General features: G+C 38.7%; 46 protein-coding genes (1 of these 46 cut by a window edge). 15 read left to right on the top strand and 31 right to left on the bottom strand.

From position 1 onward, the window contains the following. Positions 1–267 precede the first annotated feature (267 nt). Together LG329_RS05515 and LG329_RS05520 are read right to left on the bottom strand one after the other, a co-directional pair. Positions 268–1,446: an MFS transporter gene (locus LG329_RS05515; protein WP_404454379.1), complete on the bottom strand. Its 1,179-nt coding sequence runs from the start codon at positions 1,444–1,446 to the stop codon at positions 268–270. Positions 1,447–1,469: 23 nt separating this feature from the next. Next, complete coding sequence (locus LG329_RS05520) at positions 1,470–2,663, bottom strand: CynX/NimT family MFS transporter (protein ID WP_404454381.1); 1,194 nt, start codon at positions 2,661–2,663, stop codon at positions 1,470–1,472. A gap of 198 nt (positions 2,664–2,861) precedes the next feature. Between LG329_RS05520 and LG329_RS05525 the strand changes: the two genes are divergently transcribed. Together LG329_RS05525 and LG329_RS05530 are read left to right on the top strand one after the other, a co-directional pair. Next, entirely contained in the window at positions 2,862–4,901 is a 2,040-nt protein-coding gene (locus LG329_RS05525; RefSeq protein ID WP_404454383.1) for a methyl-accepting chemotaxis protein, read from the top strand. Between the two features lie 95 nt (positions 4,902–4,996). Continuing rightward, entirely contained in the window at positions 4,997–5,686 is a 690-nt protein-coding gene (locus LG329_RS05530) for an aspartate/glutamate racemase family protein (RefSeq protein ID WP_404454385.1), read from the top strand. Between the two features lie 229 nt (positions 5,687–5,915). Here LG329_RS05530 and LG329_RS05535 read toward each other — a convergent pair whose 3' ends face one another. From LG329_RS05535 to pulA, 11 genes are all read right to left on the bottom strand, one after another. Then, the gene (locus LG329_RS05535) at positions 5,916–6,866 is read right to left on the bottom strand and encodes an agmatinase family protein (protein ID WP_404454388.1); all 951 of its coding nucleotides are present in this window, start codon (positions 6,864–6,866) and stop codon (positions 5,916–5,918) included. A gap of 126 nt (positions 6,867–6,992) precedes the next feature. Next, the gene (gene putP / locus LG329_RS05540) at positions 6,993–8,504 is read right to left on the bottom strand and encodes a sodium/proline symporter PutP (RefSeq protein ID WP_404454391.1); all 1,512 of its coding nucleotides are present in this window, start codon (positions 8,502–8,504) and stop codon (positions 6,993–6,995) included. Between the two features lie 513 nt (positions 8,505–9,017). Beyond that, on the bottom strand, positions 9,018–9,113 hold the full coding sequence (locus tag LG329_RS05545) for a putative holin-like toxin (RefSeq protein WP_404454394.1): 96 nt from the start codon (positions 9,111–9,113) through the stop codon (positions 9,018–9,020). Positions 9,114–9,362: 249 nt separating this feature from the next. Further along, complete coding sequence (gene fabI, locus LG329_RS05550; protein ID WP_404454397.1) at positions 9,363–10,142, bottom strand: enoyl-ACP reductase FabI; 780 nt, start codon at positions 10,140–10,142, stop codon at positions 9,363–9,365. Positions 10,143–10,353: 211 nt separating this feature from the next. Then, positions 10,354–10,722 carry a hypothetical protein gene (locus LG329_RS05555; RefSeq protein ID WP_404454400.1) on the bottom strand — a complete coding sequence of 123 codons (369 nt, stop codon included), beginning with the start codon at positions 10,720–10,722 and terminating at the stop codon, positions 10,354–10,356. Positions 10,723–10,812: 90 nt separating this feature from the next. After that, positions 10,813–12,897, bottom strand: a complete 2,085-nt coding sequence (fliD, locus tag LG329_RS05560) for a flagellar filament capping protein FliD (RefSeq protein ID WP_404454403.1) — start codon at positions 12,895–12,897, stop codon at positions 10,813–10,815. Between the two features lie 248 nt (positions 12,898–13,145). Then, positions 13,146–13,346, bottom strand: a complete 201-nt coding sequence (locus LG329_RS05565; RefSeq protein WP_404454406.1) for a sulfotransferase — start codon at positions 13,344–13,346, stop codon at positions 13,146–13,148. Positions 13,347–13,384: 38 nt separating this feature from the next. After that, positions 13,385–16,102: a sulfotransferase gene (locus tag LG329_RS05570; RefSeq protein WP_404454409.1), complete on the bottom strand. Its 2,718-nt coding sequence runs from the start codon at positions 16,100–16,102 to the stop codon at positions 13,385–13,387. A gap of 86 nt (positions 16,103–16,188) precedes the next feature. Then, positions 16,189–17,439, bottom strand: a complete 1,251-nt coding sequence (locus LG329_RS05575) for a flagellin (RefSeq protein ID WP_404454412.1) — start codon at positions 17,437–17,439, stop codon at positions 16,189–16,191. Between the two features lie 69 nt (positions 17,440–17,508). After that, on the bottom strand, positions 17,509–17,706 hold the full coding sequence (locus LG329_RS05580; RefSeq protein WP_404454414.1) for a carbon storage regulator: 198 nt from the start codon (positions 17,704–17,706) through the stop codon (positions 17,509–17,511). A 163-nt stretch (positions 17,707–17,869) separates the two neighbouring features. Continuing rightward, complete coding sequence (gene pulA, locus LG329_RS05585) at positions 17,870–19,969, bottom strand: type I pullulanase (RefSeq protein WP_404454417.1); 2,100 nt, start codon at positions 19,967–19,969, stop codon at positions 17,870–17,872. 308 nt (positions 19,970–20,277) lie between these two features. Here pulA and glgB point away from each other — a divergent pair, with 308 nt between their 5' ends. The 6 genes from glgB to LG329_RS05615 all read left to right on the top strand — a co-directional run bounded on the left by glgB (position 20,278) and on the right by LG329_RS05615 (position 28,837). Then, entirely contained in the window at positions 20,278–22,194 is a 1,917-nt protein-coding gene (glgB, locus tag LG329_RS05590; RefSeq protein WP_404454420.1) for a 1,4-alpha-glucan branching protein GlgB, read from the top strand. Beyond that, positions 22,191–23,330, top strand: coding sequence for a glucose-1-phosphate adenylyltransferase (locus LG329_RS05595; RefSeq protein WP_404454423.1), 1,140 nt, complete (start codon positions 22,191–22,193; stop codon positions 23,328–23,330). Before glgB ends, LG329_RS05595 begins: the two co-directional genes overlap by 4 nt. 62 nt (positions 23,331–23,392) lie before the next feature. Then, the gene (glgD, locus tag LG329_RS05600) at positions 23,393–24,499 is read left to right on the top strand and encodes a glucose-1-phosphate adenylyltransferase subunit GlgD (RefSeq protein WP_404454426.1); all 1,107 of its coding nucleotides are present in this window, start codon (positions 23,393–23,395) and stop codon (positions 24,497–24,499) included. A 12-nt stretch (positions 24,500–24,511) separates the two neighbouring features. Continuing rightward, positions 24,512–25,948, top strand: a complete 1,437-nt coding sequence (gene glgA, locus LG329_RS05605; RefSeq protein WP_404454428.1) for a glycogen synthase GlgA — start codon at positions 24,512–24,514, stop codon at positions 25,946–25,948. A 33-nt stretch (positions 25,949–25,981) separates the two neighbouring features. Then, positions 25,982–28,408, top strand: coding sequence for a glycogen/starch/alpha-glucan phosphorylase (locus tag LG329_RS05610; protein ID WP_404454431.1), 2,427 nt, complete (start codon positions 25,982–25,984; stop codon positions 28,406–28,408). A gap of 264 nt (positions 28,409–28,672) precedes the next feature. Next, entirely contained in the window at positions 28,673–28,837 is a 165-nt protein-coding gene (locus LG329_RS05615; RefSeq protein WP_404454434.1) for a hypothetical protein, read from the top strand. Positions 28,838–29,070: 233 nt separating this feature from the next. Here the strand turns inward: LG329_RS05615 and LG329_RS05620 are convergent, their stop codons facing one another. Both LG329_RS05620 and LG329_RS05625 read right to left on the bottom strand, forming a co-directional pair. Beyond that, a complete protein-coding gene (locus tag LG329_RS05620; protein WP_404454437.1) occupies positions 29,071–29,400 on the bottom strand; it encodes a coiled-coil domain-containing protein in 330 nt (109 codons plus the stop codon). Positions 29,401–29,549: 149 nt separating this feature from the next. Beyond that, positions 29,550–29,987, bottom strand: a complete 438-nt coding sequence (locus tag LG329_RS05625) for a DUF2399 domain-containing protein (RefSeq protein ID WP_404456423.1) — start codon at positions 29,985–29,987, stop codon at positions 29,550–29,552. 89 nt (positions 29,988–30,076) lie between these two features. Here LG329_RS05625 and LG329_RS05630 point away from each other — a divergent pair, with 89 nt between their 5' ends. Further along, on the top strand, positions 30,077–30,388 hold the full coding sequence (locus LG329_RS05630) for a hypothetical protein (protein WP_404454440.1): 312 nt from the start codon (positions 30,077–30,079) through the stop codon (positions 30,386–30,388). 141 nt (positions 30,389–30,529) lie between these two features. Here LG329_RS05630 and LG329_RS05635 read toward each other — a convergent pair whose 3' ends face one another. Further along, positions 30,530–32,872 (bottom strand): TOTE conflict system archaeo-eukaryotic primase domain-containing protein, encoded by a 2,343-nt coding sequence (locus tag LG329_RS05635; RefSeq protein WP_404454443.1) that lies wholly within the window; start codon positions 32,870–32,872, stop codon positions 30,530–30,532. Between the two features lie 125 nt (positions 32,873–32,997). On the opposite strand from LG329_RS05635, the gene LG329_RS05640 reads away from it, so the two are divergent. Next, positions 32,998–33,438, top strand: coding sequence for a hypothetical protein (locus LG329_RS05640; RefSeq protein WP_404454446.1), 441 nt, complete (start codon positions 32,998–33,000; stop codon positions 33,436–33,438). A 23-nt stretch (positions 33,439–33,461) separates the two neighbouring features. Next, positions 33,462–33,794, top strand: a complete 333-nt coding sequence (locus LG329_RS05645) for a hypothetical protein (protein WP_404454449.1) — start codon at positions 33,462–33,464, stop codon at positions 33,792–33,794. Positions 33,795–33,801: 7 nt separating this feature from the next. Here the strand turns inward: LG329_RS05645 and LG329_RS05650 are convergent, their stop codons facing one another. Beyond that, positions 33,802–33,942, bottom strand: coding sequence for a hypothetical protein (locus tag LG329_RS05650; RefSeq protein ID WP_404454452.1), 141 nt, complete (start codon positions 33,940–33,942; stop codon positions 33,802–33,804). A gap of 759 nt (positions 33,943–34,701) precedes the next feature. Here LG329_RS05650 and LG329_RS05655 point away from each other — a divergent pair. From LG329_RS05655 to LG329_RS05665, 3 genes are read left to right on the top strand one after another with little or no spacing between them, the layout of a single operon-like run. Beyond that, positions 34,702–36,408, top strand: coding sequence for a serine hydrolase (locus LG329_RS05655; RefSeq protein WP_404454454.1), 1,707 nt, complete (start codon positions 34,702–34,704; stop codon positions 36,406–36,408). A gap of 13 nt (positions 36,409–36,421) precedes the next feature. Then, complete coding sequence (locus LG329_RS05660; RefSeq protein WP_404454456.1) at positions 36,422–38,527, top strand: glycoside hydrolase family 3 protein; 2,106 nt, start codon at positions 36,422–36,424, stop codon at positions 38,525–38,527. An 18-nt stretch (positions 38,528–38,545) separates the two neighbouring features. Then, a complete protein-coding gene (locus LG329_RS05665; protein ID WP_404454459.1) occupies positions 38,546–39,802 on the top strand; it encodes an exo-beta-N-acetylmuramidase NamZ domain-containing protein in 1,257 nt (418 codons plus the stop codon). A gap of 687 nt (positions 39,803–40,489) precedes the next feature. Here the strand turns inward: LG329_RS05665 and LG329_RS05670 are convergent. The 6 genes from LG329_RS05670 to LG329_RS05695 all read right to left on the bottom strand — a co-directional run bounded on the left by LG329_RS05670 (position 40,490) and on the right by LG329_RS05695 (position 46,746). Further along, positions 40,490–41,332 carry a carbohydrate ABC transporter permease gene (locus LG329_RS05670; RefSeq protein WP_404454462.1) on the bottom strand — a complete coding sequence of 281 codons (843 nt, stop codon included), beginning with the start codon at positions 41,330–41,332 and terminating at the stop codon, positions 40,490–40,492. 10 nt (positions 41,333–41,342) lie between these two features. Then, positions 41,343–42,236 (bottom strand): carbohydrate ABC transporter permease, encoded by an 894-nt coding sequence (locus LG329_RS05675; protein ID WP_404454465.1) that lies wholly within the window; start codon positions 42,234–42,236, stop codon positions 41,343–41,345. 94 nt (positions 42,237–42,330) lie between these two features. Next, positions 42,331–43,665 carry an ABC transporter substrate-binding protein gene (locus LG329_RS05680; RefSeq protein ID WP_404454467.1) on the bottom strand — a complete coding sequence of 445 codons (1,335 nt, stop codon included), beginning with the start codon at positions 43,663–43,665 and terminating at the stop codon, positions 42,331–42,333. Positions 43,666–43,743: 78 nt separating this feature from the next. After that, positions 43,744–44,655, bottom strand: a complete 912-nt coding sequence (gene murQ, locus LG329_RS05685) for an N-acetylmuramic acid 6-phosphate etherase (protein ID WP_404456427.1) — start codon at positions 44,653–44,655, stop codon at positions 43,744–43,746. Between the two features lie 216 nt (positions 44,656–44,871). Further along, a complete protein-coding gene (locus LG329_RS05690) occupies positions 44,872–45,759 on the bottom strand; it encodes a MurR/RpiR family transcriptional regulator (RefSeq protein WP_404454470.1) in 888 nt (295 codons plus the stop codon). Positions 45,760–45,765: 6 nt separating this feature from the next. After that, positions 45,766–46,746: an N-acetylglucosamine kinase gene (locus LG329_RS05695; protein WP_404454473.1), complete on the bottom strand. Its 981-nt coding sequence runs from the start codon at positions 46,744–46,746 to the stop codon at positions 45,766–45,768. A gap of 172 nt (positions 46,747–46,918) precedes the next feature. On the opposite strand from LG329_RS05695, the gene LG329_RS05700 reads away from it, so the two are divergent. Beyond that, positions 46,919–48,256, top strand: a complete 1,338-nt coding sequence (locus tag LG329_RS05700; protein ID WP_404454476.1) for a short-chain fatty acid transporter — start codon at positions 46,919–46,921, stop codon at positions 48,254–48,256. A 97-nt stretch (positions 48,257–48,353) separates the two neighbouring features. On the opposite strand, the gene LG329_RS05705 is transcribed toward LG329_RS05700, so the two are convergent. From LG329_RS05705 to LG329_RS05740, 8 genes are all read right to left on the bottom strand, one after another. Continuing rightward, positions 48,354–49,304 carry a DMT family transporter gene (locus LG329_RS05705; protein WP_404454479.1) on the bottom strand — a complete coding sequence of 317 codons (951 nt, stop codon included), beginning with the start codon at positions 49,302–49,304 and terminating at the stop codon, positions 48,354–48,356. Between the two features lie 402 nt (positions 49,305–49,706). Beyond that, positions 49,707–50,675, bottom strand: coding sequence for a nuclease-related domain-containing protein (locus tag LG329_RS05710; protein WP_404454482.1), 969 nt, complete (start codon positions 50,673–50,675; stop codon positions 49,707–49,709). 84 nt (positions 50,676–50,759) lie between these two features. Further along, on the bottom strand, positions 50,760–50,981 hold the full coding sequence (locus LG329_RS05715; RefSeq protein ID WP_404454485.1) for a hypothetical protein: 222 nt from the start codon (positions 50,979–50,981) through the stop codon (positions 50,760–50,762). 2 nt (positions 50,982–50,983) lie between these two features. Continuing rightward, positions 50,984–52,093: an o-succinylbenzoate synthase gene (menC, locus tag LG329_RS05720; RefSeq protein ID WP_404456430.1), complete on the bottom strand. Its 1,110-nt coding sequence runs from the start codon at positions 52,091–52,093 to the stop codon at positions 50,984–50,986. A 79-nt stretch (positions 52,094–52,172) separates the two neighbouring features. Further along, entirely contained in the window at positions 52,173–52,643 is a 471-nt protein-coding gene (locus tag LG329_RS05725) for a flavodoxin (protein WP_404454488.1), read from the bottom strand. A 177-nt stretch (positions 52,644–52,820) separates the two neighbouring features. Further along, positions 52,821–54,368 carry a plasmid pRiA4b ORF-3 family protein gene (locus tag LG329_RS05730; RefSeq protein WP_404454490.1) on the bottom strand — a complete coding sequence of 516 codons (1,548 nt, stop codon included), beginning with the start codon at positions 54,366–54,368 and terminating at the stop codon, positions 52,821–52,823. Between the two features lie 540 nt (positions 54,369–54,908). After that, the gene (locus LG329_RS05735) at positions 54,909–55,931 is read right to left on the bottom strand and encodes a LacI family DNA-binding transcriptional regulator (RefSeq protein ID WP_404454493.1); all 1,023 of its coding nucleotides are present in this window, start codon (positions 55,929–55,931) and stop codon (positions 54,909–54,911) included. A 48-nt stretch (positions 55,932–55,979) separates the two neighbouring features. Then, positions 55,980–57,671: the 3' portion of a glycoside hydrolase family 31 protein gene (locus LG329_RS05740; protein WP_404454496.1), read on the bottom strand. The gene runs 663 nt beyond the window's last position; 1,692 of the gene's 2,355 nt are visible here — the last part of the coding sequence; its start codon lies off the right edge, out of view; the stop codon is at positions 55,980–55,982.

The raw sequence follows: 57,671 nt of genomic DNA on the forward strand, positions 1-57,671 counted from the left end.
CCCTTTTCATATGCGGCAATGTTGATTTCCGTGGGCAACACTTCAACCAAAACGCATACTAGCGAAGGAAATACACGTAGACTCCAGCGGGAAAAGCGAAGACGATGAGACCCCACAGTGAGCGTTTTTTGCGAGCGAGGAGGCTCAGCGCAAGCCCGCGGAAAGCGCAGTGTATTTCCGGAGCGGTATGTTAGGATGTCGCAGTTCATTATTTTGTGCCAAAAACAACAATCTTATAGAAAATAGCTAAAAAAAATAACGACAGGCTTATGCCCGTCGCTTGGTTACACCAGTTACAAAAATGATATAAAGGATCGGTATACTTCCTGCAACTATTACTAATCCAGTCCAACCTACCGCACTAAATATTGGTCCGAATGCAGTACTACCTAACGCAACTCCGACATAATAGGCAACAAGATATAAGCTTGACGCGCTCCCTTTATGATGTGTCGCTTGTTCACTGACTGATGCTGCAGTTAAGGAATGTGCCGTAAAGAATCCCAAACAGGTGATACATAGTCCAATAATCAGAACTACTAAAGAATTGCTTAATGTTAAAAAAATCCCGAATCCTAGAGTAATAATTCCTATGATCCGAACAATCCGTATGCCAAACTTCCCTGCTAGCCACCCTGCAAATGGTGAACCCACTACACCTAAACCGTACGCAAAAAAAGTATAGGAAATGATTTGTAAAGAAAGCGTGAAAGGTGGTCCCTCCAAATAAAAAGGGAGATAAGTCCATAAGCCTGTGAACGAAAATTGCAGAACAATTCCCAGGCCAAACACGAGTAATAAAGCAGGATTTTTTAAATGAAACAGAAAGCCTTCAATGTCACGTGAGAATGACAGATTACTAGCTTCAAATCGATTTGACCTCGGAAGCATCAGAAAAACAGCAACCAAGATGATGACACCAACAGATGCCAAGAAATAAAATGCGATTTCCCATGAATAATGGTCCGTAATGTACCCCGTTAGCACCCTGCCCAACATTCCTCCAAGTGCATTACTAGAGATATACAATGCCATCGCAACACTGACACTTCTTTTGTCAATTTCCTCACTAATGTATGCAAGGGATGCTGCTGGTAATCCTGCTAAGGCGAACCCCTGAATCAATCGTAAGACGAGTAGAAAAACGAAAGAGTCCACTAGTGGTATTAAGAAAAACGGAATAATAGATCCAACTAATGAAAACTTGATAAAAAACGTCCGACCGCTTCGATCTGATAAGAAACCCAGCACGATTAATCCAATAATCAAGCCAATAATCGTTAGCGATATAGATAAGCTGGACGTTGATACCGATACACCAAATTGACCAACAAATACTGGAAGAAGCGGCTGTACGGCATACATACTTGCAAATATAAAAAATGATGCCATTGCTAAACTCATGGTTATTTTCCAAAAGTAAAAATCCTTGATTGAATACTGCATATGCTCACATCCGTCTAACTTTATTAATCTAATACATATTTATTCCGCCCTGCACAATATCCAAAGATCGCAACCAGAACAGCTACCCCGATCAACGTTAAAAGCGGTACCGACCAGGCATGGGTTATATCAAACAAGAAGCCGATAAGCATCGGTCCAATTGCGGCCAGTGTATAGCCGAGCGATTGCGCCATCCCCGATAGCTCTGCTGCCTGCCGTGCTGTTCGTGCACGCATTCCTAAAAAAGCAAGTGCCAAGCTGAAGCTTCCACTCAATGCAATACCGATGCTAATAATACTAACAATCATGGTTGCATACGACTCACCGATTAATAAACCGGTGTATCCACCCATCGCAAATAACGTGAGTGTAACGACGATCAGACTCTGTGATTTGAATTTATTTGCTATGACAGGGACAAAGAAACTTGCTGGCAATCCAACAAATTGTGTAAACGAAAGCATCCAGCCAGCTGTTGCCATGCTCACACCATAGTCATGTAAAATTTCAGGTAACCACGAAACGGTTACGTAAAACATAAAAGACTGTAATCCCATAAAACATGCCACCTGCCATGCAAGTGGTGAACGCCACATTCGGTTATCAGAAGGCTGCACATATTTCATCTCAACCGATTTTTTTGATTGATCGCGCTTACTTAGATAGATCCAAATAATAATCCCAATCACAGCTGGAATTGTCCAAAACAGTAACGCAAGCTGCCAGCCCCAGTCTGCACCACGTGCTAACGGAATACTAAGCCCCGAGGCAGTTGCCGCAAAGATTCCCATCGCAGTCGAGTATAAACTTGTCATCAGGGCAACTTTTGCAGGGAACTTTTCCTTAATTACTCCTGGTAACAAGACATTACAAATAGCAATCCCGAGACCGATAAAAACAGTCCCAGCGAAAAGTAGTATTAACGCAGAAATAGACCGAACCATCACCCCAATTAATAATAAAATGAGTCCAATTAATAAAGCCCGCTCATTACTATACTTATTTCCAAGTCTGGGGGCTAGTGGTGACATAACTGCAAACGCAATTAATGGTAGACTCGTTAAAAGTCCCGCACTCCAGTTTGATAAACCAATATCATCACGAATAATGCCAATCACTGGTCCCACTGAGGTGATCGCAGGACGTAGGTTAAATGCCACAAAAATAATACCTATAACCAATAAAACACTATAAAATCGCTTTGAATCATTCGTCATTAAAATCCCAACATCCTTTAAACCCTAAATAATATCTATCATCTAATATAGCATATCTGTATGTTTGACCAATAACAAAGGGTTCTGGCAAAATCATTTTACTTCAAGCAAAAAAACACTACTTTGTTACTACATATTTCGACAAATTTTTCCGATAAGAATGAGAGGACAGATATTTCCAGTCGAAAGGTGATAATAATGAAACTAAAAAAGAATAAGCAAAGTAAGAAACTTAATAAACGGCACAAGGGATCCCTGCAGCGTCAAATTCTAGTGCCCTTCTTACTATTAATAATTATTGCAGGTGCCTTGATTGCGTATACTAGCTATAAATTTAGTTCAAATGCAATGATAGACCAAATGTCAAACAGTGTGGAAAGCCAGACAGCAAATTTAAATGATACGTTTGATGTGTTTTTTTCCAATACAGAGAGCGTAATTAATCGCTTTGTAGAAAACGACTTATTCACTACATATAAACCTGATAAACGCACTGAACTACTTGACTATCTTGGGGAAACGAGAGAAGCAAACCCTACAATAGCTAATGTATACGCTGGTATTCGAAAAACGGGAGAAACCATTATTTATCCAGAAGCGGACCTTGGTAATGATTTCGATCCACGCTCCAGCTCATGGTATAAAAAAGCGGCAGATGCTAAGGGTGAGGTTATCTGGACCAAGCCTTACATTGATAATGCAACAAAACAAATGATTGTAACAGCCGCGAAAGCATTTTATAATAATGGACAACTCGTTGGCGTTACAGGCGCTGATATATATGTTGATACCTTAATTGAGATGACCAATAAAATAAAAGTAGGAAAGTCCGGATTTGCGTTAATCATTGACCGAAGCGGTAATTTTATTGCACATCCTGACGAAACCTTAATTGGAACCAGCGCAGAGCAACAACCATATTTTAAGGAACTGCAAAGCAGTAGTGACAATGGCATTATCGAATACCAAGCAGACGGCGGTAACCGAATCTTAGGCTATACGACAAACGAGAAAACTGGTTGGGTAGTTGGGGAAACTGTTTTTGAAAAAGATTTTCAAGAACAAGCAAGAACTATTATGCTACCTATCGCAATCACACTATTAATCGTTATTGCAATTGCTATTGCAGTTTCCTTTATCTCAACAAAACGTATCACGAAACCAATCAAGGAACTTCAATCAACAATGAAAGAAGTGGAAAATGGAGACCTTCTGGCAAAATCGAATATTAACGCAAAAAATGAAATTGGCGTATTGGCGCAAAGCTTTGAAAACATGCTTCACCAAATGCGTACAATGATGGTCAATATCAAAGATGTATCATTTAACGTTTCTGAAGCGTCACAAACACTGGTTGCAAGTGCTGAAGAAAATACAGCTTCATCAAATGAAGTGGCAACAACGATGGAGCAAATCGCAACTGGTGCTGGCGAACAATCTGAAATGATGGAACAGAACGCAGTCGCTACAGAAAAATTATCAAACTTGATTAAAGAAATTGAGTCGTATAATCAAAAGGTTTTTGACGAGGCAAAAGTCATGAATGAGATATCCGAAAAAGGCTCAGGCATTGTTAAGCTTCTCCACAAACAATCGACAGAAACAGGTGAAATGACATCTGAAGTGGTTAAAGCGATTCAATCCCTTGATACGAAGTCGACTAACATCAATGATATCGTAACGAAAATTGCTGATATTGCCAGTCAGACAAATTTATTAGCATTAAACGCAGCAATTGAAGCGGCACGTGCAGGTGAAAATGGCCGTGGCTTTGCGGTGGTAGCCGATGAAGTACGTAAACTTGCCGAACAATCCGAGAGTGCTTTGGGCGATATTTCCGTTTTAATAGAAGAAATGCAAGTCGAGACCAAGAACACAGTTTCCCTTGTAGGCAAAACCAATGACGTGATTCAAACACAATCCATGTCAGTTGATCAGACCGAACAAGCATTTACAAACATTCAGGATACCATTAAGACAAATAACGAATTGATTGAAAGAGTCATGGAAACCATGAAAACAATCATCAATCAGGAACATATCATTTCCAAGAACACACAAAATATCGCATCGATCAGTCAGGAAACTGCTGCAGGAACTGAAGAAATATCTGCATCTATTGAACAACAAACCGCTTCAATGGAACAATTAAATCACCTGGCAGAAGAACTGGAAGACTATTCGATGCAAATGCAAGAACAAGTAAACAAATTTAAAATTGATGAGAATGCAAAATAACTTTTTATGCCATGCGTGGATTTTTTCTACGTGTGGTTTTTTTATTAGACGATTTTTGAGAAGAGGTCTACAATAGCTTTGAGAGGAGGATCAGCATGAAAACTATAGGACTAATCGGTGGCATGAGCTGGGAGTCGTCCCTTGAGTACTACCGTATAATTAATAAAAAAATAAGCAATCAGGTTGGTGGACTATCATCTGCAGAGTGTATGTTGTACAGTTTAAATTTTGCAGAAATAGAACTCCTCCAACGGAATAATGAATGGGAAAAGGCCGCAGCAATCTTAAGTGATATCGCGAAAAAACTGGAATCTGCTGGTGCTGATTGTGTGTTAATATGCACGAACACGATGCACAAAATTGCCGGTCAAGTTCAGGAATCACTTAACGTTCCACTCATCCATATCGGCGATACAACTGCTGAAGCTATATGTGAGGACAAAATATCAAAAATAGGATTACTCGGAACACGCTATACAATGGAAGAAGACTTTTACCACGAACGACTTGAAGAACGTGGAATTGATGTCGTTACACCAGGTCAAGTTGCTCGGACCGAATTAAATCGAATTATATTTGAGGAACTTTGCCAAGGTGTGTTTTTACCTGAATCAAAAAAGAAGATCCAGGCCATGATAGAAGATCTGCGCTCGGAAGGTGCACAAGCAATTGTCTTAGGCTGCACGGAGATTCCTTTGATCATCAAACAAGAGGACAGTTCGTTACCTCTTTATAACACGATGGATATCCATGCTAGGAAAGCAGTTGAATTTGCTTTAGGGTGATGGTGAGGTTGGCAGCCAATGTCGACTGGGTGGAAATGCGAATGGCGGATATAAGTGTAGATTGGCGGTTATATTTTAAAATTAGCAGTTATATTTGCAGAACGGCGGTTATTTTATAAAATCGGCAGATATCCCCCTGGAACGGCGGATATAATAATAACGGGGTGCACCCACAAAAAAACAGGACAACCCCACCACAAAAGAGAGGTTGTCCACAACACCACTAAATTTATTTCTGTTCGTTTAAAATTCTCCCTGCTAACGCATACAAAACTACTGTGGATACGAAATGGGATGAATTATCATTTGAATCCTGTTGTGGATATACCTCCACATAATCCATTCCACGAATGCCTAGCTTCGAAAATTCATATACAAGCTCAACTAGTTCATACGAAGTTAATCCATTTCCATCGACTGGACCACCTGGATTGAACGCGAAATCCAGTACATCGCTACAAATGCTCAGATAAACAGCCTCTGTTCCTTTACTTGCAATACTGTATGCATCACGTGCCAATTCAACTAAATTTTTTGACTGCCTAACTTGACGAGCCGAAATCGTTGTCGCGCCTACTTCATCAGCATATCTTCCAGTCTCCGGCTTGTTCCTGGGACCATGAATTCCCATATGCACGATACTTTCATTCCGAACGCTTTCGCTCTCATAAATCCGGTGGAATGGTGTGCTTCTTGCAAATAAATCCCCTTCATAATCTGGATGATTGTCATAGTGAGCATCCAAGTGAATAATACCTACTTGTCCATCAATTTCTTCACTCAGCGCCTTTACGATTGGGTATGTAATCCCATGATCCCCACCAAAAGCTACAGGAAACTTATCTGTTTGCCAAACCTTACCTGCAAACTTTTCAATCCGACGCATGGTCTCCCGTGTGTCAGCCGGAACAACATCTACATCACCTAAATCTCCAAATTTATAATGCTCTTTTACATCAATATGGTTTAATTCTGGTAAATAACCCGAATAGCGTGCTGAATTCAGACGAATTACTTTAGGACCAAGCTCACATCCCGTATAATTCCCCCATGTCACAGATCCTTCCCATGGAACACCATAAATCAACACATCACGGTCATTTGTACTGTCATCCTCAAGGAAAACTTTTTTTCCTCCCAAATAACAAGGTGTATTTCCGTAAATCATTTCCTGTCTCATATACGATCACTCCTAGCTTATATTTATATTCTTCCCCTATTGTCGCAAAAAACACAATTCTGTACAATTTTTTATGTAAAAATACCCATTAGCCAGCAACACTGGCCAATGGGTAAATTTTTAAAATCAATCTGCAATTGCTTGATTATATTCTGCCTCTACTTCAGGATGTGCTTTACCCATCAAGCTGACAATCCAGATAACCAGACAAGAAAGTACGAAGCCTGGTACAAGAGAATACAAACCTTCTACGCCAAGCGCTGCGGAAATGGAAGGGAAAACCTCCCATAAGATAACCGTTATTCCTCCGACAAGCATTCCAAATAAAACACCTAAGCCCGTCGTACGTCTCCACCATAGTGCAAAAATAACAGGTGGACCAAACACGGATCCAAATCCAGCCCATGCGTATGCAACAATTCCTAATACGCTTTGACTACCACTAGATGCTAATGCAAGTGCAATTCCCGCAATAACAACAGTAGCTATACGTCCTACCCACATTAATTCTTTTTGTGAAGAATTTTTACGGAAGAATGGTTTATAGAAATCCTCCGCTAATGCACTACACGCCACAACCAATTGTGAATCCATTGTGCTCATGATTGCTGCCAATACTGCTGCTAATAAGAAACCTGCAACCCATGGATTAAATACTACCTGAATCAATCGAATAAACACTTGTTCTGGATCATCTAATGGAACATCAAAGTATGCGATTCCTGCAAGAGCCACAAAAATTGCGCCTAATAAAGATATACCAATCCAGATCATTGCAATCATTCGAGCCTTAGGAACATCCTTTGCACTGCGAATTCCCATAAATCTAGCAATAATATGTGGTTGACCAGGATAACCTAATCCCCAGGCCAACAAGGAAATAATCGTTATAAATGTGGCTGTTCCTGCACTTTGCCAAAAAACACCTTCCCCAAAATCAGAAGTCACATTTCTTGTTACATACAACAAATCAGGATTTATCGAAGAAAGCTTGGTCCATAAACCTGAAAGCCCACCTAAATGTCCCCAAATGATATAAATTGGAGCGATAATTAATGCTAAGAACATAAGTGATCCCTGAATGAAATCTGTATAACTCGCTGCGAGGAATCCACCTAGGAATGTATATGCTATAACAACAATTGCACCAATCCATAAGCCTTGTGTAAATGTCATTCCATCAAATATGGCAACAAACAATTTACCACTTGCTACAAGACCTGAAGCAACATAAATCATGTAAAAAATGAGAATAAAAAGTGCGGAAACAACTCGTAATGAATGACTTTTATCGCGAAAACGGTTTTCAAAAAACTCTGGTAAGGTTACGGAGTCATTTGAAACTTCTGTATACCGGCGTAAACGTTTAGCGATAAACTGCCAGTTCAAGTAAGCACCTACAGCTAATCCAACACCAATCCACAGTCCACTAATACCTGATGCATAAACTGCACCCGGAAGTCCTAATAATAGCCAACCACTAAAGTCACTCGCCTGAGCGGACAGTGCCGCTACCCATGGGTTTAAACTTCTACCACCAAGTATGTAATCCGAAAGTGTACTTGTTTTACTGTATGTCCACAATCCAATTACCAGCATACCAATACAATATACCGAAAAAGTAATAATGGCTTCCATTGTCTAATCACGTCCCCTTTCTATTAAAAAAGTAATTACCCCAATAATCATACATGCCGTAATTGGAACATACAGCCAAAACCATGAAACAAATGGTAATGAGTCCATACTTTCTACCTCCTACTTTTTGATGATATTATCATTGTTCCAAATAGTATAACAAATCCAAACATTTAAACAAAGTATTATCTGAATCTTCCAGTTCATCTGCAGGCTTTTTCTTCTATTAGTCAAGCCCTTATTGTTCAGCATACGATGTGAATTCTTTGAATATGAATAAAAAAAAGCCGCTATCCGTCCGAAAACGGTGCGACTAAAGATTCAATGACCTTTTAAAATATATGTGTAATTCTTTTCATTCGGTGAGTTTGTGGTATACTATAGGTAGAAATGTGCATATAATATTTAGACCACAGCTGCAACTGTGGCCTATCGATAAGCGTTCCCCCAGGGGATCTGCTATCCAATCTGAATAGACCTCTCCCAATCAACAATGAGGGTTAATAGGGAGGTCTATTTTTTATTGATCATTTTTTCAACGAGAGTTAACAAACCGGTCAAAAACGTACCAAATGCAAACACAATCATAAACACCTCGAAAATGCTCAAAGGCATCACCCCCTTTTAAAACGCTGCTAGGGCTAGCCGACCACTCCTAAAAGAACCTTATCTACCAGTTATTATAGCACAATAGATAGTATATAAACCAGAAAATGCGAACAAATGTTTGTGATTAAATCTAAATACAAATTCTTGCTGAGCCTTTTGGCATATAAGAAAAACCTTGGCTTATCGCTAAAACCTTAAGTACTAAAAAACGATATGCATAAATTTCTGCATATCGTTTCTCTACTATTATTAAGATCCAGCGATAATATGAAAGCCTGAATCGACATGTAGTACTTCTCCAGTAACTCCACGTGCCATTTCACTAAGTAAGAATAACGTCGCATCGCCAACCTGGTCTTGATCAATGTGACGACGTAATGGAGCTTTCTCCTCAATGATAGATAACTTATCATTAAATCCGGAAACACCTTTCGCAGATAAAGTTCTAACAGGACCTGCAGATACTGCATTCACACGAATTCCAGCTGGACCAACATCTTCAGCCAAGTAACGGACACTTGCTTCTAACGCGGCCTTCGCAACACCCATGACATTATAATTTTTCACTACTTTTTCCGCACCGAGATAGGTTTGTGTAACAATGCCCCCACCTTCTTTCATGAACTTACGCGCTTCTCTCGTAACCGCTACTAGCGAATAAGAGCTAATGTCCTGTGCCATTAAATAACCTTTACGAGATGTTTCAACAAAATCGCCATTTAAATCATCACGATCGGCAAACGCAACCGAATGCACAACACCGTGAATCACGCCTACTTTCTCACCAATTTCCTTGAACGCTGCGGCAATGCTCGCGTCATCTGCAACATCACATGATACTAATTGGGAATTGTTTATGTCATTTTCGTTTAGTAGCTTCTCCAATTTCTTTTTCGAACGCTCCTGGCGATTCGTGAAAATCAAGTTCGCTCCAGCATTATGTAAGGACTTCGCAATACCCCATGCGATACTTCTGTTATTCGCCACACCCATGACAACAATATTCTTTCCGTTCATTAAACCGTTCATATATGTACCTCCATATAATTGAATTTGTCTATAATACATGCTTATGCTCTTATTGTAATGCATTTCATTATGTATGTGCAAAAGTTATTGGAATTAATAGGAGTTACTTAAAAGATTGACTGTAGCTCCTTTAATATCATTCAAAACTTTTAAGCACAGATAAAATGATAGAGGTCTGATTATTACCGGCAGAGCAACAAACTAATTATTATTATGAAACCAAAAACGACCTAAACGCCTCATCCAACTCTTCCATCCATTTTCTGTAGCTCGGCATCAATGTAAACTGTAGCACTTCTTGTACTTTCCCATATTCTTTCGATTCGTATGAACCGACAACATGATCCAACGCGTTTCTGACTTTGGTTGTTAATGCTTTACTATCATCAGATAAAATTTCATCTGGTAATTCTGATACAGAGTTCTCTATAGTTGAAAAAGCATAAACGATATCGCCAAATAAAGGAATTGTCTCTTCAAACTTACCTTCCTTTAGTAACTGCTGCATATGCTGCAATCCTTCATAGACTGTATCTAATAATTCTGCTGATTGTTTCATTACTTCTATTTGCTTTTCCATTTCAATTCCTCATTTCCTTATGAATTATTTGGTACAACCTTAAGAAGGAAAAAAACCCGTGGATATCGTTCCACAGGATTTCCTAATTGTTTACATGCCACCACTGAATTGTTGCGAAATGAACATGGACTGTGAATTCAGTCGTTGAATAGCTTGTTCCATAGCGGTAAATTGTCGCCAGTAACGGTCCTCTATTTGTACTAAACGATTTTCAAACACATCAATCCGATCATCTAAATCATCTATTCTTTTTCCCATTGTATGATCAGAGTCAATTGCTTTTCCTTTAATTACGTCCATCGTTTCATTAACAGATTGGTATAATCGATGTAATATCCCTTTTTGTCCGTAAGAAGAATCACTACCACCGTCAAATAATTTTTCTACTGCTTCAGGGTTATCTTGTATGGCCTCTTTCAATTTTGACTCGTCAATTTCAAGTTTTCCACCTTCCAGATAGTTTTCAGTGGTTTCTATACCGATACTTGTTAATTGTTGGTACATCGATGAGATTTCTCCATTATTCACAGGTGTGTAAAAGTCACGTCGCATGTCGTTAAGAGCACCCGAAAGCAGATCATCTCCCTTGAGTAAACCACTTTTTGCCTTTTCTTCCCATAACTCTTGCTGTCTATCAGACAATTCCTCACGCTGTTTCTCAGTTAATGGCCGATAATCCCGGTGTCTATCCTCTTGGAGTTTTTCATTAACTTTATCAATGAGCTCATTATACTTTTCAACAAAATCTTTAATATTTTCAAAAACGGCTTCACTATCATTATTAATCGAAATCTTTACATCCTTATCTGAAAATACTTGTTTCAAATTAAAAGTGACGCCAGAAACTTCAAATGAATTGGAATGCCTAGATGTATCCAGTCCATTTAACGTGAAATGGGCATCAGTCCCTCCAGTTTCTTTAGCAACATTAAAGCGCATCTGATGGGTTGCAAATTGCCCTGAAACGACAATTTCATGACCATTATAATCTTCCGTAGTTGCTTTCGGATCAAACTCTGAACCTCGGAAATTACCAGTTTCGGTTCTTGTTAATGTCATTTGCCCAGTAACTTCATCATAGAAAAGATTCACACCATTATCTGCCTCATTAACTTCACTTACAAGAGCATCAAAAGACGTTGATGCTTCAATATTAAATACCTCGTTCTTAAAGCCATCTTCCGTATAAGAACCAACTCTGAAACTCGTATATTGATATTGATATTTTACCTCGACATCTAATCCTTTTTCTATCTTTTCAGGATTTAAACTAAGCGTCCCATTTTGGTAATCAATTGTTCCGATGATGTTAGTAGAATCATTTTTATCAACAATGTTTGTCCCATCTGTAATGTACGCTTTACCATCAATAGTTATTGCTACCTGATTTTCAAGTGCCGCATTTTGATTAATATGTTGATTTGAAAGCTGGATTTTCCCATCTTCCCTCGTTTTTAATTTATCAATTTGTAAGTCACCAGTGTATTTGACCTTGATTTCAGCATTTACATCCAGTGCCTTGTTGAATGTTAATGTACCTGTTTCTGTATCAATCAACACTTGATCATCATTTAATACGTAATTGCCCGATCCATCTTTAGGTACTGTCGATTCCGTGAATACTTCATAAAATTTATTACCGACCTTTACAGACATGGCGCTTGGATCATCCTTAATGTCGGTATCCCCAAGTGAAAACACCTTCGTATCTTTAGTATTAACGGAAATAGACTTTTCCTTAACACTCCCATATTGCCAATCAAAAGATCCATAGACGAAATCTGATTTAAGTTCAAAAAGACTTTTACTCGTATCAACCGTAGATGGGTCTGTGAAGGCTTTATCATTATTTACTTGTGTTGCAGCAGTTGCTAACTTGGAAACCCCTGAAACATTATAAGATGATAAACTAGCACTACTTGATGCTGTTGCTGTTACAAAATCCGAATTCGTTGAGGAAGTAGTCCTTGCACGGAATGTAGTCGACATCTTCATGTCTGTTAGTTCAGATCTAAAATTTAATAATAATGTATTCATTTCGCGATACGCATCACGTTTCCATGTTAACCATGTTTTATCCTGTTCCATCTTTTGTACAGGCATCCGCTCGGCTTTCATCAGATCGTTGACAAGCTTATCAATATCCATCCCAGAAGCTAGTCCACCAATTCTCATTTTTAGTCACCTCTTAAATTACGTTCTCATTAATAATTATATTAAAGATTATTTTTATTCGTACTTTAACGATATACTTTTTATTTATATCGGTTGGTAAAAGAATTTGTTTAGGAAATATTGAAGATCTTGTCGAAAGGCAGAAAGATAAACCCTTGATTGTGGATATAATTGAGTTGGTTAGGGTTGATAAGGTTTAATCAAACAAAAAGAGCAACATTTTAGCTGCTCCAAACTATATACTTATTCTATACAAGTTCTTTAAACTGTACTTTTTTATCTTCAAAAGGTATATTTGCATTATTTGTATAAAACATTTTGACGAGAAATTTTACAAAATCTGTTTCATATACTGGGGAGATATTAGAATGTAGCCCTAGAAGATCTACTAACAAAGTTGTCCCTGATCTTTCGGCTCCACCTATAAACATTGGTGGGTAGTTTTCCATATTATCGTTCCTTTCTAAAATCTTGTTATAAATTGTCTCTACCAATTAAAATTATTCTCATATCCTAGATCAATTAATAAACTACCAGCAATTTCTTTAAATACTTGTTTATCTTTCTCTGTAAAATCCCTCTGCCAACGCTTTTTAGAATTTGTATATATTTGTTTTGATACCTGACTTGTACTTGATTCATTTGGTTCATATCCACGGTCCACATTTGAATAGTCTAATACTTGTTCAGACCATGGTTCCTCTATAAATGTTAAAATATCTTTCATAAGTTTTTTTGGTTCGGCAATTAAATCTTCATACTTTATGAATTTAACTTTACCTTTAAGTATTGGATCATTTGAATCGGTAAAACTTTTGGTAATTACTTGTTTCCAATAATCAGTTGCATTTTGTATATTTTGAACATATGGTAAAGGTTTTCCTTGGAAATCATGCCAATTCATTGTAACTAGTGAAGAAGCAACATCTCTTCCGTCTCGAAAAACGTGGATAAACTTAGCATCAGGAAATATGTTAATTAGCTCTTTCATAATAAGGATATTGTGAGGAGTCTTTTCTACAATTCTATTTGCAGTATTTTCTAATTTAAACTTTCCAAAAAAACTACTTATAAAACTGCTAAAAGATCGATTAACATCATCTTTATTAATATTATAGGCATTTCTAATATCTTCTATAGAAATCATTTGATTATATAAGTTAGCAATGGGTTGGAGCATTTTAAACTCAGGACCAGAGCATAAATTCGGGTGTGCATTTAACATTACTCTTAGCAATGTAGTACCGGATCGCCCTGCACCTCCTATAAAGATTGGTGAAGTTTTCTTATGATAATTCTCTTCCAGGCTATCTTTATTGGAAATTGGTATCGCTCTAAAATCTGGATCAATATGGTTTAATTTTGATTTAACTTCCTCTAAAACTCCATCCTCATTTGATTGATGCAACACTTCTTTATATAATCCAATGGCCTTAGTCAGATTATTTTCTTGCTCATAAATAAAAGCCAGATTATAAAGACAATCAACATGCTCTGAATCAATTGTCAATCCCTTGTTTAAAGCTTCCTCCGCTTCCACATACTTGTCCTGTTTTATTAAAACAACTGCTTTTATCGAATATAAATCCGCATCATCCGTAATCATTTGTAAAGATTGATCAATTACTTCCAACGCCTCGTCATAAAGGCCCTGTGAAAATAAATCTATTACTTTTTCTTTTACCTTTTCCGTTTCTTCCTCAACATAATGATTATCAATTTGATTTGATTGATTTTCCGGAAAAATATCCAAAGCCAGTTGTGGATTTTTTTCAAAAGCTTTCTCTTTGAAAAACAATGATTTGTTAAGTTTGTTCTTCTTTTTGTAAAATTTTGCTCGATGTAAACATTCAATTGCGGAGAGATCCTGTACTTCCAGTTGATATTCTTCTTGTGACTCTTCATCTTGCTCTTTAAATAGAAGATATTCCGTTTTTTCCTGTTCAGATAATAATGTCATAACCTGTTCATATAATTCATTGAACTCTAATGATTCTGTCACTCGTAAAATATATAATTTATCTTTTATGTTATCCTCACTATAAATTTTAAATAAGAAATTATATATATCAGCACTTTTTTCAAAATCTTTTAGTGTTTTAACAAGTATCAAAAGACTTTTATAATTGTATTTATCTGCTTTTAACAAGGCAACACAAACCTCAACGATTTTATGGCGATTTTCTGTCAAGATATAAAGATTTAATAATTCCTCATATATATTATTTAATTGTGACAATACTTTTGATTCGAAGTTATAACTAAAGTTGCTAATTTTACGGATACATAGTTCATAATATTCAATGGCATTCTCGTAATTGCCAAGCATATATAGTTTCTTCCCCATATAAAAGTCAAAATCTGGACAATTTTTGTCAAATTGATTGGCATCTTTATACATTTCATCGAATTGGTTAAATTCAAAGCTAGGTCTGATCAAGCAAATAAGTAAATTACAATAAATTTTATATAACAGGGGATGCTTATTATTATGCTTTAACAATAACTCTTTTGCCCTAGTTAAATAGGTAACAGCCTCTTCATATTTTTGAGCAATCATAAGTGATTCACCGATATAAAAAAGTGTTAAAATACTATCGGGTTTTTTCTCCAAATCCTTAAATAATAGTGTTAAGTTACGATTACTTTTATCCTTCCTCTTTACTTCCTCACTTGAATAGCCAGAATGGTACACTATCAAACTGTTAGATGAATCAAAAATACGCAGTTGTCTATTATTAATTGGTAGTAACATTTCATGGATTGCTCCAAAGTATCGCAACTCCTTGCTATTTTTAAAAATTCTAATATTTGTTGTGATACTTTGCATATTCTTTTTATCAGAAGAAGCAATTGTATAATTAATTAATCTTGAATTGACACAATCCTTATTTTCTTTATTAGCTTGGATAACAATTTTTTCTAATAAATTCATTTGTGTTAGCTCAATATGTTCATCAGCATCCAAAAATAATATCCAATCTCCTTTGGCTTTGGAAATAGCAAAGTTTCGTGCTGCAGAAAAATCATCAATCCATTTAAAATTGTAAACCTTCGCACCCATTTTCTTAGCTATTTCAGTAGTTTTATCTGTAGAGCCTGTATCAACAACTATCTTTTCAAATAGTACATCACCGGCACTTTCCAAACATTTTTTTATATTATTTTCTTCATTTTTTGTAATTACACAGAGGGAAATTTTCATGTTGATTGTACTCCTTTGATAAAAATATTGAAATAAATAAGAAAAAAGTAAAGGAGTGGAATACCACCCCTTTACAATGCCTACAATTAACGCAAGAGTTGTAGTACTCCCTGTGGCATTTGGTTCGCCTGAGCAAGCATTGCTTGAGAAGCTTGAGCAAGAATAGATGCTTTTGTTTGTTTCATCATTTCTTTCGCCATGTCTACATCACGGATACGAGATTCGGCTGCTGTTAAGTTTTCAGCGGATGTACCTAGGTTGTTGATTGTATGGTCTAATCGGTTTTGTGTCGCACCTAATTTAGAACGTTCAGCAGACACTTCATTAATTGCTTGTTGAATTACTGTTACAGCATTTGCTGCACTATCATGACTTGTAACATCAAGTGCTGATTCAACACCAGTAGAATCAGTACCATTGGTAACTTTTGTATCTGAAGTGAAACCAGTTCCTGATCCAGTAAGTCCTAATGCATTAGCTCGCATGTCGGAAATTTCAACTGTCAAGCTCTGATTTTCATTGGCTCCAATTTGGAATTGAAGACCAGATCCGGCATCCATTCCTCCCGTTAAATCAGCTGTTAGTGATACACTTTCAGTACTAGCGTCAACAGTACCTCCACCTGTAACAGTAAATGCTGACATACTAACTCCTGTTGGAACATTAGTCGTTGTTGCCGTAATTAATGATTCTATACTTGTTGCATTAATTGTTGAACTTGACGAATCAAGAGTTACTGTTAATGTCTGGCCATCTGTACTAAATGCAGCCCCGGAAGTAGTACCTTCAGTAAACTTAATAGTAACATCGTTTAGATCGTCACCAGCATTAAGAGTACCTGTACCTATTTCAAATCCACCTACTCCACCAATAGTTACACCTGTTGCTCCCGCAGCAACAGCAACTGTATCAGAATCTTTCGCACCATTAAGCAAATTTTGTGTATTAAATTCTGTAGTATTTCCAATACGGTTAATTTCAGAAGTTAATTGGTTGATTTCCTTTTGAATTTCACCACGGTCTTGATCTGTATTCGTATCGTTAGCTGCTTGTACTGCAAGTTCACGCATACGTTGAAGGATGCTGTGCGTTTCATTTAAAGCTCCTTCAGCAGTTTGGATAAGTGAAATACCATCTTGAGCGTTAGTTTGTGCTTGCTCCAAACCACGAATTTGTCCACGCATTTTCTCGGAAATTGCTAGACCAGCTGCATCATCGGCAGCACTGTTAATACGTAGTCCTGAAGATAATTTTTGCATTGATTCAGATCTCATATCGTTTGCTTGCCCTAACTGACGATACGTGTTAAGTGCTGCAATATTGTGATTAATTCTCATTTTTCCTTACCTCCATGTAAGTATATTTTTTGCGAGTCACATCCTTATGTCTCGCATCTATAACAACTCTTATTTAGAGTTATTAACATAATCATCGTACAGTTCTCCTCTGAGAACCTTGTAATCTTGTGAAGCGTTCACTCGTAATCGTAAATAATCCTCGAGACTGTTTCGGTCGCCTTTGACGACCTCAATTTCAATTTCATTACCATTCGGATCAATGATATAGAGTTTTTCTCCGGGCTTTCTCCCTAACGTTAAGGCCAAATCTATCATCCTCCCTGATGATGTACTATTTATATCGGCATTGTTTAAAAATGTTTAACTATTTTTTTATAATATTTTTTACAAAGAAATAAGCATGCTTCTGCACGCTTTAGTAGTTTCCTCACATCTTGTATCAGGTTTTTGTATTTACCAAACAAAACGCCTAAAACCGCTTCTTCCTCCAAACAGCTATTTCAAAAGCTCCCATATCTGTACTAGTCTGTAATAAACAACTAATAGGTGAGGCCGGGGAATGATTGCTAATTTGCTTCTCCCATCTACCTTCTGCTGGCATCCCAATTTTCATTTCCTGGTCTGTAGGATTAATAAATATAGCAAAATCCTCACGCTCCCCTACTATCATATAGCCAAATACAGGATCCGGTGCTGATATAATGTGCAATCGATGTTGGATTTCTTCAGATGAGTCGAGCCGGAATAAGCTATATTGTTTGCGGAGTGCAATTAGGTTGTGAACCCATTGAACAGTTTCATCTTCTCTTCCCCGCTGCAACCAGTCGATTTGATTGATGTTGTCCCCGGAAATATAGCTATTTTCGTCGCCGTTTTTTGTCCGAAAAAATTCTTGCCCTGCATGTAAAAAAGGAACTCCCTGACTGAGAAGGGTTAATCCCGTAGCGATTTGGTGCATCCTCTTACGATTTAGCTCAGATGCATCCGGATTTGATATCCTCAATCTATCCCATAGCGTATGATTATCATGGCATTCCACATAATTAACGGATTGGAGTGGATTTGAAAAAAGTCTGTCACCAAACTTTTCGTTGCAGGAACCCGATACCAATTGCGGAAGTCTCTCGATATAGTGGCCATTTCCATTTGCATATCCGACATCATCCGATTTAAATAGATTTCCTTTAATCGAATCGCGGAACGTATCGTTAAAAAAGCTGACTTCTAAGAGATGATCGGCCTGAGAATTAGTTGCCTTTTGATTCGATGGTAGCTGGGTATCAAGTTCCCAACCTTCACCTAACAGTAGAATCGGTCTTTCTTCTTGTAGACACCGGCTCTGGATAGCTTTTATTGTTTCTACATCCATTGCGCCCATTAAATCAAAACGAAATCCATCAACGTTATATTCATTTATCCAGTAATCAATACAATCTAAAATAAATTTACGTGCCATTTTCCGTTCTGTCGCTATATCATTGCCTGTTCCAGTTCCATTACTCAGACTACCGTCTTGCTGGTAACGAAAATAGTAACCTGGTACCAATTTTTCAAAAGCTGATTCTTCATGACAAAACACATGATTATAAACGACATCCAGAATAATGGAAAGGCCTTCTTCATGAAATGCTTGTATCATTTGTTTGCACTCGTTTACTCTTGCATACGGATTGTTTGGATCAGTAGCATAACTACCTTCTGGCACAAAATAAAACAAGGGATCATAACCCCAGTTATAGCTTTCTTTGGGCTTTGTTTCATCAACGCGAGCAAAGTCTTGAACAGGAAGAAGTTGGACATGGGTACAACCCAGATTTTTGATATAGGACAAACCCGTAGAGTAACCAGCAGAGGTCTTCGTATTTCTTTCGGTCAAACCTAGAAATCTACCTTTATGCTGCACACCACTTTCTACAGAACTTGTTGCATCACGAATATGAAGCTCATATATGATTGCATCTTGTTTGGATACCTTTGGATAGTTAATCCCACGAAATCCACTTGGATCTGTCGAATCAAGATCCAGGACAACACTCCGCCCACTGTTTGCTGTCATGCTTTTACCATAAGGATCATTTACTTGCTGTTCTTTTCCATTCACCGATACAGCGAAATGATAATGGGCGTTATTCCAGTTACCTACAACAGTGGTATGCCATACCCCGTTGGACTTCCTCCCCATTGAAATCCTATAGTCTTGTAAAACCAGATCCATATTCGTAGCAGTTGGTGCCCAGACGGAAAAGGACGTTTTCTCTTGGGAGTACACGTAGCCAAGCCGCTCATCACTCGCATCATTTGTTTGGTCGAACCAAGGTGTCCGCACGACATCCCTTGCATAAATTGGTAGCTTGTTTTCCCCAACATTAAGGAAAGCCTCTTTGCCAAGTGGCAGGGTATTTTGTAATGTGATTTTAACTGTTTTCGAGTTTAGTAAATCGATAGATTGGACAGGTGAAGTATGTCCTTCTACGTCAATGGTGAGGTTTGTTTCACCCGTTACCTCAAGCTCATTTAGTTCAATCGTTATTATATTTTTTTCATCTATCCAAGCAACGGATTTTTCCATTGTAAGGTTCCTCATTTCTTTAAAGCGCTTATAAGAACTTTTCCATTAATTACCTATCAGCAAGTTACCATTCATTTATTGACTTTTTTTACATCCTCTGTTAATATTCCCAATATTATACACTTTCAGTCCTAATCATGGTATAATTATATTTTAATTAGAATAATGGTTTCGACGGTTAGCCGGGGCATATTATATTTCACCTATCAGATATGATAGAAGTGAAGGTAATGCTCTTTTATTTTTCGACAAAATAGTCGGAATATTCATAAAAATATTGTCGAAAATTACACTTAAAGGAGACTTTTATGTCGAATCAAGTTGCAGATCAAGATATTTTTCTCTTCCACCAAGGAACGCATTACCACAGCTACCAACTACTTGGCTGTCATATCAGTGAATGCAAGGGTGAAAAGGGTCTCCGCTTTGCAGTATGGGCACCCCATGCGATTAAAGTAGAAATTGCCGGTGATTTTAATAATTGGACCGGTAAGGATTTTCCGTTGGAACAGATTAACCAAGCGGGACTTTGGGTGGGTTTCTTTACCGAAATTGCTCTAAATACAGCGTATAAGTATCGGATTACTTCCAATAATGGATCAGCGTTTTTAAAGGCCGATCCATATGCTTATCAGGCTGAACTCCGTCCCCACACTGCATCTATGACGCCTTCTCCTGATATATATATGTGGGAGGATGGGAAGTGGGAAGCAAATAAGAAAAAGAATCACCCATATGAGGAGCCTATTCTTATTTACGAAATCCACTTTGGCTCTTGGAAGACAAAAGAAGATGGAACCTATTACACATATCGCGAGTTAACAAAGGAAATAATCCCGTATGTGAAAGAGCTTGGGTATACACATATTGAGCTATTACCTCTAGCGGAACATCCATTTGATTTATCGTGGGGTTATCAAATAACTGGGTATTATGCAGCCACTAGTCGCTACGGTAACCCAAATGACTTTAAGTATTTTGTCGACCAATGCCATCAAAATGGTATAGGAGTAATTATGGATTGGGTTCCAGGGCATTTTTGCAAGGATGACCACGGTCTACGTCTTTTTGACGGTGAAGCCTTGTACGAATACAAAGATCCTAAAAAAGCAGAAAAGCGGTCCTGGGGTACATTAACCTTTGACTTTGGTCGTCCAGAGGTTCAAAGCTTTCTTATTTCAAATGCATTGTTTTGGTTAGAAGAATACCATATAGATGGACTTCGAATTGACGCAGTTGCCAGCATGACTTCCTTGAATTTTGACCGGGGGGACAACGAGGAGCCACTGACAAATGAATTCGGTGGCGATGAAAATCTAGAAGCGTTAGCTTTTATCAAAAAACTAAACGAGGTAGTTTTCGACTACTTTCCTACCGCATTAATGATGGCAGAGGATAGCTCAGACCTTCCCGGTGTTAGTAAACCAACCTACCTTGGCGGACTCGGTTTTAATTTCAAGTGGGATATGGGCTGGATGAATGACATGCTCACTTACATGGAATACGATCCTGTTTATCGAAAATGGCATCATAACCTACTAACTTTTTCATTTATGTATACGTATAGTGAAAATTTTGTATTACCACTTTCCCATGATGAAGTCGTTCATGGAAAGAAGTCCCTTTTAAATAAAATGCCTGGGGACAGGTGGCAGCAATTCGCAAACCTGCGTCTTCTTTTTGGCTATATGATGGTGCATCCAGGTAAAAAACTGATATTTATGGGTGGAGAGTTCGGGCAATATATCGAATGGAAAGACCAAGATGAATTGGATTGGCTACTTTTTGAATACCCCTTACACCGCGCATTGTTTAATTATGTTAAAGATTTAAATCATTTTTATCGCAATCATTCTTCATTGTACACGCTTGACCATGACCCCGCAGGATTTCAATGGATTGATGCAGACAACATGGAACAAAGCGTAATTGCTTTCAAACGTAAAAGTAAGGATTCTTCACAGGATTTACTTATCCTTTGTAATTTCACGCCAAATGTTTACTACGACTATAAAGTCGGCGTTACAGCCCCTGGCACATACCAGGAAATATTCAATTCTGATTCAGGCTCCTATGGCGGTTCAGATCAGCGCAATACCGAATTTCACTACAGTGTTCCAGGTGAATGGCATGGACAAAAACAGTATATACAGGTAAAAGTTCCACCACTCGCAATCAGTGTTTTTAAACAATTACCACAACCAATCGAGGAGGATAATCTATGAAAAAAGAGTGTGTAACAATGCTGCTAGCTGGTGGCGTTGGTAAGCGTTTAGGATTATTGACTAAAAATTTGGCTAAGCCAGCAGTACTATTTGGTGGTAGATATCGCATTATTGATTTTGCCTTAAGCAATTGCCTAAATTCGCGCATGCATACGGTTGGCGTATTGACACAGTATTTGCCACTGGAGCTGCATAAACATATTGGAGTTGGAAAACCATGGGATCTGGACCGCATGGAAGATGGACTCACCATTTTGTCCCCCTTCACTGAGAATGATGGTGGTAACTGGTACATGGGTACAGCTGATGCGATTACGAAGAACATGAATTATGTTGAGCGGTATGATCCTGAATACTTAATGGTGATTTCCGGTGACCATATTTACCACATGGATTATGATGAACTGCTCCGTCAACATAAAGAAAAACAAGCGGACGTTACGATATCTGTTGTTGAAGTTCCATGGAAAGAAACATCCCGCTTCGGAATTCTCAATACTACTGAAAATCTACGAATCTATGAGTTTGAGGAAAAACCAGAACATGCCAAAAGTAATCTGGCATCAATGGGTATCTATATCTTCAATTGGAAGACTTTGAAGGGCTACTTGGAGGAAGATGCCACTCAAACCGAATCCAATCATGACTTTGGGCAAGATATTCTCCCTGCAATGATAGCAGATAATCGCAGCCTGTATGCTTATCGATTCGAAGGTTATTGGAAGGATGTCGGAACAATCGAAAGCTATTGGGAAGCCCATATGGATTTATTGAAAGAGGATTTATCACTATCCTTGAACAATAAGGAGTGGAGAACCTATTCCCATGATTCGAATTTCGGACCACAGCTTATTGAAGAGAATGCCGTTGTCCATAATTCGTTGGTGAACAATGGCTGCATCATTTCGGGAAAGCTTGACCACTCCATTTTATTTGAAAATGTCGAGGTCGGTGAAGGATCCGTAATCAACCAATCGATTCTTCACCCAGGTGTTCGTGTGGGTGCAAATGTCCATTTAGAAAGGGTAATCGTACAAGAAAATGTCACGATCCCAGATAATACAAGGATTGAAGCTAAACCAGACGAAGAACCGATTGTTTTTTCCAGTGCTGAATCTAAGGCTGTTACCTCATAGAATGAAACTTCACTAGGTGGCTAATATTCGATATTAATAACTTAACTTACAGGGGTGTATAGATGGACACAATGATGGGTTTGATAAATTTAGAACATGAGCATGACTTTTTAAACGAGTTAACGTATTTCCGATGCGGGGCTGCAGTACCGTTTGCAGGACGTTATCGATTAATTGATTTCACCCTTTCAAACATGACAAAATCCAACATAAACGAAGTCGCAATTTTTACTAGAAGCAAGTATCGCTCTTTGATGGATCATCTAGGGTCGGGAGCTGATTGGGATTTGGACAGACGGCATGGAGGTTTATTTATCCTGCCGCCTGACTGGAACGACCCGACTGATATTTCTAAAGGAGACCTAAGCTATTTTCATAACAATCGGGATTACTTTGAACGAAGCAAATCTGATTACGTTTTAATTAGCGGAAGCCAGTTCATTTCCAATACGGTCTATGATGAACTATTCCAGCATCATCTTGACCAGGGTGCTGACGTGACGTTGCTGACATCAACATATGATGACCTTCTTCCAGAGCATAATGCGTGTATTAAGGTTACGGTTGATGAGGATAGTTCAGTCGTTTCATTAACAAATGATCCCATAAATACACAAGTCTTTACTGGTGTATATGTGTTGCGAAAATCTTTGCTGTTGGAATTAGTTAATGATTGTATAGCTAATTACAAAGATAATTTCTTTTTGGACGGCATTAAAGCCAACCTTGATAGGTTAAACGTTCAAACCTATCATTATAGCGGTTATAGTTCTATCATCAACTCGATTGCTAGTTATTACCGACAGAACATGGCTTTGCTGGAGACAAAATCCTATAAACAGCTGTTTTCCGATGGTGAACATGTATTGACCAAAGTTGGCAATCAAGCACCCACAAATTATAGTGATACAGCATTAGTTAGTAAATCCATGATTGCTACAGGCGGCATGATCAAAGGAGAAGTTGATAATAGCATCTTGTTCCGCGGTGTAAAAGTAAGTGAAGGAGCCGTCGTGAAAAATTCCGTCATCATGCAGCGATGTATCATTGAACCTGGCGCACATGTAGAAAATGTCATCCTGGATAAGGATGTTACGATAACCAAAGATCAAGTATTAAGAGGAGCAAAAGAACAGCCGTTTGTCATTGCCAAGAGAAGAAAAATATAAGGAGGAGAATCAATGGGAAAAAAAATACTATTCGTCGCATCAGAGTGCAGCCCTTTTGTCAAAACTGGAGGACTTGCAGATGTGGTCGGTTCTTTACCACAGGTTCTGAAGAAAAATGAAGAAGCTGATGTGAGAGTCATCCTTCCTCTTTATGATGAAATTGACCCTTCGTGGCAAGAGCAAATGGAGTGGGTCGCATCTGTCCATGTTCCAGTAGGTTGGCGAAATCAGGAAGCCAATATTTATCAACTAACTCATCAAGATATTCACTACTATTTCATAGACAACGATTATTATTTTACTCGCAAAGGAGTTTACGGCTACTACGATGACGGTGAACGGTTCGTCTTTTTCTGTCAGGGTGTTATCGAAGCATTATCTGTATTGGACTTTCAGCCAGATGTCCTGCATGGCCATGACTGGCAAGCAGGCTTAGCCGTAGCTTTTGCGAAAATAGTAAATCCAGTTAAAGACATGAAAACGGTATTCACCATCCATAACATAAAGTACCAGGGAATTATACCAAAGGATGGATTTGAGGAACTGTTCAACCTACCTCCTGAACATATAGGGGGCTTGGAATGGAATGGTCTGCTTAACTGTATGAAAAGTGGTATTTTCCATGCGGATAAAATTACAACGGTAAGCCCAACCTATGCCGAAGAAATTAAAACGCCTTATTACGGTGAAGGCTTGCATCCACTTTTTTCCCAGCGGCAGGATGATTTAATTGGTATTATCAATGGTGTCGATGTCGATGAGTACAATCCGATGACGGATCCGCACATTCCAGCGAATTATAAGTATTCAAGAGTTAAGAAAAAGGAAAACAAGGAGAGTCTCCAAAAGAAACTTGGTTTGCCTATTGATTCCGAAATACCGTTGTATGTGATGGTCACTCGTTTAGTGGAACAAAAAGGACTCCATTTAGTTCAAACTATTCTTGATGAGTTTTTGCAGGAGGATGTTCAATTTGTTGTATTGGGTACAGGAGACTATGAGTTTGAAAATTATTGTTACCATGCTGCAGAACGTAACAAAGACAAACTCGTTTCCTATTTGGGTTTCGATGAGGCGCTTGCTAGGCAACTATATGCAGCCAGTGATTTCTTTGTGATGCCATCCCTGTTTGAGCCATGTGGCTTATCACAACTAATTGCCCTTCAATATAAAACAGTACCAATTGTCAGGGAAACTGGTGGACTAAAGGATACGGTTACCCCATTTAATGAACTTGACGGGACTGGTAATGGATTTAGCTTTTCCAATTACAATGCACATGAATTGTTACATGCATTAAAGTATTCTCTGGCAATCTATCACGATTCCGATAAATGGTCTACCCTATTGAAAAATGTTAATAAGAGTAACTTCAGTTGGAAGGACTCAGCACATGAATATGCTAATCTTTATGAATCGCTGCAGGAATCGTTTAGCCTTCAGGATTAGCCTCCGTTCATGCGGAAAAGGAGTGAATAAGCGTTGACGAAATGGACTGTCGATGAATTTGTTCAAGCTATTATTAGTAAAACAGAAACCCAGTATGGTAAAACAATAGAAAATGCATCAATTAACGAGGTATATTATGTCGTCAGCGCTATTGTCAATGAGGAGATTAAGGGAAGCTGGCTTCAAACAAAAGAAAGTTATCGGGAAAAACAACCGAAACAAATTTATTATTTATCGTTGGAATTTCTATTAGGTGGATTGTTGGAAAGTAATCTATTAAATAGTGGTATGTCAAAAATATGTAATGAGGCACTGATCAAACTTGGGTTTGACCCGGCAGAAGTGTACAGAGAAGAACATGATCCCGGATTGGGTAATGGTGGTTTAGGCCGGTTGGCAGCTTGCTTTTTAGATTCAATGGCATCACTTGCCTACCCTGGCCACGGTTATGGGATACGCTATCGTTATGGCATGTTTGAACAGCGGTTCATTAATGGTTATCAAACAGAACTTCCAGATTATTGGTTGAAAAACCCTTATCCTTGGGAGACCAGGAAAGCCGACGAAGCTGTGAAAGTTCAGTTTGGTGGAACAGTGCATATGATGAAGCGCAATGATGGTACGCTTGAATGTAAGTACGAAAATACTGATATGGTTCATGCTGTTCCATATGATGTCCCGATCGTTGGCTATGATAATCAAGTGGTTAACACGCTTCGTTTATGGAGCGCTGAGCCTGTTACATCTAATGAACACTCAAATTCCGACGAATCTCAGTATTACCGAAAGTTGGATCATAACCACTCGATTGAACAAATTTCAGGAATACTTTATCCAGATGATTCAAGTGAGGACGGGAAACGGTTGCGTATTAAACAGCAATATTTTCTCGTCGCCGCAAGCCTTAGAAAAATAGTCAATGACTATAAAAAAAACGTGCGCCAATCATTGACTCATTTGCCGGATAAGGTTGTCATTCAAATTAATGATACCCATCCAAGTTTGGCAATTCCAGAATTGATGAGAATGTTAATGGATGATGAGGGTTTTGGATGGGATAATGCATGGAAAATCACAACGAAGGTTTTCGCTTATACCAATCATACCATCATGAGTGAAGCGCTTGAAAAATGGCCAATAGATATGATCAAATCACTTGTGCCACGATTGTACATGATTATCGACGAAATAAATGAACGCTTCTGTCAGGGAATTTGGTTTGATCATCCGGAACTTCGCGACAATATACCAGCAATGGCAGTGATCGCTGACGATCAAATTCATATGGCACGACTTGCAATTGTAGGCAGTTTCAGTGTTAATGGTGTCGCAAAACTGCACACCGAAATTTTAAAAACACAGGAAATGAAAGATTTTTATTATATGTATCCGAATCGATTTAATAATAAAACAAACGGAATCACACACAGGCGTTGGCTGTTAATGGCTAATCCACGGCTGTCAGGATTAATTACAGAAACAATTGGACCTCGTTGGCTAAAGCGTCCGAGAGAGCTAACTCACTTGCTACGTTATATTAAAGACCGTCCATTATTGGAAAAACTAGGACAAATTAAACAGGAAAACAAGCGTGAATTGGCCGATTACATTCATAAATCGACTGGTATTATTGTCGATGATCAGTCTATTTTCGATGTACAGATCAAACGATTGCATGAATATAAACGACAGTTGCTCAATATATTCCATGTAATCTATTTATACAATGAGTTGAAGGAAAATCCACAACTGGAAATAACGCCGAGGACATTTATTTTTGGAGCTAAAGCTGCCCCTAGCTACTATTTCGCTAAGGAAGTTATTAAGTTAATCAATACCGTTGCTTCAATTGTCAATCATGACCGTAGTATAAAAGATAAATTAAAAGTTGTTTTCCTTGAAAACTATAACGTTAGCTTGGCAGAAAAAATAATACCTGCAGCAGATTTAAGTGAACAAATATCAACTGCTGGTAAAGAAGCTTCCGGGACTGGAAATATGAAAATGATGATGAACGGTGCGTTGACAATCGGAACACTGGACGGAGCAAATATCGAAATTAAGAATTTGGTCGGTGATCCAAATATCTTCATTTTCGGGTTGCGTGCTGAAGAGGTATACAACTTTTACCAAAATGGTGAGTATGTTGCGAATGAGATCTACCAAAACGACGAAAGAGTTAGCCAGATTTTGCATCAATTGAGAGATGGAATAATCGGAGAGCAAGAATTAGAGTTTAAGGACATTTATTACCACATCCTATCTACCAATGATCCTTACTTTATTCTGAAAGATTTTGATAGTTATGTAGAAACACAGCAGCTAGTTGATCAAGCCTATCGCCATAGCAACAAGTGGCTGTCGAAAAGTCTTGTAAACATTGCACATTCCGGCAGATTTTCCAGCGACCGAACCATCCAGGAATATGCAACCGGCATTTGGAAAATAGAGAAGCAATGATTCTGGGACGCTGAATTGGCGTAACCGATCAGGGTAGGGCTCAGGCAATTGAGTTTTAAGGTAGCCATCATGAAAGTTGTTTTTCATGGTGGCTGTTTTTTTAGCAGTAAAGAAAGTATATTCATATTTCTTTCTGCATAAGTGCAACTAGCGCATTCGCCCAAAGGCTTGGCGAACGCCAAGTTTTCCGAAGAGTAAGGAAGCTATAAAATGATAGTGTGTATTTTGGTTACTGTGTAAGTTGAAATCCTGGGGGTAATGAGCATGTGTCATATTGTACAGCACGAAGCTTATGACCAAGCCTTATTGTATGAAAATAATGAGGAAAATCTTATCGATGAACCAATCAAAATGCAGAAGGAAACCATTTTTTTGCGAATCACATCCTTATGTCTCGCATCTATAACAAATCTTATTCAGAGTTATTAACATAATCATCATACAGTTCCCCTCTGAAAACCTTGTAATCTTCGCGGTTGTTGCGATCACCTTTGACGACCTCAATTTCAATTTCAATGTCATTTGGATCCAAAATATGGCTTTCTCCTACGTTAAGGCCAAATCTATAATCCTCCCTGATGATGTACCACTTATATACGCGGTTCGGGAATGTTTAATTTATAAACTATTTTGGTAAAAAAATTAGCATGCATCAGCACGCCTTAATTGCTTTCCTCTATTAACTGAGCCATATCTACTCGAACATCCATTACATCTTGGGTTAGATGCTTGTACTTTTGACCTAGCTTTCTAATATCTTGTTTTAATTCAGCTTTCATTTCTTTTATTTCCGTTTTTAAACCTTTTACTTCTGTTTCAAGATTGGTAACTCTTTTCTTTATATTATTTACGGTAGTTTTAACTTCATTTATCTCTTTGTGTATACCACATATCTCATTGTTTATACCGCCAATCTCTTTGTGTACACCACCGATATCTCCCGACAAATCCTTAATTGCAACAAACAAATCTTCCATAGTAACCTCAGCCAAAGTACTACCTCCTTCAATGCCATTTTTTTAAGTCTATCATCGTCTCCAAAATTCGACAAGAGAACATAATGTAAATTTTGACTAATAGGTAGAGCTGAAAATCTACTTTTCACCCAGGGGAAAAATAGATTTTACATACCCCATAACCATCAACTTTTCAATTTCACATGTTTTTCCCGCAAATCCACCACCATCAACTCCACAAGTGCCTCCTGATACCCAGCTTTCCTTAACCTCCGCATGTCCTCCGCTACTTCAAGTAATTCACTATCACGAGTACTCTTCAATTTCTCCACTTGCTCATTACTCAGCTCTTTTAACGGCGAAGTTTTACTGTAATCCTCCAAACCCATCCGCCACAGCTGCACATGTTCAGGGTATCTATCCAACAACCGCTGCGCCATTCCTAACCCCTCTGGATCAAAATCACTTGCATAATGAAGGGGGCATCCCTCTGCTATCAATAATAGTGCAGCCAATTTAAATTGTCCATTCGTGCTAATAATTGGTGCTCCGGGTTCATAATCGAGAAGCTTCGAGCAAACGCCAGAGTTTTCAACAATCCATACATCATTCCCGTGTTGAATAAAGGATTTTAAAAGTTAATGACAAAACATTCAAAGTAATGAAACCCTTTTGGTTGTTAAAACGTAGATTTATTGAAGGGGGAATATGTGTGAAAAAGGTCATTGGTTGGACAATATTATCTGCTATCGCAATTGGAATAATAGTATGGATTACGAGTGAAATCATTTCTTTCTCATATAGCGAATGGAGCTTTTTTATTGGTTTGGGGATATCTGTTATACTGTTCTCCTTTAACAGTAGAGGAGGAATGTTATCAAAAGGGGCAACTTATGAAGCGAGTGAGACAAGTTGGAAAATTCAAAAGGATGAAGAGATGAAAGTAAATGTAGGTGCTGTATTTTATGGTTCTGTTCTATTTACTTTTATAAGTTTTATTTCGATGATTATCACGTATTTTTAAAAAGCGTTAGTGAGCATTAGATTAAAAATAAATTTATTAAAAAAAGAATGATATAGTATAAAGAGCTTGGACTTCCCAAGCTCTTTTATTAATGTTTCATTAGGTACAAATACTTTGATATTATTAAAGTCCTGTTTAATTTCAAAATAACTTCATCTGTTGCCCCGCACTATCCGTTTTAGAACCCGCTTCTTTCAATTTATAACCCAAAGAATTGTATCCTTTCAGTCTCTTCTCAAACATCTTCTTTAACACAGGCTCCTGATGATCAACATAGTCATAAACTTTAACTACTTCTTTATCATCGTGTAATCGATGAAGTCTACCAACATATTGTTGTAAAGTACCTTTCCATGATATTGGCATAGCAAGGAACATAGTATCCAACCTGGCGTTATCAAATCCTTCTCCAATATACTTACCTGTCGCAATAACTAATCGTTCTTGTTTATCCGGTATTTCTTCTAATTTTTTTAATTTAGTTTGTTCCTCTTTTTTACTCATTCCACCTGTTAGTACAATGATATTCTTCGCGAATCCTGTTAATCGCGATTCGAACTCTTTTACGTGATCTACTCTTTCCGTTAATATAATGGGGCACGCGCCCTTATCAAGTTCTTTTAGTACATCGTTAAAAATCATGTCATTTCGCTTGTCACTCTTAATAAGTTCGGAGTACATATTTTGTATATCTAATTGCCCTTCTTCCACCTTCGTTTTATAAGCTGTATATCTAGGCACTAAAATGTGTTCAAATGGGCGAACTTTTGCTTGATTTTTTGCACTAACTTTAAAACGAATTGGGCCACATTGCATGGTCATGATCTGATGTAATCCGTCCTTACGAGTTGGTGTGGCGGTCAAACCATAGACAAACCTAGCTTCTGCTTTTTTTAACACCATTTCAAAACTAAAAGCGGATATGTGATGACATTCATCTACAATTATTTGTCCATATTGGGTAATAAGATCCTTTACTACCCCATTATGATTCAAACTCTGAATGGTCGCGATATCAACCTTACCTTTTGCAGTATTTTTCCCGCCACCTACTTGTCCAATTTCACTTATATCAATATTAAAGAAGGCTGATAAACGGTCTTTCCACTGGTCAATCAATTGTTTACGATGAACAATTACAAGTGTGTTTACGTTTCGTTTTGATATAAGAGATGCAGCAACAACAGTTTTTCCAAAGCCTGTTGTTGCTGATAAAATCCCACATGGATATTTCATCAAACTCTGAACCGCCTCTTCTTGCTGAGGTCTCAACTTTCCATGAAACTCAAAATTTATTTCTTTTCCTGAACTGGCTTTTTCTATAATGGTTAATTCAATTTTGTTCTCTGCAAAAAGGCTCTTAATATCTTTCACACACCCACGTGGTAAAATCAAATAATCTTGGTCTTCTTCGGTACAGTCAATTTTTCTAGGGAGTTTGTATGTTGACAAACGCTTTGCTTGTGCTTTATAAAATTCCGGATTATTAAAAGTTGCTAGTTGTTGCAGTTGATTCATAAGTTTAGACGGAAGCCCACTTTTTGGTATATAAATGCCATTTTTATTTAGTACATTTATTTTATCCGGCATTTTTTCTTCATACGTTTCTGGTTTATTTTTTACAATAGAAATGGATTGATTCTGGTAGTACTTCCTGATTAGGTTATCGACTTCTTTATAAGTTATCTTTTTAATATTATCCAAATAGTTCCATTGGTCAGGAAAAGCATTAAAATATTCATCGACAAATACACTATTCCCTTTTTCTCGTGGTTCATGTTGCAAAGGAAGTGCAATTAAATTACCAAAGCCACCTTTTGGTAGCGTGTCCTGATTTGGAAACAACCGGTCGTATGAATCAATACCTGTCTGATAACGTTTTTCTAACGTTCGAGTCAGTAGAAAGTTACCTAATTTACGTGCTGTTTTTGCTAGAATTGCATCCTGAAAGAAGATCCAAACATGACATCCATTGCCAGATCGGGATATTTCAATACTAGCTGCAACAGAAAACTCTTTACATGTTTCCATGAATGCTGTTGCATCATCTTGCCAATTCTCTTTATCGAAATCGACTGCTAAAAACCAACATGTTTCATCTTGTAGCATCGGATAAATACCAATCGTTTTCTTTCCAATTAGATGATCATAAATAACTTGATCTGTTAGGGGAAATAGTTTCCTATCCTGATATGACTCCTTGTTTGGCCCTTTACGTGCGCGAGCTGGTGAATACCCTGATTTCCCATCTCGATACTCCCAACGAATAGCAAATACATCCGTTCTCCCTTTGAACAAACTTCTAAAGATCTTTATTCTCTCTTTTAGGATTTGTTCTTTTGATTTTACAGATCCCATCTGTGGTTGTTTCATGGAGATAGTGATGTTGTTAAGTCTCAGAATCTCTTTTAATTTATGGTTTTCCTCTTTCAAAGTCTCACATTCTTTTAGCACCCTTTGAAGTTTTCGTTCAAGGCTATCCATAGGAATCCCCCACTTTTGCTAGAAATTATTATTGTTATTATACAAGATGTCCGGTTTATGACCAAAATAGTACATTTGAACACACAAATAAAAACGTTTAAAATGAAACCTGGGAGGGGTTTCTCATGGGAAAGAGTAAGAAAAATAATGCTATGCCGCCCAGGCACAAACGGCTTAATCGCAAAGAACGACTTCAGGCGGCACCCCACTGGATTGAAAAGAATCTGGTACACAGTTATAGCAATCATTTTGGTGTAGATAAATTGTGTGCAGTTAATGAACTTGAAATACTAGGTTATTCTAACAGTGAAGAATATAGTCTTAAATTACAGAACGCGTTAATTCAAAAGCAGAAACAGAATGAAAAACGTAAAGCTGCTAAAAGACAAAATAATATTGAGTTTTTGGAAGATGAGAGTGATGAAACATACGCATTCATTGCTGGTTATACATCTGGCGGAGCACCTTTTGGTATAAAGTGGGAAGAATGGGAACAAGATGAGGATAACCCTAATTCTAAAAAGGGTAATGTTCCCACTATAGACGAGGACGACCTACCCTTTTGATTATGTAAAGGAGTGTATCGAAAATGAAAAAACCAAAGGCAGAACGTAAGCGCGATAGGGAAATACTCGACTTGTATCATAAATATCTAACAGAACTAGAGCTTGAGCCACTATTTCATTCTTTTAAACAATGGGAAACAAAGGATCTACCATACTATGAGTTAACCGAATTAATTCACGAGTTTCATAAGAAGAACCAAAAAATATGGTCAACATTTAATGGTGGATTTGGTAGAGAGTACTTAATATTTCGAGCAAAAAAAGAATTAGATATGTTTAATGAGCGTGATTTAAAAGATGAAGTCTACCAAAGGTGGCTAGAATCTGACAGGATATTCAGCGATTCTAATGAATAAGCAGATCTTATTTGATGAAAATTCGTACAATCAAACCTGCTAACTCAAAGATAAACTCAAACATATCGAAAAGTTTTTGCCCTTTCCTACTTCTTCTTCTGGCATCTTCTTTTTGAAGATCTGGATACTCTTTTCCCAAGTTTCTCATCACTTCATCTCCTTAGAAATATATGATTAATATCACCATGAACAGAAGGGTGAACCTCCCCACTCCCACTCAGTTTATTACGTATACGAATTCCAAGTAAAAAGGTTTCACAAAATCATTCCGGGTTCCTTTACCTATCGCATACATTAAAAATGTAATGTTAAAGGACCACCAATTTGTATGCTAATTTATTGGTCGTTTTTTGTTGTTACAATAGCCATTTTCGAGTAAGTCTACATTTTGGCATACATAAAAGAAAGACCTTGAATAAAGGAATACCTAAAATTACTTTCGCGGACATCAGATACCTTATTTATAGATAACAACCAATATTAAAGTGTTAAACGGACACCAGTTTCCTTATTTGGAGGGAATCCCCCTATTTTACTTTGATATATGTTAAATAGGGGATCGTATGAACCCCGTACCTCCTCAAAATCACTGTTTTAATAGAAATAGCGAACCGTATGTCCGCCAGTTCCAGTTATTGCCAATTAGGGGATTTTGTGATAGATACGGAAAGTTTTCACAAAATCATTTGCCTTTTGCGCCACCAAACCAGCAACTAATTTCGATTGTTATAATATAACAATCACAACGACGAAACATTTACAAAACCCTACAAATTACCCCCTTCCATTGACACGCTTCTACAATACGTCCCAGCTTTTTTGCGACTTAAGTGGTATAGACATCTATAACAGGCAACATTATAGTTAATGTAAGCCTTTTCATATATTAATAGATTGGAGGAATAAGATGCTTAATTACCGAAAGTTGTTTTATGCTACTTTGTCTGTTGTTTTAACATCTTCATTGCTAGTAACTACCGCAACACCAGCAAGTGCAACTTCCTCACCTACGATTGAAAAACATAACAAAAAGAAAGCGCAAGAACGACCCCATCCAAGATTTTCTTGGGGGACACCGGGACCGACTTCACCAGTTTTACATCCTGGGTCAGCGCGGGGTGCTGGTATGATGCAGGCACCATTAAATGAAATCGATCCAATTATGAATTCGATGATCGATGAAGGTGTAATGCCTGGCGCGGTAACATTCGTTGCAAGACGGGGCCATATTGTACAGCACGAAGCTTATGGTCATGCCTTATTGTATGAAAATGATGAGGGAGATCTTGTTGATGAACCAATCAAAATGCAAAAGGATACCATTTTTGACCTCGCATCCTTAAGTAAAATTTTCACCACAACAGCTGCAATGAAACTGTATGAACAAGGCTATTTTGAATTAGATGATCCAGTTGCCGAGTACATTCCTGAATTTGCTCAAAACGGCAAGGAAGATGTAACGATTAAACAGCTAATGACACACACATCCGGATTTAAAGCATGGGTCCCACTTTATACCATTGGAGAAAGCCGAGAAGATCGGTTGGACTATGTTTTTCAGTATCCATTAGATAATCCTCCAGGAACTACCTATACCTACAGTGATTTAAATATGATCACATTGGGTGCTTTAATCGAACGTTTATCAGGTAAACGACTTGATGAATTTGTAAGTGACACCCTACTAGAACCACTTCAGATGACAGACACCATGTATAACCCACCAGAATCGTTAAAAAATCGAATAGCTGCAACGGAATATCAGCCATGGACCAATAGAGGCCTCGTTTGGGGTGACGTCCATGATGAAAATGCTTGGTCATTAGGCGGTGTCGCTGGACATGCGGGTGTTTTTTCCACTGCAAATGATTTAGCTAAACTAGGTCACATGTTTGTCAATGATGGCCGTTATGGTGGCAAGCAGATTCTCCAACCGGAAACCATTCAATTGTTGGTTGAAAATCAAATTCCACAATTTCCGGGTAATGAACATGGATTGGGCTGGGAACTTGCGCAAGGCTGGTATATGGATGCATTAACGGAAGCTTCCACAATTGGTCACACCGGCTACACAGGGACTTCTATTGCTATCAACTTAAATAACGACACAATTGCAATTTTGCTGACCAATACTGTTCACCCGAGCCGTGAAGGTGTTTCGACTAACCCTGCCAGAAGACAATTTGCACGCCAGGTTGCTGATGCTATACCTGTTTCCATTCCTAAAGGTCAGGATGCATGGTTTTCAGGTTACGGGGACGAGTTAAACAGTTCTCTGACAGCACGAGTAAATATTGAATCAAGTGCCACCCTAACCTTTGATACATGGTACCGCATTGAACAGAGCTATGACCATGGTTTGGTGGAAGTCTCCGAGGATGGTACAAATTGGACACTTGCTACACCATCATTAACAGGTAGTAGTGTTGATTGGCAGTCAAAAGAAGTTCAGCTTCCTGAAGGTACTAAGTTTGTACGATTCCAGTACCAGACAGATCCATCTACCAATAGCCGTGGGTGGTATATAACAAATGCAAAAGTAGAGAACAATAACGGAAAACAAACACCGCTTCAATTTAATTCAACAGATCAATGGGAACAACGCAATTACTAATTGGAGGGATACGATGAAATTACTGAAACGGACAGTCTTACTTTTAATCGTCATCGTTACAATGATCGGCAGCCAGCTTGCAACTGCAACAAATCACATCATCGCAGCGGAAAATGATCAGGTAAAGGATTTAATTTTGTATCAAAATGTTCCTGATGCCCTGACTGAGGTAAAAGATAAAAAGGTCACCTTAGAAGCACTCAACATTTACGAGGATGGACATTTTACCAAAACATCCGAAGATCTAACCTGGCGTTCAACAAATAAAAACGTCGCTACTGTAAATGAAGATGGTGACGTTACATTTACAGGCCAAAATGGACGATCTTTTATTTACGTATCAAATGGTGAATTTGAGGATCGAATTGCCGTTGATTTTAAAGTAGACAAGTCAAAGAAAAAAGGTAAACCAACTTCAAGCGGTAAAATCGTGAAACAAAAAGGTGAGCAGTATGAGATCATTCCAAATGCGATTGATGGCATGACAATGAAAGAGAAAGTCGGTCAGATGTTAATGCCTGATTTCCGCAAATGGGACGGTGAAAACGTAACAGAAATGCTGCCTGAAATTGAACAACTTGTTAAAGAATACCATCTTGGTGGAGTAATTCTTTTCCGTGAAAATGTTGTAACAACGGAGCAAACCGCTAAACTAGTTGCAGACTACCAAGAGGCTTCTGAAAAATACGGTCTGCTTATGACCATTGACCAGGAAGGTGGAATTGTTACCCGCCTCCAATCCGGGACAGACATGCCAGGAAATATGGCTCTGGGTGCAACACGATCAACAGATCTTGCGAACAATGTTGGACGTGCGATTGGTGAAGAATTGAAAGCACTCGGGATTAACATGAACCTTGCACCTGTACTTGATGTCAATAATAACCCTGACAATCCAGTAATTGGCGTTCGCTCATTCGGTGAATCACCTGAACTGGTTGCTGAACTAGGAATTGCTTACACAAACGGCTTGCAAAGTACTGGAGTTGCTGCAACTGCAAAGCACTTCCCGGGACATGGCGATACAGCAGTTGACTCACACCTTGGACTTCCTGAAGTTCCGTACGATCTGGAACGATTAAGAGAAGTAGAGCTTTATCCATTTCAAAAAGCAATGGAAGCTGGAATAGATGCAATCATGACAGCACATGTAACTTTTCCAAAAATCGATGATACAAAAGTAATCTCAAAAAAAGATGGAACATTAATCTCTTTACCAGCAACCCTTTCGCATAAAGTACTAACAGGACTTATGCGTGAAGATATGGGATTTGAAGGTGTCATCATTACGGATGCATTGAATATGGGTGCAATCCAAGATCACTTTGGTTCTGTTGATGCCGCAATTAGAGCAGTAAAAGCCGGAACAGACGTTGTATTGATGCCGGTTGGTTTAGAAGAAGTTGCAAACGGTTTGTACGAAGCAATTGAAACCGGAGAAATTTCTGAAGAACGTATCGAGGCATCTGTCGAGCGAATTTTAACCCTTAAAATAAAACGCGGTATCATCAAAGAGGAAAACCCTACCCCAATCAGTGAAGTAGTGGCGAATGCAAAAGATGTTGTTGGATCTGAAGAACATAAACAAATTGAAAAAGAAGCGGCAGAACAATCTATCACGCTTGTAAAAAATGACGATGTGTTGCCATTAGATTTAACGGATGATCAAAAAGTTGTCGTCGTTGGTACTTCCTATGAGACATCATTACACGCGGCAATTACTAAATTTCATGAAAACACGGAACTCATTAGAGCGAGTGGCCCGCTATCAGAGGAACAACTAGCCATCGTACAACAAGCAGACACAGTTATTGTCGGGACGTATACCTACAATGTCAGTGGTAGGTCCGTTGATAGCTCGCAAATGCAAATGGTTAATCAAGTCATCGAAAATGCAGAAGCACCTGTAATTGGAGTAGGTATTCGAAATCCATACGACATCATGGCATACCCAACAATCGATTCCTATATCGCACAATATGGATTTAGAAAAGCTAGTTTTGATGCTACTGCTGCAACGATATTTGGCGCAAATGCACCATCAGGATTATTACCTGTCACCATTCCAACAGTAGATGGTGATGTGTTATACGAATTCGGATACGGTCTCACTTATTAAATGAGAGGAGAATGCATTGTGAAAAGATTAGTAATGGTAGCGATTATTGCTATTCTGGCCCTGTCTACCATGTCAGGTGTTTCTGCTGACAATAACGGAAAACACAAAGGTCAATTTAAAAAGTTCAAGCTTGGCGTTGAAGTTTTGCTAGATGAACAGAAAGATTTACTAGAAGGTAAACGGGTTGGATTAATTACCAATCCAACCGGAGTAGATCGGGATATGAACAGTATCGTTGACATTTTGCACAACGATCCGGATGTCAATTTGACAGCATTATACGGCCCCGAACATGGCGTACGTGGTAGTGCGCAGGCTGGTGAGTACGTGGAATACTATATTGATGAAAACACAGGCTTACCAGTATACAGTTTGTACGGCGAAACACGAAAACCAACACCAGAAATGCTTGAAAACGTTGACGTACTGTTATTTGATATACAGGATGTCGGCACACGGTTTTACACGTATATTTACACGATGGCTTTAGCAATGGAAGCAGCGGAAGAAAATGATATTCAATTTATCGTCTTAGATCGACCGAATCCACTAGGCGGAGATAAAGTTGAAGGTCCTGTTTTAGAACCTGAATATGCTTCCTTTGTTGGAAAATACCCGATTCCATTACGACACGGAATGACTGTCGGAGAACTAGCAAAATTGTTTAATAACGAGTTTGGAATTGGAGCAGACTTAACAGTTGTCGAGATGGATAGCTGGGAACGGTGGATGGATTATGAGGATTTACCAATTGAGTTTGTTATGCCGTCACCAAATATGCCAACCTTGAATACTGCGTTGGTTTATCCAGGAGCTGCATTGATTGAAGGGACAAACGTTTCAGAAGGTCGCGGTACGACAAGACCATTTGAATTAATTGGTGCCCCGTTTATCAATAGTACCGAGCTTGCAGCGACATTAACTGAATTGGAGTTGCCTGGCGTAACATTCCGAGCAGCATCCTTTACTCCGATTTATTCTAAGCATAGTGGAACATTAAGTCACGGCATTCAAATTCACGTGAATGACCGTAATGCATATCAACCAGTTGTAACTGGATTGCATATTGTCAAGACAATCCATGACCTGTATCCAGAAGATTTCGCGTTCCGTGCAGAAAATAGTGCAGGTGTTTCATTCTTTGATAACCTTATCGGGAATGGTTGGATTCGCGAGGCAATTGAAAACGGAGAATCAGTAGAATCTATGAAAGCACAATGGCAGGATGGTTTAAATGAATTTAAAGAGCTTAGGGAAGAGTATTTATTGTATTAAAGGAATTAAATAACACATGGTAATTTCCCGGTGAATGAGGATTCTGCCCGGTCCCTTTCACCAGCTAATTGGATAGATCTTACCTTGGCTTCTCGTTAAGAGTGGTCAAGGTTTTTTTCTTTAGAAAAGGCTATTTCTAAAAGATTGTTGTTATTAAACAAAGCACCTTTCGTACGCATTATTGCTATTTCATCTTCATAGTTGATATAAGGTTTATTTCAAAGACATGTGCTATTGCTGCCTTCCAGGATCGCTCCGGGCGGATGCTTTCCGCGGGCACGGCCTTAGCCTCCTCGAGAAAACCACTCTGCGGGGTCTTCGGACACGTGTTGTTCCCGCAGGAGTCACCGCCCTTCACTCACCTGGACTGGAAAAGCTAATTACGTAACAATTATTTGTCATTTCTTTCAACTAATGAATGCTGTTGTTGGCAACTATACCAGCAGCCCGTATACACGTAGACTCCTGCGGGAGGACAGGCATCGGTGAGACTACGCAGTGCGTTAGCACAAGAAGGCTCACCAGCCGCCCGCGGAAAGCGAAGTGTATACGGGCTGCGGCTGCCTTAGTAACTTGGTTCCATTAATAGCTTTACAAAAAGAAATGCCTTAACGTATTTGATTTAATTCCTAAAAAAAAAGAAAGAGACAGCCACAAATCTCGACTGTCCCTTCCTTAATACATTCCTTACCCCTTCAACGCACCTTCCATCATTCCTTTGACAATCCAGCGTTGGAAAATCGCATAGATGATCATTACAGGAATAATTGCAATAGATAGACCAGCGAACAAAGCACCCCAGGCGTTCGTGTATTGGGCTTCTCTGTTCATTAAATCCATTGCTAAACCAAGCGTATAATTCCCATCTGTTTGCAGGAAAATCAACGCCATAAAATACTCATTCCAAAAAGTAACTGCATTCATGATTGATACCGTAATAATCCCAGTTGTTAATAGCGGCGTGACAACTTTTAGTAGAATACCATATTGAGACATCCCGTCAATCGCAGCCGCTTCTTCCAATTCTCTAGGGATACTGCTCATAAAGCTTGTCATAATAAATATGCTGAACGGAATTTGTGTTACCGCATATACAAGTGACAATGCCCATAAATTATCCAGCATATTAAACTTTAAGAGCAGGAAAAACAACGGAATCCAGCCTAATACCATTGGAATCATCATTGCAGACAAATACGTGTTAAATAAAACTTTACTAAACTTAAATCGAATTCGTTCAATCGCATATGAAGTAGGTATGGCAAACACTAGACATAACGTTGTACCAAGCACGGTAACGATTAAACTGTTTAAAAAACTGGAGCCAATATTATAATCCGTCCAAGCCGTGACGAAATTGTCAAAACTGAACGATTCTGGCAAACCCCATGGTGATGCAAAAATTTCTCCATTCGACTTAAACGCTCCCAGGAACATCCACAAAATCGGATACAGAACAACTAAAGACCATAAAATTAACGGAACACGAATAACGGTTTTCATTAATAATCGACTAATTTTCTGAGCCATGATTTCCCCCCTAATATTCAACCTTATCTCTTTTTAACAGGAATTGTAGTACTAATACTGTAGCCAAGGACAAGATTAGAATCATTACACCGATCGTAGCTCCATAACCGAAATTAAATTCTGTAAATGCCTCTTGGTATAAGTATGACCCCATTACTTGTGTCGAATTGTTTGGGCCACCTCTCGTCATGACTTGCACGATAATAAAAGATCCATTTAATGTTGTAATGACAATATATAAAATTGATGTCTTAATTTGTGGCCAAACGAGCGGCACTGTAATGCGCCAAAATTGCTGCCAGTTACTTGCACCATCTATATCAGCAGCTTCGTACATACTCTTTGGAACATTTGCGATTCCACCCATTAATAAGAGCATAAATAATCCAATACCTGCCCAAACGGATGGCAATACAAGTGCGGGTAGTGCCCAGTCTAGATCCCCTAGCCAAGGCCTCGTCCAACTTTCTAAACCAATCGCCTCTAGTCCAGAATTTATTAAACCCAAATCCGGATTAAAAATAAACGTCCATAAGATACCAATAACTACGACTGACATGATATTAGGGAAAAAGAAAATAATGCGATAAAATGGAGATTCTTTAAGCCTAAGCTGTGTGAGTGCAACTGCAAAATATGTAGCCAAAATCATGATCCCGAACACCTTTGCAATAACCAAAAAATAATCATGCCATATTGTTTTAGGAATGATCGGATCACTAAATAATGTCATGTAATTCTCAAAACCAATAAATTCCTTCTCTCCTCCAGCCCCTGACCATTCAAAGAAAGATAAGTAAAGACCGTTAAGTAAAGGGTAAATAGTAAAAATCCCAAATACTACTAAGGTAGGGAGCAAACAGAACAAGAGAAACATAACTTTTTTACTTTTAGACTGAACCATTCGGGTCCCTCTTTTCTCTTTTGATAAGAAAAGGATGTAAAGGCAGGAACCTGCCTTTACATCCCTGTTTTCTAGTGAAACAAAATATTACTAGTTATCCCCGATAATCAGCGGCGGCTGCTTCTGCTTTCTCACAGAATTCTTCTGCAGTAATTTCTCCAAGCATAAGCGCAACTAATGCATCACTAATCGGTGTTTCCAAATCAGCACTCATCGGGTGTGGCTTGTGATGAATTTCTACTTTATCTGGATTATTGATCATTTTGTTTGCATCTTTCAAATAAACTGGAACATTTTCGTTACTAGCAATGTCTACACCTTTCATATTCATCAAGGCGCCAGTTAATTCAGCAAATTTTGATGCGTATTCTTTTTGGAATGCAAATTCAACAAATGCTTTTGCTGCTTCCGGATTATTCGCATCTTTAGCAATTGCTAAAGGACGTAAATCTGGAACGACAACCATTGGTTCCCCAGCTTCGTTCATAGGTGAAGGAATGAAACCAAACTCAAAGTCTTCAGGTACATCCTTCGCCATTTCATTTGGCAACCAGAAGCCTACAGGAATATAAGCGTTTTTACCAAGTATGAAATTCATTTGTGACTGTGTATGGCTAAGTGCTGCAAAACCAGGATCGATATATCCTGCTTCTTGCATTTCTTGAACCTTTTTCATAACTTCCAAGACAGGTTCACTTGTCCATGCACCTTCTTCACCATTAATGACAGAAGCTAATAACTCATCGCCACCAACAGATGCAAATGCTGGGTACAATACACCTCTTAAGAAGTAATATGGATATTGTCCAGTTGTCGTAAATGGAGCAATTCCTTCTTCTTCCTTGATTTTACCCATTGATTTCATCCAACTGTCAAAATCTGTTGGAACTTCATAGCCGCCTTCTTCAAACATTTTCTTATCGTACCATGTTCCCCATGTATCAAAAACGAGTGGCAGACTGTAAATTTTCCCATCAAAATCACTTGGAGGTACGATAAAACTATCCATTAACGGTGTTCCGTCCTCAAGCTCTACTGTTTTAATCCATTCGGTAAGATCCATTAACTGTCCATCTTCTACCATTTGCGTTTCACTTGATCCTGCACCATCAATGTAAACAACATCTGGTGGATTACCCGAGATCCAACGTGTTTTCATTTCTTCGTTTATGTTCGGTCCCGCATGCTGAACAACCTCAACATCAGGATACTTTTCCGTAAACCCTTTAATTACTTCTTTCCACCAGGCGTCACCGTATCCACCAACAAAATATTGGATTTCAAGTTTACCGGAAATTTCTCCATCACTGCTGGATTTTCCTTCTGACTCATTTTCGCTTCCTTCTTCATTATTACAACCAACTGCAAAAGCAAGCATAAAAATGGCCATCAATACTAATAAACCAGGCCCCTTAAAAAATTTCTTCAAGCTATTCTCCCCCTTTTATTTACTAAAATTATATGAAACACATTAATAGTTAATGAAACTATTAATGTCACTTCAAAATTAAGAGTGATGCTTCTTCACATAGTCAATCGCCTTTCTTACATAGCCATTACTTTTTTGAATGGCCACTTTTGCTGCGTCAAACGTTACGCCACCTTCTAACATAACAATTGCTGGTTTAACTTCATTATTTGTTAGCTTCAGTACTTTTTCGGACTCTTCATAGGAAGCATCCGTAATTTCAATTAACGTATGTTTTGCTCTTTCCAACAATTTATAATTGCTTGCATGGACATCTACCATTAGGTTTTCATGGACTTTTCCAAGTTTCACCATAGTCGTTGTGCTAATCATATTAAGAATCATTTTATGTGCGGTAGCTGCTTTCATTCTAGTAGAACCTGTTAATACTTCCGGTCCAACAACTACTTCTATTTCACAATCAGCGAATTGGCTAATCAATGAATTTTCATTACAAGACAATCCCACAGTATATGCGCCAATCTCACGGGCGAATTTCAATGCGCCAATTGGATATGGCGTTCGTCCACTTGCTGTGATTCCGATTACCACATCATCTTTCGTAAGGTTTCTTTCTTTTAGATCTGCGGCTCCTTGATGTTCATTATCCTCAGATCCTTCAGCTGCGTTTACAAACGCTTTGGTTCCACCTGCCATGACGGTTTGCACCATATCTGGTGGCGTCATAAAGGTTGGTGGGCATTCGGAGGCATCAATAACACCAAGTCTTCCACTTGTACCGGCACCGACATAAAATAGACGTCCACCTTTTGCTAATGCTTTATGTATATGTTCAATCGATGTTTCAACTTTAGGCAAAACAGCTTCTACCGCGTTTGCTACTTTCTTATCTTCTAGATTAATAGTTTTTAAAATATCTATCGTCGACATTTGATCTAGCGTCATACTATTTTCATTTCTTTGTTCCGTTGTTAAAGCAGATAATTTCATTGGCATATTTATCTCCTTACCTGGTTGGTTAAGCGCTTCCATAAAATAATTGAAATAGTCTTAACCTTGTGAAGTTGGTCTAATTATAATCGGACTGAATTATTTTGTCAACGAAATGTCACAATTATAGTAATAAAATTTCAGTCGTTGCCCACATCTACATAGAAGACGGTTGAACTGGACTAACTAGGACGAAATCCGCTATTAAAGACGAGGCTATTGTCGATTTTTTCTAATTGCCTTTATGGAATCTTCTTTTATAAACGAAATTGCTTCTCTTGTTTCATCCAGATGTTCAACGGTTTTATCGTATTCTTCTGAAGCTAAACACATAAATAAAATATCAATAATGTGTAATTGTGCAATTCGTGAAGATGTTGCCCCACTTCTAAACGTAGCTTCCTTAGCAGCCGAAGTAAATAATTGGATGTCCGAAAAGTTGCTTAACGGCGTATTTCCGTATTTGGTAATACTTATTGTTTTGGTGTTTTTATGCTTGGCAAGCTCTAATAATTTTACAACTTCAGATGTTTTACCCGAAAAAGAAATGCCAACTACTACATCTTCAGGTCCTTTATTAGCAATTGACGTAGCCGCCATATGCACATCCGAAAGTGCTAGGGCGTGTTTATCAATCCGCTGAAATTTTTGTTCAGCATCTTTAGCGGCAATATGGGAAGCACCGAATCCAATAAATAGAATTGATTTAGCATTCAATAGTGTTGCAACTGCTTTTTTTAGGTTAGTAATGTTCATGATATCCATTGTTTCTTTTAAAGTTTGGATTGTATTAGAAGTTACCTTATCGATAATATCCTTATACTCCTCATTTGGTTCAATGTCACGATATCCCTTTACAGCTTGAGCCTGCAAATCACCTGCAACACGAATCTTAAGCTCCTGAAAACCATTGAATCCGAGCGACTTACATAATCGTATAACGGCCGCACTACTGGTCTGGCTTTTTTCTCCCAGGGCTAATGACGTTAATAATATCGATTCCTCTGGGTTATTTAGGATATAGTGTGCAATCTTTTTTTCTGATGGAGGCAAACTATTTACCATCTCATTTAGTATTACGAGACCACCCTTTACGTGTGACAAGTGAAATCACCTACCTTCCAAATTCATTTTTACGACGTTGTCCAGTATATTTTTATCAAGGCCATTGTTTTTGGATAAGTATGCCCCGATTAATGAGCCACCCACCGGGGGAATTTCAGGAATTACAAGGCTTAACGACTCCTTAGAAGTTGCTAAATCTTTTTTGATTAGTGGTGGCAAAATATCCTGATCATTAAATACACCACCACAAAGTACTAACAATGCATTTTCTTCTTTATAAAAAAGTTTCGCATACAATGTGCGGATACTATGTGTTATCTCTTTTACAGCATTTGTGATAATCGCATTTGCCACCAAATCATGTTGCTTATACGCTTTGAAAACAATCTTACTAACTGGTGCAATCTTGTTCTTAGGTGTTGAGGAGGAATAGACTTCTTTAATTAATTCCTGACCATTTGTTACACCGAAATGATCATAAAGCATTTCCAACAAAACGGTTTCCTTACCTCGCCCATCGACTGCCTTCAATGCTGCAATTATTCCTTGTTTCCCTATATCATACCCGCTACCTTCATCACCAAATAAATAACCCCATCCACCGACTCTTTCATGGCGCAGATCGTTATTTATTCCATAGGTTATCGATCCCGTACCTGCTATTTGAACGATTCCAGGTTTTCCAAAAGTTCCTGAATAAAGGGCATTTATTGTATCTGGAAATACTTCTATGGAAATGTCTTTCGGTAAAAGATCCGTTAAAATGCGTTTAACCTTGTCTTGATTATTTTCCTCGCCGGCGCCTGATATACCAGCAAATAAATGTGTTACGCTGTTAAATTGACCAGGTGCCTGTTGGCTTAAATCAGTTAACAGTGCTTCCAGTGTTTGAAAAAGTTCATCTGTTGCTAGTATATTTGGATTCGTAGAGCCACCAGATGATTTGGCTACTATTATGCCGTCATCATCAGCCATCAACACTTCCGTTTTCGTACCCCCACCATCGATTCCAATTACATATTCCATCCAAATTCATCCCTTAATTAGCCATTTTTGAAGCATTTATTCTTTATTCTATATAATTATATTACAAGAAACAATTATTAATTTGAAATTTTTTGTCATTATAATCATTTCTTTGGTAACATATTATTACACTTAGTACTACACATACCACTTAAAAAAGGGGAGAAATCAAATGTTCAAGTCAATCACATCTTTTTTTGATAGGATGGTCCAACGGTATTTACCTGATGCATTTTTGTTCGCAATTATTTTAACTTTAATTGTATTTATATTGGGTATTGGTTTTACAGGAAGTTCACCGATACAAATGGTGGAGTATTGGGGTGGAGGTTTTTGGGATCTGCTAGCTTTTGCCATGCAGATGTCTCTTATCGTTGTGACTGGATACATTCTAGCAAGTACACCAGTTGTTAGAAATATATTAATGAAAATTAGTAAACTGGCAAACACACCAGGTCAGGCAATTTTATTGGTAACGTTTGTGTCCGCTATTGCATGTCTAATAAACTATGGATTTGGCTTGGTTGTTGGTGCACTACTTGCTATTCATGTAGCTAAACGAGTGCCGACAGTAGACTATCGACTTTTGATGGCCAGTGCTTACAGCGGATTTCTGTTATGGCATGGTGGTCTATCAGGCTCCATTCCACTACTGATTGCGACACCTGGTCACTTTTTAGAAGACACAATGGGGACTATCCCGGTAACTGAAACACTTTTTAGCAGTTTTAATATATTCATTGTGGTAGTTTTATTGATTACACTTCCACTATTGAATAGGTTTTTAATGAAATCGAGAGATCCTTTGAATAATACCGACTCATCAACTTGGAAATCAGATGAAACAGATGAATCCGTTGAACCTTCAGTCGACCCATCAGAAAAGTTAACACCTGCAGAACGGTTAGAAAACAGCCAGATCATCTCTATGTTAATTGGTATAATGGGCTTCGCTTTCATCGTTTATCACTTTGTTGAAAACGGATTTGACTTAAACATTAATATCGTAAACTTTATATTCCTTTTCTTAGGAATCATTTTTCACCGAACACCACGTCGATTTTTACAAAGTGTAACCAATGCTGTTAAAAACGTCGGCGGAATCATTATTCAGTTTCCATTTTACGCAGGTATTATGGGCATGATGGTCGCGTCTGGACTGTCAGAACAAATGTCATTATGGTTCGTCAATATTTCTACCGATTTCACTTTGCCTTTATTCACATTCATTAGCGCAGGTATTGTAAACTTCTTCGTACCATCTGGCGGTGGACAATGGGCGGTACAGGGACCCATTATGATTCCAGCTGCGATTGAAATTGGTGCTGATACAGCCAAAACTGCGATGGCTGTTGCATGGGGTGACGCTTGGACAAACATGATTCAGCCATTTTGGGCATTGCCATTATTAGCAATTGCTGGATTAAAGGTACGCGATATCATGGGCTTTTGCGTTATGATCCTAATTTACAGTTTTATTCCCATTTCGATTGGACTATTATTCTTTTAGTTTTAATACCAAAAAAGTCCTCGATATGCGCTACAGCATCGAGGACTTTTTTACACGTAAGGAAACGGCAGTATAAGTAAATCTTCTGCATTCGTTATTAAGGACGAGGCGAATGCCGAGTTTTTCTAATTTTGCCTACTGACCTATTTTTCACTTGAGCAATAATGATCCCTATAATAATCAGAGTAGATCCAGCGGTGATTCCAACTGTGAATCTTTCTCCTAAAATCAACCAACTGAATAACAGACCAAATATCGGTACCAGTAAAGTGGCTAATGTAGCGGTCACCATATCGATGATGCTTAGGATGAAAAACCATATAGTAAAACAAAGTGCAGAAGCGAAAACGCCAGTGAATAAAATATAATAAATGCTGTCTACGTTCAGTTCGACTGGTTCACCCCACTCCATAAAAAGTGTTGCTATAATAATACCAATCGTACCAAAAATCATTTGATAGGCAGAAGACTGCAACTTAGGAATATCCTGCAGCTTCAATCGATAATACACATTCGCAATTCCCCATGAGACTGCTGCTAGAATAATAAGTACTTCGCCAATGATTACTTCTATGCTCTGACCAATCCAAATATCCCAGCCCATTATGGTTAATAGACCAAGCATACCTATTAGTAGACCAGTAGTTTTAGCAGGTGTAATTTTTTCACCAAGATATTTCGCTGCAAAAATACTACTCCATAATGGCATCGAATACAGAAGCACAGAAGATTTTCCCGCATCAACAAAACGCAATCCATACATAACGAGCAGAAAAACAATCGATGTTTGCAGTATTCCCAAAATGATTAGGTGCTTCCACATAGATTTAGGTGGTACTCCCTTTTTTGAAACCCATACGATTAACAGTAATGTAATCGAACCAACCGCAAATCGAAACGCAGAAAAAGTAAAGGCGCCCATATAATTGAGCGATAGCTTCATTAATACCCACGCATATCCCCAGATAATGGTGATCACTAAAATCATCAACCACACAGCCCACTTGTTTTTTGTTAAAAACTTCAGGAAATTTGTATCCTTGTTCATCATTTATTCATCCTTTATATTTGCTTAAAATTCCAATTAATAAATACAAAACGGTTACCAAATACCCCCACCTTTTGACATATTTCTACAAGGTTTCCCAAGTTTTTTGTGACATTAGGGGTATGTACTCTAAGTAGGAACGGCATTATAGTAGAGTTAGTAACTTAGTAACCACTCGGTGAATGGAGTCCCTCCCCGATTATCATTCACCAGTTAACTGGATATACCTTACCTTGACCTCCCCTTTTGAGTAGTCAAGGTCTTTTTTTTGTGCCCGATTTGTTATGCCACCCGCGAACACCGGCGAAGTTTGTGGGTTCACCGGCGATTTTCGCACTTTTACCGGCGAATCTTGGCGCGACATCGGCGAATTTTAGCACCCCACCGGCGAAATATGGGGTTTCACCGGGATTTACAGTTGATTTTATATTTGCGCATACCATTGTCTCCAATTGATACACAATTATCAAGTAAAATTCTTTTCGTAACATACGGTGAGTCTACCATTAAAAATGCCCGTGCCTCACGATTCGTTATCACATCGCCGATCAGCAGTCTATAATCTTGAAGCAAGGAAATATGTGCATCCTTCGATAAAAGGTTGCATGTTACACAATACCACTTGCCGTGTAAGCGCCCCATCGGTAGGCCTGCACACCCCGGGCAAACCACTCCAGTAATAAGCTCATTTTTACTTATTTTAAACTTTTCCAGAATATTAACAACAGATGGCTCGTTAGCCTCCACTAACTTAGAGGAAAGATCCTTAAGCATGTCCATATCGATAATAGAAGTGCCGTACTCGTTGTTCAGTTTTTCAATCTCAAAGTAGAGGGAATTGCTATGAATCACTTCCTTAGGAATAGGTTTAGCGGGGTATAGTTGTTTGATGATAGTACTCGGGAAGCTAATTGCGACGAAATATAGAAGAGGAATTTGTGGGAAACCGTGCTGATTCAGCCAGTTTTGCAGTCGATGCCGTTGGGTTTTTACTTGAGGGATTGGGTTTGGTAAACCTTCTTCTTTGCCATTATCACCAACTCGTATTACCTGTTTCTCACCGTCAAAAAATAATGTGCCATACCAGTTCTTGCTCTCAATCAGAATGATAAATCTCTCACACAGAAGCAGTGTATCAATTTCAAAATGATTATTAGAATCTTTTATCCGGAGATTATGCAGAATAAGGTATTCATCCTCTGGCAGGAAATTGAGGTAATAATTTAATGCATTTTCTCCTTTAATGCCACTTAACTCTTTTATTAATGTGTCATGAATTATTCCCTTCAACCTATGAGAGGGGTCTAACCTTCTGTGTAGCGCTTCCAACTGTGATATGTATATCGATTGTTCGCGTTGCTTAACGATCATTCAGCCACAACCTTTCGTATATAGTGAATTGTGATAAATTAATCTTAACAATACCACAAAATGGAAAGGATTTTAACAAATATTTTATGCTAAGGCGGTGGTCAGCGGTGATTTTCCTAGGTTCATCGGCGATTTCGGGGTTGGTACCGGTGAAACTATAGGGGTAACCGGCGATTTCCGGCTCGACACCGGCGAAACTTCGGCGGTCATCGGCGATTTCCAGCTTGCACCGGCGAAACTACTGCGGTCACCGGCGATTTCGAGCCCAGCATCACCGAAACCCAACAACGGCTCATTTTCATCCACACCTAAACCCGATATTCCCATCGTCCAACACTGAACTCTTCCAGGGCTTCACGATCAATTTCATACCCAATCCCTGGCTTGCCCGGTACAGTTATTGTTCCATCTTCCACTACAACTTCGGGCGATATAATATCTTTTTCCCAATACCTCGATGAACCAGCAGTATCTCCCGGCATGGTAAAGTTCGTCAAAGTCGTTAGTGCAATATTATGTGCACGTCCAACTCCCGCTTCAAGCATACCGCCACACCAGATCGGCATATTTTTTTCGAAACAAAGATCATGAATCCGCTTCGCCTCGGTCAAACCACCAACTCGTCCAATTTTCACATTGATGATCTTACAACTGCCAAGATCAATTGCGTGACGTGCATCATCATAGGATTGGATGCTTTCATCTAAACAGATTGGCGTTTGGATTGCCTGCTGGAGTTTTGCATGTTCGATGATATCATCATGAGCAAGCGGCTGTTCGATCATCATTAAATCCAGCTCATCAAACTTTTTCAGATGGTTTACATCATCCAATGTGTAAGCAGAGTTTGCATCCGCCATAATTGGGGTGTCTGGGAAATGGTTTCGTACTTCTCGCAGAACCTCTAAATCCCATCCGGGCTTGATCTTTAGTTTAATTCGTTTGTAGCCTCTATCGACGTGATCACCGATATCTTCAAGCAGTTTCTCCACAGTTGGCTGGATTCCAAGACTCACACCTACATCAATCTTCCGTTTCGTTCCACCAAGTGCTTCGGCTAATGTTTGGTCATGTTGCTTGGCATACAAATCCCAAATTGCCCCTTCGACCGCAGCCTTTGCCATATTATTTCGCTTTATTGGCTTGAAAATATCTGTGATATCATTTGGATGATTAATCGTATTATTTTGGATTAGTGGGAGGAGGAAGTCTTTCATGACATGTTCATTTGTTGCGGTTGTTTCTTCCGTATACCATGGACTCGGGAATGCGACTGATTCACCAAAGCCACTAATGCCATCTGCAGCGACCACTTCTATGATAAAAAACTCTTTATTTTGCAATGTGCCAAAACTGGTCATAAATGGGAATTTTAGTTGCATTTTTAACTTATGTAAAATGACTTTTTGAACTGACATGGCCATTATTTGTCCCCCCTCCCAGCCTATAATATCCGCGGCACTCAAACCGCAACGTGCTACGTCCACTACCAAATTCCTATTCTGCCTCAATCTTCTCAGCAAGCTTCACATTCAAATCATCCGCAAACTTCTGGCAGCGTGCAAAATCTTCCTTATCAGGCTCCAGATCAATTTTTATCCAATCTGGCATGACATCTGCACCTAATTCTACAAAACGTTGGCCCAACAAATCTATTGCACCACCAAAAGTGTCTAAATAAAACGTATCCCCAGAACCGAAGACTCCAACCACTTTACCGGTAAGATCAACATCTTCTAATTCATCATAAAAATCCTCGACTTCATAAGGCATCGCGCCGTCATCCCAGGAGTACGTGCCGACTAAAACTGCATCATATTCATTAAATTCTTCTACATCTATTGCATCCATATCAAATGTTTTCATGGTAATTTCATGATTATATTTTTGTAGCATTTCTGCGATAGCTACTGCTATTTCTTCTGTGTTGCCAGTTACACTCGCATATAGCATTAAAATCTTGCTCATAACCTGATCCCTCCAAATACAATTGCACAAGCGTTTACTACTAGTTTAATGGATAATGCTAGTTGTATTCAATTATTTGAGAAGGCATTTTATTGTATTATGTCATAATTGTGACCGCAGTCCATCAATTCACAATTTGCGCAAACAAAAAGCTGAGCAAGATCACCCAGCCTTTGTTTACGATCCAAATTCAGCCATTAATTGATTCTTAAACGACTCAACAGCTCCAAGGCTATCGTGGATTTCCACATGTAACCCCAATGCATCTATGACACTGTCCATAATTAATGCAGTCTTTGGATCCATCAAAATCTTTTCTGGTTTCCCTCCTATTTCCAGAATTGCTTTTAATAAGTTTCCTTGCAATGCTCCGTAATCTTTGCTCGAATAAACCATATCTTGATAAAGTACAAAGCCTTTTGCATGATCTGCAGCCATCGCCATTACAGGAAACACAGGTCGATCATCAGGATGATCTTGAACAGGCATATCTATATGAAATATCGAGAATTCAATTACGGCTGTATATATTCGATTTATTTTTTGCGCGCGTTTCAATTCAATTTCAGAAACTTCTAATGGAACAGCTTCTACTTCAATTTCCTGCTCTGGATAGTCAAGTGCTACAATTTCATTTTTATAGTTATTATCTTTGAACACACGGGCTAAAAGCTTATCTTCCTTTAAAAGGTCAGGTAATGCCATTCCTGCTTGAACTTCACGACATACTTCGATTGCTTGTTCCAATACTTCCCTGAAAGCTATTACTTCATTATCATCAATAAACCAAGGCGTATATCCAGGTTGGTAACTAATAAATACTGGCCAAGCCTTTCTACCTCGGAAAGTAACATTGTTATCCTTCACAAACTGATAATCTTCTTTTTGCAGGTCTTCCCGATCCTCAAAAGTGAGCAGTAAACTGTGCTGCTCCAATAATAAATCGAAGTTAGACTTCACTCCACTCCATAAATCATGTAAGGTCAAAAGTCCTTCTTGTCCAACATAAACAGCTAACCCAAATGTATTACCACCTGCTCCAATCACTGAACAATAATAGCTTTCTCCACTGTTAGAATCGACTACAAGAAAGATTTGGTCATCTGCCATGTATTCCCAAGGCTTTTGCTGATAAAACTCCTTCGCCTTCACGAGCAGTTCATGCTCGACACTATCTTCACGAATAATCGGTTTGCCTCCAGTGTTCAATACATCATTAATTTCATTAACGATTTCCTCAGATGTGTAGTCTGGATAAGTAGCTTGTCCTGTAATAACTTCCATTCTGCTATCTTCCTCTGGAGCTACGTTCTTCGCTCCTATACAATGAGGATATGAAGCGTTCTTCTTTGGTTTAACTTTTTTCATTAAAACAATATCGTGTGCCCAATCATCACCAAAGTCATAAATATAAACCACCTTATCCTTTAGCTGAACAAACCAATCAGCTAACTTTTCGCTCTCCTGGTCGTATGAATCATTGCTAAATAGGGGACTCATATCCTGATCGATTTCAATAGTTTCCGCATCTTTTATTTCAATTCGGTCTACTTGCTTCCCGTTCACCTGATTTGGAAAAAAACTATGCAAATGCATATCTAACCAGCCAAATGATACTTGAATCAGCTTATGTAAATCATTAAATGTAGCATCCTCATCAATTCTAACCTTTCGCCAAACCGGCCTGCCAACATCTCGTAGTGTTATTTTTAATTCATAAATCATTTTAAAAACACCTCTCTTGTTAAAATGAGTGTATCATTTTAAATGGTGTGTTTTCCACGTATAAGTAAAATAAAGGCTGTTTTCGTAAAGATTTTTGCTTTTGAGAGAATAGATATAAACGAAGTAACGAAAAATCATGTTCAGTGCCCTGCGACCGCTACGGAAAAATCACTACGCTTTCCGCGGGCTTGCGCTGAGCCTCCTCGATCGCAAAGAACGCTCACTGCGGGGTCTCATCACTTCGCTTTCCCGCAGGAGTCTCCGTGTTTTTCCTTCGCTAACATGGTGTCTGAAAGCAGTGCTATAGCTCCTTTCACTATTATGGCAGTTGATTTTCGCTGCGGACAGTTGACTCCTGCGGGAACAGCACGAGGCTGAAGCCGTGCCCGCGGAAAGCAACTGTCCGCAGCGGAAATCAACCAGCAGCTAAGACGCAGTTTATATCAACTATGAAGATGAAAAAGCAACAATGCGTACGAAAGGAGCCAAAATAAAAGACCACCAAATTTAACTACAATTTGATAGTCTTTGTTTTACTTTTTATTCCCGTTCGCTCGCGGAATCCCGATAAACAATAGTATGCGGTATCATGATACGCTTCGCTGGTTCACCCTTATGCATTGTTTTTTCGATTAATGCTTTGGCTGATTGTTCGCCCAACGTATAAATTTTGACGTCTACAGTTGTAAGTGCTGGACGGATAATTTCCGACAGATAGACATTGTTAAAACTAACAATGGAAATGTCGTTTGGTACAGAAAGCCCAAACTCCTCCAGCATGCTCAGCACACCAAAACTCATCAGATCATCACTGATAACCAGCCCTGTTGGTGGAGTATCCAGTGAAAATAAGTGTTCAACCGCTTCTCGTCCACCAGATTTCAGGAATTCAGCATGAAACTTGTAATTTGATGGGGCAGCTAATCCCGCTTCACTCATGGCAGATTCATAGCCTGACTGACGATCCGTGGTTACAAATAAATCCTTCGAACCACCGATAAACGCTATTTTTTCATGACCTAACGTAATCAAATGCTCCGTAATTTCTTTTCCTGCTGTAAAGTTATCATTGTCGACGTGGGTAATCTCGTTCACGTATTCATGTGGCCTGCCAACAATCACAAATGGAAATTCACGTTCTTGCAAAAAGTGTGTCAGACGGTCATTCGCACGGGAATACAAAAGAATGACACCATCAACATAGCTTCCATAAACCATCCTTTGCACTTCATCGAAAATTTCTTCCTCTGTTTCACCAGTTGATAAAAATAAGGAATACTGCATGTCATGGGTATAAGATCCAATGCCCCGCAGGATTTCTGGGAAGAATGGATTTTGTAATGCTTTGTCAGCAGACGATGGCATAATCACACCAATTGTCTTTGTTGATTTGGCAACCAGATTTCGTGCATTGATATTCGGATGATAGCCGAGGCTTTTCATTGCCTTACGTACACGCTTTTTCGTCTCAGGACTAATCCTCGAATTGTCCGCAATTACTCTTGATACGGTAGAGGGCGACACACCTGTTGCTCTTGCTACATCTTTTATTGTTACACTCACTTGTTCCACCCTCTACATTAAATTATTTTTCCGATACTCCTGAATATTCTATTCTACTAAAGTAATGAGTCTTTTGTCACGTGCTATACTACCATTTATCAAAACTTCCTGACCTTCTGCTAAACCGTGAACGCGTAATTCGATTGTGCGATAGGAAGGTACAAAGTCACCCTCCTGGTTCCGTATATTTACAGAGACAGCTTCTTTGTTAGACAAAATTTCCACTTCAAGCTTCATGTATGTTCCATTTTCATATGCAAATGTTTCGCCGTCATCATCATAATGGGTAAACACATAGTTTTCTTCAGTTGAACCTGCATAAACATCCATCCATACTTTATGGGGTGCTTTATCCGCATTTGATGTCCACTCACCTTGCATAAGTGCCGTTCCTTTTTTCACAAAAATAGGGAGATCATCAAGTTCAGCATGAATTAAATGTGTTTGATTTCCGCCATAAACTTTTTGGCTAGCATAATCTACCCATTCACCTGCAGGCAGATAGACTGCACGATCCTTCACACTTGGCGCCAGAATTGGGGCGATTATTACGTTATCCCCTATCATAAATTGATCGTTTACATTATATGTTTTCACATCATCTGGAAACTCCATCAACAACGGACGCATAACTGGTAGCCCTGTTGCACTTGCTTGATAAAACAACGAATACAACTGTGGCATCCATTCATAGCGCATTTGGATATATTTTTTCATTATCGCTTCATTTTCAGGGCCAAACTGCCATGGCTCTTGATAATGCGTGCCAATCGCCGAATGATTACGGAAATATGGTGTGAATGCGCCAACCTGTGTCCAGCGTACCAATAATTCCGCATTCGTGTCATGGGCAAATCCACCAACATCCGGGCCTGTGAATGGAACACCTGATAAGCCAAGATTCATACACATTGGTAAGGACATCTGCAAATGCTCCCAGAAACTGCGATTATCCCCAGTCCAAACAGATGCATAACGCTGTACGCCAGCATAGCCTGCACGTGTTAGTAAGAATGGACGTTTTCCTTTAAGCTGCACTTTCATCCCTTCATAGGTTGCTTCTCCCATCAGAAGTCCATAAACATTATGCAGCTCGCGATGTGTTGTTGGTTTGCCATCATTACGGTGCATGACTGCAACATCCATTGTTTTCGTTTCATTGAATACAGCTGGTTCGTTCATGTCGTTCCAAATTCCTTCAATTCCCATGTCTGTATAATACGCGTGCTTGTTGCCCCACCATTTGCGAACCTTTTCATCAGTAAAATCGGGGAATGCACTCGTACCAGGCCATACATCACCGAAATACGTTTCACCTTCGATATACTTACAAAAGTGATCCCCAGTAACCCCTTCTTGATACGTTAGGTATTCGGAATCTTTTTTCACACCAGGATCAACAATTGGTACAATCCGAATTCCCATTGCCCGCAAATCCGTGATCATTTTTTCAGGATTAGGAAACTTTTCTTTATCAAAGGTAAAAACTCGGTAGCCGTTCATATAATGAATATCCAAATGAATCACATCTACTGGAATATCACGTTCCAAAAAGTTCTCTGCTAGTGCACGCACTTCTGCCTCTGATTCATAGCTGTACCTGGACTGATGAAAACCAAGCGCCCATTTTGGCGGCACCGGCATTCTACCAGTCAGATGGGTATATTGTGTCAAAACAGCTTTTGGTGTTGGTCCTGCCATAACATAATAATCAAGCTGACCACCTTCAGCCATAAATGC

The sequence above is a fragment of the Virgibacillus necropolis genome (genome assembly GCF_044793635.1).
Lineage (GTDB): Bacteria > Bacillota > Bacilli > Bacillales > Amphibacillaceae > Virgibacillus_F > Virgibacillus_F necropolis_A.

Bases quoted from the DNA above. Each gene is read 5' to 3' on its own strand.
- LG329_RS05705 (WP_404454479.1), bottom strand. From the start codon at position 49,304: ATGAACAAGGATACAAATTTCCTGAAGTTTTTAACAAAAAACAAGTGG.
- LG329_RS05725 (WP_404454488.1), bottom strand. From the start codon at position 52,643: ATGAGCAAGATTTTAATGCTATATGCGAGTGTAACTGGCAACACAGAA.
- LG329_RS05635 (WP_404454443.1), bottom strand. From the start codon at position 32,872: ATGGATAGCCTTGAACGAAAACTTCAAAGGGTGCTAAAAGAATGTGAG.
- glgB (WP_404454420.1), top strand. From the start codon at position 20,278: ATGTCGAATCAAGTTGCAGATCAAGATATTTTTCTCTTCCACCAAGGA.
- putP (WP_404454391.1), bottom strand. From the start codon at position 8,504: ATGGAAGCCATTATTACTTTTTCGGTATATTGTATTGGTATGCTGGTA.
- menC (WP_404456430.1), bottom strand. From the start codon at position 52,093: ATGTCAGTTCAAAAAGTCATTTTACATAAGTTAAAAATGCAACTAAAA.
- LG329_RS05670 (WP_404454462.1), bottom strand. From the start codon at position 41,332: ATGGCTCAGAAAATTAGTCGATTATTAATGAAAACCGTTATTCGTGTT.
- LG329_RS05595 (WP_404454423.1), top strand. From the start codon at position 22,191: ATGAAAAAAGAGTGTGTAACAATGCTGCTAGCTGGTGGCGTTGGTAAG.
- LG329_RS05565 (WP_404454406.1), bottom strand. From the start codon at position 13,346: ATGGAAAACTACCCACCAATGTTTATAGGTGGAGCCGAAAGATCAGGG.
- LG329_RS05555 (WP_404454400.1), bottom strand. From the start codon at position 10,722: ATGGAAAAGCAAATAGAAGTAATGAAACAATCAGCAGAATTATTAGAT.
- LG329_RS05695 (WP_404454473.1), bottom strand. From the start codon at position 46,746: ATGGAATATGTAATTGGAATCGATGGTGGGGGTACGAAAACGGAAGTG.
- fabI (WP_404454397.1), bottom strand. From the start codon at position 10,142: ATGAACGGTTTAATGAACGGAAAGAATATTGTTGTCATGGGTGTGGCG.
- LG329_RS05530 (WP_404454385.1), top strand. From the start codon at position 4,997: ATGAAAACTATAGGACTAATCGGTGGCATGAGCTGGGAGTCGTCCCTT.
- LG329_RS05655 (WP_404454454.1), top strand. From the start codon at position 34,702: ATGCTTAATTACCGAAAGTTGTTTTATGCTACTTTGTCTGTTGTTTTA.
- LG329_RS05575 (WP_404454412.1), bottom strand. From the start codon at position 17,439: ATGAGAATTAATCACAATATTGCAGCACTTAACACGTATCGTCAGTTA.
- pulA (WP_404454417.1), bottom strand. From the start codon at position 19,969: ATGGAAAAATCCGTTGCTTGGATAGATGAAAAAAATATAATAACGATT.
- LG329_RS05515 (WP_404454379.1), bottom strand. From the start codon at position 1,446: ATGCAGTATTCAATCAAGGATTTTTACTTTTGGAAAATAACCATGAGT.
- LG329_RS05525 (WP_404454383.1), top strand. From the start codon at position 2,862: ATGAAACTAAAAAAGAATAAGCAAAGTAAGAAACTTAATAAACGGCAC.
- LG329_RS05660 (WP_404454456.1), top strand. From the start codon at position 36,422: ATGAAATTACTGAAACGGACAGTCTTACTTTTAATCGTCATCGTTACA.
- LG329_RS05535 (WP_404454388.1), bottom strand. From the start codon at position 6,866: ATGAGACAGGAAATGATTTACGGAAATACACCTTGTTATTTGGGAGGA.
- glgA (WP_404454428.1), top strand. From the start codon at position 24,512: ATGGGAAAAAAAATACTATTCGTCGCATCAGAGTGCAGCCCTTTTGTC.
- LG329_RS05710 (WP_404454482.1), bottom strand. From the start codon at position 50,675: ATGATCGTTAAGCAACGCGAACAATCGATATACATATCACAGTTGGAA.
- LG329_RS05640 (WP_404454446.1), top strand. From the start codon at position 32,998: ATGGGAAAGAGTAAGAAAAATAATGCTATGCCGCCCAGGCACAAACGG.
- fliD (WP_404454403.1), bottom strand. From the start codon at position 12,897: ATGAGAATTGGTGGACTAGCTTCTGGGATGGATATTGATAAGCTTGTC.
- LG329_RS05615 (WP_404454434.1), top strand. From the start codon at position 28,673: ATGTGTCATATTGTACAGCACGAAGCTTATGACCAAGCCTTATTGTAT.
- murQ (WP_404456427.1), bottom strand. From the start codon at position 44,655: ATGAAATTATCTGCTTTAACAACGGAACAAAGAAATGAAAATAGTATG.
- LG329_RS05520 (WP_404454381.1), bottom strand. From the start codon at position 2,663: ATGACGAATGATTCAAAGCGATTTTATAGTGTTTTATTGGTTATAGGT.
- glgD (WP_404454426.1), top strand. From the start codon at position 23,393: ATGGACACAATGATGGGTTTGATAAATTTAGAACATGAGCATGACTTT.
- LG329_RS05570 (WP_404454409.1), bottom strand. From the start codon at position 16,102: ATGAAAATTTCCCTCTGTGTAATTACAAAAAATGAAGAAAATAATATA.
- LG329_RS05700 (WP_404454476.1), top strand. From the start codon at position 46,919: ATGTTCAAGTCAATCACATCTTTTTTTGATAGGATGGTCCAACGGTAT.
- LG329_RS05650 (WP_404454452.1), bottom strand. From the start codon at position 33,942: ATGAGAAACTTGGGAAAAGAGTATCCAGATCTTCAAAAAGAAGATGCC.
- LG329_RS05730 (WP_404454490.1), bottom strand. From the start codon at position 54,368: ATGATTTATGAATTAAAAATAACACTACGAGATGTTGGCAGGCCGGTT.
- LG329_RS05675 (WP_404454465.1), bottom strand. From the start codon at position 42,236: ATGGTTCAGTCTAAAAGTAAAAAAGTTATGTTTCTCTTGTTCTGTTTG.
- LG329_RS05645 (WP_404454449.1), top strand. From the start codon at position 33,462: ATGAAAAAACCAAAGGCAGAACGTAAGCGCGATAGGGAAATACTCGAC.